At 67.1% G+C, this 55,419-nt stretch carries 56 protein-coding genes and 1 tRNA gene (1 of these 57 only partly in view); 28 read left to right on the forward strand and 29 right to left on the reverse strand.

The window, feature by feature from the left end:
* The 5 genes from trkA to def form a co-directional block, all read right to left on the reverse strand.
* A partial coding sequence (trkA, locus tag C4S71_RS05295) for a Trk system potassium transporter TrkA (RefSeq protein ID WP_103968455.1) occupies positions 1-1,109 on the reverse strand: 1,109 nt, incomplete at its 3' end.
* Positions 1,110-1,221: 112 nt separating this feature from the next.
* On the reverse strand, positions 1,222-1,428 hold the full coding sequence (locus tag C4S71_RS05300; RefSeq protein WP_086508106.1) for a dodecin: 207 nt from the start codon (positions 1,426-1,428) through the stop codon (positions 1,222-1,224).
* A 37-nt stretch (positions 1,429-1,465) separates the two neighbouring features.
* Complete coding sequence (gene rsmB, locus C4S71_RS05305) at positions 1,466-2,815, reverse strand: 16S rRNA (cytosine(967)-C(5))-methyltransferase RsmB (RefSeq protein WP_086508107.1); 1,350 nt, start codon at positions 2,813-2,815, stop codon at positions 1,466-1,468.
* Positions 2,815-3,801: a methionyl-tRNA formyltransferase gene (gene fmt, locus C4S71_RS05310; protein ID WP_103968456.1), complete on the reverse strand. Its 987-nt coding sequence runs from the start codon at positions 3,799-3,801 to the stop codon at positions 2,815-2,817. The genes rsmB and fmt overlap by 1 nt, the downstream gene beginning before the upstream one ends.
* 105 nt (positions 3,802-3,906) lie before the next feature.
* Positions 3,907-4,419: a peptide deformylase gene (def, locus tag C4S71_RS05315; RefSeq protein WP_103968457.1), complete on the reverse strand. Its 513-nt coding sequence runs from the start codon at positions 4,417-4,419 to the stop codon at positions 3,907-3,909.
* Between the two features lie 234 nt (positions 4,420-4,653).
* Between def and C4S71_RS05320 the strand changes: the two genes are divergently transcribed.
* From C4S71_RS05320 to C4S71_RS05360, 9 genes are all read left to right on the forward strand, one after another.
* The gene (locus C4S71_RS05320) at positions 4,654-5,736 is read left to right on the forward strand and encodes a LysM peptidoglycan-binding domain-containing protein (protein WP_234240752.1); all 1,083 of its coding nucleotides are present in this window, start codon (positions 4,654-4,656) and stop codon (positions 5,734-5,736) included.
* Positions 5,737-5,750: 14 nt separating this feature from the next.
* Positions 5,751-6,851 (forward strand): DNA-processing protein DprA, encoded by a 1,101-nt coding sequence (gene dprA, locus C4S71_RS05325; protein ID WP_103968459.1) that lies wholly within the window; start codon positions 5,751-5,753, stop codon positions 6,849-6,851.
* Positions 6,852-6,927: 76 nt separating this feature from the next.
* The gene (gene tsaC / locus C4S71_RS05330) at positions 6,928-7,485 is read left to right on the forward strand and encodes an L-threonylcarbamoyladenylate synthase type 1 TsaC (protein WP_086508112.1); all 558 of its coding nucleotides are present in this window, start codon (positions 6,928-6,930) and stop codon (positions 7,483-7,485) included.
* 69 nt (positions 7,486-7,554) lie between these two features.
* The gene (gene hemF, locus C4S71_RS05335; protein WP_103968460.1) at positions 7,555-8,490 is read left to right on the forward strand and encodes an oxygen-dependent coproporphyrinogen oxidase; all 936 of its coding nucleotides are present in this window, start codon (positions 7,555-7,557) and stop codon (positions 8,488-8,490) included.
* Positions 8,487-9,326, forward strand: a complete 840-nt coding sequence (aroE, locus tag C4S71_RS05340; RefSeq protein ID WP_103968461.1) for a shikimate dehydrogenase — start codon at positions 8,487-8,489, stop codon at positions 9,324-9,326. The genes hemF and aroE overlap by 4 nt, the downstream gene beginning before the upstream one ends.
* A 106-nt stretch (positions 9,327-9,432) precedes the next feature.
* Positions 9,433-11,052: an ABC transporter substrate-binding protein gene (locus tag C4S71_RS05345; RefSeq protein ID WP_103968462.1), complete on the forward strand. Its 1,620-nt coding sequence runs from the start codon at positions 9,433-9,435 to the stop codon at positions 11,050-11,052.
* Positions 11,053-11,135: 83 nt separating this feature from the next.
* A complete protein-coding gene (locus tag C4S71_RS05350) occupies positions 11,136-12,116 on the forward strand; it encodes an ABC transporter permease (protein WP_086508116.1) in 981 nt (326 codons plus the stop codon).
* A complete protein-coding gene (locus C4S71_RS05355) occupies positions 12,113-13,855 on the forward strand; it encodes an ABC transporter permease subunit (protein WP_103968463.1) in 1,743 nt (580 codons plus the stop codon). The genes C4S71_RS05350 and C4S71_RS05355 overlap by 4 nt, the downstream gene beginning before the upstream one ends.
* Positions 13,852-16,152 (forward strand): dipeptide ABC transporter ATP-binding protein, encoded by a 2,301-nt coding sequence (locus C4S71_RS05360; protein ID WP_103968464.1) that lies wholly within the window; start codon positions 13,852-13,854, stop codon positions 16,150-16,152. The genes C4S71_RS05355 and C4S71_RS05360 overlap by 4 nt, the downstream gene beginning before the upstream one ends.
* A gap of 108 nt (positions 16,153-16,260) precedes the next feature.
* Here the strand turns inward: C4S71_RS05360 and C4S71_RS05365 are convergent, their stop codons facing one another.
* Positions 16,261-16,521 (reverse strand): hypothetical protein, encoded by a 261-nt coding sequence (locus C4S71_RS05365; RefSeq protein WP_103968465.1) that lies wholly within the window; start codon positions 16,519-16,521, stop codon positions 16,261-16,263.
* 56 nt (positions 16,522-16,577) lie between these two features.
* Positions 16,578-17,378, reverse strand: coding sequence for a M48 family metallopeptidase (locus C4S71_RS05370; RefSeq protein ID WP_103968466.1), 801 nt, complete (start codon positions 17,376-17,378; stop codon positions 16,578-16,580).
* Between the two features lie 119 nt (positions 17,379-17,497).
* On the opposite strand from C4S71_RS05370, the gene C4S71_RS05375 reads away from it, so the two are divergent.
* Positions 17,498-18,385, forward strand: a complete 888-nt coding sequence (locus C4S71_RS05375; protein WP_086508121.1) for an ATP-binding protein — start codon at positions 17,498-17,500, stop codon at positions 18,383-18,385.
* Here C4S71_RS05375 and C4S71_RS05380 read toward each other — a convergent pair.
* The 15 genes from C4S71_RS05380 to trmJ form a co-directional block, all read right to left on the reverse strand.
* Complete coding sequence (locus C4S71_RS05380; protein WP_086508122.1) at positions 18,376-19,014, reverse strand: hypothetical protein; 639 nt, start codon at positions 19,012-19,014, stop codon at positions 18,376-18,378. The two genes, C4S71_RS05375 and C4S71_RS05380, sit on opposite strands and share 10 nt — an antisense overlap.
* A gap of 107 nt (positions 19,015-19,121) precedes the next feature.
* Positions 19,122-20,525 carry a ribosome biogenesis GTPase Der gene (der, locus tag C4S71_RS05385; protein ID WP_103968467.1) on the reverse strand — a complete coding sequence of 468 codons (1,404 nt, stop codon included), beginning with the start codon at positions 20,523-20,525 and terminating at the stop codon, positions 19,122-19,124.
* Positions 20,522-21,688, reverse strand: coding sequence for an outer membrane protein assembly factor BamB (gene bamB / locus C4S71_RS05390; RefSeq protein WP_086508124.1), 1,167 nt, complete (start codon positions 21,686-21,688; stop codon positions 20,522-20,524). The genes der and bamB overlap by 4 nt, the downstream gene beginning before the upstream one ends.
* Positions 21,685-22,329, reverse strand: coding sequence for a YfgM family protein (locus C4S71_RS05395; protein ID WP_103968468.1), 645 nt, complete (start codon positions 22,327-22,329; stop codon positions 21,685-21,687). Before C4S71_RS05395 ends, bamB begins: the two co-directional genes overlap by 4 nt.
* A 33-nt stretch (positions 22,330-22,362) precedes the next feature.
* Positions 22,363-23,676, reverse strand: coding sequence for a histidine--tRNA ligase (hisS, locus tag C4S71_RS05400; protein ID WP_255408505.1), 1,314 nt, complete (start codon positions 23,674-23,676; stop codon positions 22,363-22,365).
* Between the two features lie 28 nt (positions 23,677-23,704).
* A complete protein-coding gene (ispG, locus tag C4S71_RS05405; protein ID WP_086508126.1) occupies positions 23,705-24,820 on the reverse strand; it encodes a flavodoxin-dependent (E)-4-hydroxy-3-methylbut-2-enyl-diphosphate synthase in 1,116 nt (371 codons plus the stop codon).
* A gap of 1 nt (position 24,821) precedes the next feature.
* Positions 24,822-25,799: a RodZ domain-containing protein gene (locus C4S71_RS05410; RefSeq protein ID WP_086508127.1), complete on the reverse strand. Its 978-nt coding sequence runs from the start codon at positions 25,797-25,799 to the stop codon at positions 24,822-24,824.
* A gap of 32 nt (positions 25,800-25,831) precedes the next feature.
* Complete coding sequence (pilW, locus tag C4S71_RS05415) at positions 25,832-26,557, reverse strand: type IV pilus biogenesis/stability protein PilW (protein ID WP_103968469.1); 726 nt, start codon at positions 26,555-26,557, stop codon at positions 25,832-25,834.
* Positions 26,558-26,690: 133 nt separating this feature from the next.
* Entirely contained in the window at positions 26,691-27,815 is a 1,125-nt protein-coding gene (gene rlmN, locus C4S71_RS05420; protein ID WP_086508129.1) for a dual-specificity RNA methyltransferase RlmN, read from the reverse strand.
* A 74-nt stretch (positions 27,816-27,889) separates the two neighbouring features.
* On the reverse strand, positions 27,890-28,315 hold the full coding sequence (gene ndk / locus C4S71_RS05425) for a nucleoside-diphosphate kinase (protein WP_086508130.1): 426 nt from the start codon (positions 28,313-28,315) through the stop codon (positions 27,890-27,892).
* A 352-nt stretch (positions 28,316-28,667) separates the two neighbouring features.
* Positions 28,668-28,994 (reverse strand): HesB/IscA family protein, encoded by a 327-nt coding sequence (locus C4S71_RS05430; protein WP_086508131.1) that lies wholly within the window; start codon positions 28,992-28,994, stop codon positions 28,668-28,670.
* A gap of 35 nt (positions 28,995-29,029) precedes the next feature.
* Positions 29,030-30,178 (reverse strand): aminotransferase class V-fold PLP-dependent enzyme, encoded by a 1,149-nt coding sequence (locus tag C4S71_RS05435; RefSeq protein ID WP_086508132.1) that lies wholly within the window; start codon positions 30,176-30,178, stop codon positions 29,030-29,032.
* Between the two features lie 41 nt (positions 30,179-30,219).
* Positions 30,220-30,690, reverse strand: coding sequence for a Fe-S cluster assembly transcription factor (locus C4S71_RS05440; RefSeq protein ID WP_103968470.1), 471 nt, complete (start codon positions 30,688-30,690; stop codon positions 30,220-30,222).
* Positions 30,691-30,811: 121 nt separating this feature from the next.
* Positions 30,812-31,678, reverse strand: a complete 867-nt coding sequence (gene cysE / locus C4S71_RS05445; RefSeq protein ID WP_086508134.1) for a serine O-acetyltransferase — start codon at positions 31,676-31,678, stop codon at positions 30,812-30,814.
* Positions 31,679-31,794: 116 nt separating this feature from the next.
* The gene (gene trmJ / locus C4S71_RS05450) at positions 31,795-32,598 is read right to left on the reverse strand and encodes a tRNA (cytosine(32)/uridine(32)-2'-O)-methyltransferase TrmJ (RefSeq protein ID WP_103968471.1); all 804 of its coding nucleotides are present in this window, start codon (positions 32,596-32,598) and stop codon (positions 31,795-31,797) included.
* A gap of 190 nt (positions 32,599-32,788) precedes the next feature.
* Between trmJ and C4S71_RS05455 the strand changes: the two genes are divergently transcribed.
* The gene (locus C4S71_RS05455; protein ID WP_086508136.1) at positions 32,789-33,583 is read left to right on the forward strand and encodes an inositol monophosphatase family protein; all 795 of its coding nucleotides are present in this window, start codon (positions 32,789-32,791) and stop codon (positions 33,581-33,583) included.
* A 78-nt stretch (positions 33,584-33,661) separates the two neighbouring features.
* On the opposite strand, the gene secF is transcribed toward C4S71_RS05455, so the two are convergent.
* From secF to queA, 5 genes are all read right to left on the reverse strand, one after another.
* Positions 33,662-34,588: a protein translocase subunit SecF gene (gene secF / locus C4S71_RS05460; protein WP_103968472.1), complete on the reverse strand. Its 927-nt coding sequence runs from the start codon at positions 34,586-34,588 to the stop codon at positions 33,662-33,664.
* Positions 34,589-34,610: 22 nt separating this feature from the next.
* Positions 34,611-36,461, reverse strand: a complete 1,851-nt coding sequence (secD, locus tag C4S71_RS05465; RefSeq protein WP_086508138.1) for a protein translocase subunit SecD — start codon at positions 36,459-36,461, stop codon at positions 34,611-34,613.
* A 153-nt stretch (positions 36,462-36,614) separates the two neighbouring features.
* Complete coding sequence (gene yajC / locus C4S71_RS05470; RefSeq protein WP_086508139.1) at positions 36,615-36,944, reverse strand: preprotein translocase subunit YajC; 330 nt, start codon at positions 36,942-36,944, stop codon at positions 36,615-36,617.
* Between the two features lie 91 nt (positions 36,945-37,035).
* On the reverse strand, positions 37,036-38,154 hold the full coding sequence (tgt, locus tag C4S71_RS05475; protein ID WP_200825244.1) for a tRNA guanosine(34) transglycosylase Tgt: 1,119 nt from the start codon (positions 38,152-38,154) through the stop codon (positions 37,036-37,038).
* 100 nt (positions 38,155-38,254) lie between these two features.
* Positions 38,255-39,295: a tRNA preQ1(34) S-adenosylmethionine ribosyltransferase-isomerase QueA gene (gene queA / locus C4S71_RS05480; RefSeq protein ID WP_103968474.1), complete on the reverse strand. Its 1,041-nt coding sequence runs from the start codon at positions 39,293-39,295 to the stop codon at positions 38,255-38,257.
* A 134-nt stretch (positions 39,296-39,429) separates the two neighbouring features.
* Between queA and C4S71_RS05485 the strand changes: the two genes are divergently transcribed.
* From C4S71_RS05485 to C4S71_RS05510, 7 genes are all read left to right on the forward strand, one after another.
* Positions 39,430-39,516: transfer RNA gene (locus C4S71_RS05485), tRNA-Leu, on the forward strand.
* 211 nt (positions 39,517-39,727) lie between these two features.
* Entirely contained in the window at positions 39,728-39,967 is a 240-nt protein-coding gene (locus C4S71_RS05490) for a type II toxin-antitoxin system RelE/ParE family toxin (protein ID WP_234250242.1), read from the forward strand.
* The gene (locus C4S71_RS05495; protein WP_103968475.1) at positions 39,964-40,269 is read left to right on the forward strand and encodes an addiction module antidote protein; all 306 of its coding nucleotides are present in this window, start codon (positions 39,964-39,966) and stop codon (positions 40,267-40,269) included. The genes C4S71_RS05490 and C4S71_RS05495 overlap by 4 nt, the downstream gene beginning before the upstream one ends.
* Positions 40,270-40,420: 151 nt before the next feature.
* The gene (locus C4S71_RS22460) at positions 40,421-40,579 is read left to right on the forward strand and encodes a hypothetical protein (protein WP_160113357.1); all 159 of its coding nucleotides are present in this window, start codon (positions 40,421-40,423) and stop codon (positions 40,577-40,579) included.
* A 159-nt stretch (positions 40,580-40,738) separates the two neighbouring features.
* Positions 40,739-41,152, forward strand: coding sequence for a nucleoside diphosphate kinase regulator (gene rnk / locus C4S71_RS05500; protein WP_086508142.1), 414 nt, complete (start codon positions 40,739-40,741; stop codon positions 41,150-41,152).
* A gap of 45 nt (positions 41,153-41,197) precedes the next feature.
* Positions 41,198-41,815: a LysE family translocator gene (locus C4S71_RS05505; RefSeq protein ID WP_103968476.1), complete on the forward strand. Its 618-nt coding sequence runs from the start codon at positions 41,198-41,200 to the stop codon at positions 41,813-41,815.
* 101 nt (positions 41,816-41,916) lie between these two features.
* A complete protein-coding gene (locus C4S71_RS05510) occupies positions 41,917-43,152 on the forward strand; it encodes an EAL domain-containing response regulator (RefSeq protein ID WP_103968477.1) in 1,236 nt (411 codons plus the stop codon).
* Here the strand turns inward: C4S71_RS05510 and C4S71_RS05515 are convergent.
* The gene (locus C4S71_RS05515) at positions 43,092-44,744 is read right to left on the reverse strand and encodes an acyl-CoA dehydrogenase family protein (protein WP_086508145.1); all 1,653 of its coding nucleotides are present in this window, start codon (positions 44,742-44,744) and stop codon (positions 43,092-43,094) included. The two genes, C4S71_RS05510 and C4S71_RS05515, sit on opposite strands and share 61 nt — an antisense overlap.
* A gap of 228 nt (positions 44,745-44,972) precedes the next feature.
* Between C4S71_RS05515 and C4S71_RS05520 the strand changes: the two genes are divergently transcribed.
* Positions 44,973-45,467, forward strand: a complete 495-nt coding sequence (locus C4S71_RS05520; RefSeq protein ID WP_086508146.1) for a glutathione peroxidase — start codon at positions 44,973-44,975, stop codon at positions 45,465-45,467.
* 16 nt (positions 45,468-45,483) lie between these two features.
* Here the strand turns inward: C4S71_RS05520 and C4S71_RS05525 are convergent, their stop codons facing one another.
* A complete protein-coding gene (locus C4S71_RS05525) occupies positions 45,484-45,876 on the reverse strand; it encodes a DUF7079 family protein (RefSeq protein ID WP_086508147.1) in 393 nt (130 codons plus the stop codon).
* Between the two features lie 164 nt (positions 45,877-46,040).
* Here C4S71_RS05525 and fabV point away from each other — a divergent pair, with 164 nt between their 5' ends.
* The 9 genes from fabV to C4S71_RS05570 form a co-directional block, all read left to right on the forward strand.
* A complete protein-coding gene (fabV, locus tag C4S71_RS05530) occupies positions 46,041-47,252 on the forward strand; it encodes an enoyl-ACP reductase FabV (RefSeq protein ID WP_086508148.1) in 1,212 nt (403 codons plus the stop codon).
* 56 nt (positions 47,253-47,308) lie between these two features.
* Entirely contained in the window at positions 47,309-47,518 is a 210-nt protein-coding gene (locus tag C4S71_RS05535) for a hypothetical protein (RefSeq protein WP_086508149.1), read from the forward strand.
* A 140-nt stretch (positions 47,519-47,658) separates the two neighbouring features.
* Positions 47,659-48,633 (forward strand): GlxA family transcriptional regulator, encoded by a 975-nt coding sequence (locus C4S71_RS05540; RefSeq protein WP_176342744.1) that lies wholly within the window; start codon positions 47,659-47,661, stop codon positions 48,631-48,633.
* 260 nt (positions 48,634-48,893) lie between these two features.
* The gene (locus tag C4S71_RS05545; protein ID WP_086508150.1) at positions 48,894-50,108 is read left to right on the forward strand and encodes an aspartate aminotransferase family protein; all 1,215 of its coding nucleotides are present in this window, start codon (positions 48,894-48,896) and stop codon (positions 50,106-50,108) included.
* Positions 50,109-50,158: 50 nt separating this feature from the next.
* A complete protein-coding gene (locus C4S71_RS05550; RefSeq protein WP_086508151.1) occupies positions 50,159-51,232 on the forward strand; it encodes an arginine N-succinyltransferase in 1,074 nt (357 codons plus the stop codon).
* Positions 51,232-52,278, forward strand: a complete 1,047-nt coding sequence (gene astA, locus C4S71_RS05555; protein ID WP_086508152.1) for an arginine N-succinyltransferase — start codon at positions 51,232-51,234, stop codon at positions 52,276-52,278. Before C4S71_RS05550 ends, astA begins: the two co-directional genes overlap by 1 nt.
* The gene (astD, locus tag C4S71_RS05560; protein WP_103968478.1) at positions 52,275-53,744 is read left to right on the forward strand and encodes a succinylglutamate-semialdehyde dehydrogenase; all 1,470 of its coding nucleotides are present in this window, start codon (positions 52,275-52,277) and stop codon (positions 53,742-53,744) included. Before astA ends, astD begins: the two co-directional genes overlap by 4 nt.
* Positions 53,741-55,096 carry an N-succinylarginine dihydrolase gene (gene astB, locus C4S71_RS05565; RefSeq protein WP_086508154.1) on the forward strand — a complete coding sequence of 452 codons (1,356 nt, stop codon included), beginning with the start codon at positions 53,741-53,743 and terminating at the stop codon, positions 55,094-55,096. Before astD ends, astB begins: the two co-directional genes overlap by 4 nt.
* 75 nt (positions 55,097-55,171) lie before the next feature.
* On the forward strand, positions 55,172-55,419 hold the 5' portion of the coding sequence (locus tag C4S71_RS05570) for a GNAT family N-acetyltransferase (protein WP_086508162.1). The gene runs 226 nt beyond the window's last position; only the first 248 of its 474 coding nucleotides appear in the window; it begins with the start codon at positions 55,172-55,174; its stop codon lies beyond the right edge, outside the window.

Raw genomic sequence — 55,419 nt, forward strand, 5'->3', positions numbered from 1 at the left:
TGCACGTTGACGATGTCGCCGCGGCGCACGTGGGTCAGCAGGCTGCCGATGGTGGCCTGCTGCGGCGAGATGGCGATGTCGATCTCACCGCCCTGCACCAGGTCGACGTAGGCGGCGTTGTTGATCAGCGTGAGGACCTTCTTGGCGCCCATGCGCTTGGCCAGCATCGACGACATGATGTTGACCTCGTCGTCGTTGGTCAGCGCGCAGAAGATGTCGCACTCCTCGATGTTCTCCTCTTCCAGCAGGCGCTTGTTGGTGGCGCTGCCGTGCAGCACCACGGTGCGGTTGAGGCGTTCGGAGAGCACCGTGCAGCGCTCCAGGCCATGCTCGATGATCTTGACCTGGTGGCTGTGCTCGAGGTGTTCGGCGAGACGCTCGCCGATGTTGCCGCCGCCGGCGATCACCACTCGGCGGAAGTCGCGGTCGACCCGGCGCAGCTCGCTCATCACCGCGCGGATGTCGCGCCGGGCGGCGATGAAGAAGACTTCGTCGTCGGCCTCGATCACGGTGTCGCCACGCGGGATGATCGGCCGGTTGCGGCGGTAGATGGCCGCCACCCGGGTGTCGACGCTGGGCATGTGGCGGCGCAGGAAGCCGAGGTCCTGACCCACCAGCGGGCCGCCGTAGTAGGCCTTCACCGCCACCAACTGCACCAGGCCGCCGGCGAACTCGAGCACCTGCAGCGCACCGGGGTGCTCGATCAGGCGGCGGATGTGGTCGGTGACCACCTGCTCGGGGCTGATCAGCACGTCGATGGGCACCGCCTCGTGGGCGAACAGCCCCTTGCGGGTGAGATAGGCAGTGGCACGCACCCGGGCGATCTTGGTGGGGGTGCGAAACAGGGTATGGGCGACCTGGCAGGCGATCATGTTGACCTCGTCCTGGCTGGTCACCGCGATCAGCATGTCGGCGTCTTCGCAGCCGGCCTGGCGCAGCACCACGGGGTAGGAGCCGGGGCCCACCACGGTACGGATGTCGAGCCGGGTGTGCAGCTCGCGCAGTCGTTCGCCGTCGGTGTCCACCACGGTGATGTCGTTCTCCTCGCGGGCCAGGTGTTCGGCCAGCGTGCCGCCGACCTGGCCGGCCCCCAGGATGATGATCTTCATATGCTGTCAGGCCCATCAAACGACTCTGCGACGCCGATATGGCGCCGCAGCATCCGCGGCTAGCATAAACCAGCCGCAGGTGATGTAACAGGTGCGTGTGGTGAGGCCACCGTCAGTCGAGGGTGAAGCCCACCTTGATGGTGACCTGCCAGTGGCCGACCCGGCCGTTCTCGATATGGCCACGGGTATCCACCACTTCGAACCAGCGCATGCCGTGCAGGCTCTGGGATGCCTTTTCCAGGGCGCGTTGGATGGCGTCCTCGATGCCCTTCTCCGAGGAACCGGTCAGCTCGATGTGCTTGTAGACGTGATCGCTCATGGGTGCTCCTTGCTCAAGTGATCGGTGGCAGGGCGCGTCAGCCCTGCTTCCTCAGTCTGGCATAAAAGAAACCGTCGTGACTGTCGGGCTCGGGCAGCAGCTGGCGCCCGGCGCCCACCGCCCGGCCCCAGCTCACCTCCCCGGGAGTGGTGACGACGGCATCCGGGGTGCGCTCAAGGAAGGCCTGGATCTGTTCGTCGTTCTCCTCGCGCAGCACCGAGCAGGTGGCGTAGAGCAGCGAGCCGCCGGAGCGCAGCAGGGGCCACAGATTGTCGAGCAGGCGTGCCTGCAGCTCGGCCAGTTTGGCTATGTCGGTGGCGCGCCGCAGGCGCTTTATGTCGGGATGGCGACGGATCACGCCGGTACCGGAGCAGGGGGCGTCGAGCAGGATGGCGTCGAAGGGCGTGCCGTCCCACCAGTCGCGCCCGGTGGCATCGGCGTGCACCAGCGTGGCCGAAAGGCCGAGGCGCTCCAGGGTATCCTCGACCCGGGCCAGGCGTACGGCGTCGCTGTCCAGCGCCAGCAGCTCGATGTCGAACAGTTCCAGCAGGTGTGCCGTCTTGCCTCCCGGTGCGCAGCAGGCGTCCAGCACGCGGCCGCCGGGGCGCGGCGCCAGGGCCGGCCCCAGCAGTTCGGCGGCGAGCTGGGCCGCTTCGTCCTGCACGCTGACGTCGCCCTCGACGAAGCCGGGCAGCGCCTGGACGTCGCAAGGCTTCTCCAGTACCAGGCCGTCGGGGGAATGGGTGCACAGCCGCGCTTCGATGCCGCTTTCGACCAGCCTGGCCAGGTAGGCTTCGCGGTCACCGCGACGGCGGTTGATACGCAGAGCCATGGGGCCGGGCTGATTGTTGGCCTCGGCAATGGCGCGCCAGTCGTCGGGCCAGGCCTGGCGCAGGGCCTTGAGCAGCCAGCGCGGATGCAACAGCGCCACCGCCGGGTCCTGGTCGACCTCGGCCTGCAGCGCGGCGGATTCGCGGGTGAGTCGGCGCAGGCAGCCGTTGAGCACCTTGGTCGCCCACTCCTTGCCCAGCTGGCGTGCGGCGCCGGCGGTCTCGCCCACGGCGGCGTGGGCCGGAATGCGCAGGTAGAGCAATTGATAGATGCCCAGCAGCAGCAGCGCCTGAACGTCGGCGTCGCGGGCCTTGAACGGGGTCTTCAAGAGCAGTGCCGCCAGCGCCTCGAGCCGCGGCAGGGTGCGGCATACGCCGTAGCACATCGCCTTGAACAGCGCGCGGTCGCGAGTCACCACCTGATGGTCGTCGAGGTCGCTGAGCGAGCCCTTGGCGGTGATCACGGGCACCAGGGCGCGAGCGGCGCTGGCGCGAACCGCCTGGCCGCCGTCCTGCACCGACTTGCCGGCGCGGGTGGATGGCGTGGAACGGTGCATCAGACGCTCTCCTCGTTGGCTTGTCCGAGAACGTGTCCGGGATGGAGTCGCTCGTGGCGGGCGTTGAGCAGGTCGCGGGCCGCCAGCGGCTTGCCGCCCGGCAACTGCGCCTGAGTGACCCGCAGTACCTCGCTACCCTGCTGGCCGCAGGCAATACGCAGTGCATCCGCATCGGGCGCCAGCAGGGTGCCCGGCACGCTGGCGGGCTCGTCATCGCGTGCGATGCCGACCTCGGCCATCAACAGGCGCAGGCGCTCGCTGCCCAGGTGGCACCAGGTGACCGGCCAGGGGTTGAAGGCGCGTACCTTGGCGGCAAGCTCGGCGGCGGGGCGGCTGAAGTCCAGCTCGGCCTCGGCCTTGGAGAGCTTGGCGGCATAGGTGACGCCCGCCTCGGGCTGTGGAGTGGCGGCGAGCCCTTTGCCTGCCAGGGCATCCAGCGCCTCGACGATCGCCTCGCCGCCCAGCCGGGCAAGCGTGTCGTGCAGTTCGCCGCCGGTGGTGGTCGCGGTGATGGGGGTGCGCTTCACCAGCAGCATGTCGCCAGTATCGAGCCCGGCATCCATCTGCATGATGGTCACGCCGCTCTCGCTGTCGCCGGCCTCGATGGCGCGCTGGATCGGTGCCGCCCCGCGCCAGCGTGGCAGCAGCGAGGCGTGCACGTTGAGGCAGCCCAGGCGGGGGGTGTCGAGCACTGCCTGGGGCAGGATCAGGCCGTAGGCCACCACCACCATGAGGTCGGCCTCGAAGGCGGCCAGCTCGCCCTGCACCTCGGCGCTCTTGAGCGTCTCGGGCTGCAATACCGGCAGCCCGTGCTCGATGGCGAGCGACTTGACCGGACTGGCGGTGAGCTTGCGGCCGCGGCCGGCCGGGCGGTCGGGCTGGGTGTAGACGGCGATCACCTGATGCTGACTTTGCAGCAGGGCCGCCAGGCTGGCGGCAGCGAAGTCGGGGGTGCCGGCGAAGATGATGCGCAGAGGTCGGGACATGAGTCGAGCCTTGCCAATGAACGGTTGCCCTCATCATAACGGAGGCGGCCGCAAACGACGAAGGCCGGCGCACCGGGGCCGGCCTTCGTTTGCCGTCGTTCTGGGTCAGGCAGACTGCATCAGCTTGTGACGCTTCTGCATCTTCTTGAGCACGCGGTCGCGCTTGAGCGGCGAGAGGTAGTCGACGAACAGCACGCCTTCGAGATGATCGTGCTCATGTTGAATGCAGTGGGCCAGCAGGCCGTCCGCCTCGAGCTCGTAGGGCTTGCCGTCGCGGTCCAGCGCCTTGAGCTTGACCTTCAGTGCGCGCGGCACCTCGGCATAGTACTCGGGGATCGACAGGCAACCCTCGGACATCAGCTCGCGCTCTTCGCCGATCGGCGTGTACTCGGGGTTGATCAGCACCAGGGGGTGCGAGCGCTCCTCGCTGACGTCCATCACGATCACGCGGCGGTGTACGTCCACCTGGGTGGCGGCAAGGCCGATGCCGGAGGCGTCGTACATGGTTTCGAGCATGTCGTCGACCAGCCGGCGCACCTCGTCATCGACCGTCTCGACCGGCGCCGCCCTGGTGCGCAGCCGCTCGTCGGGAAATTCGAGGATAGTCAATTTGGCCATGGCGTTGGAACCACCGTTATGCTGTCATTCGGAGATTGCCCCTATTCTAGGGGTTGGCGCGCCAGGGTGAAACCGGCGGCCGCATATCGATTCAATAGTGTTGGACTATAGCATGGCACCTCGGTTCCGGGTGTGGATGCGTTGCGCAGGGCAGCTGCGGTGAAGGGCGGGGGAGCGGACGGGATGCACAAGAGTACGAAGCGGAAGCCCGGCGGGCCGCTGACGAGAGCGCTGATGAAAAGAGCTCTGATGAAGAGCGCGCTGAGCTGGGGCGGCGGCATGGCGCTGCTGCTCTGCGCTGCGCTGGCTCAGGCCCAGGGGCTCAGTTGGGACCGGGGTCTGCGCAGCGATGCGCCGGATCGCTATACGGTGGTGCGTGGCGATACCCTGTGGGACATCTCGGGACGTTTCCTGCGCCATCCCTGGCAGTGGCCGGAGGTGTGGCAGGTCAATCCGCAGATTCGCAACCCGCACCTGATCTACCCCGGCGACGTGGTCTATCTCTACGACTGCAACGGACGCCCTTGCCTGGGGCTCGAACGCGGTCAGGGCGAGGTGCGGCTCTCGCCCGAGGTGCGCCGCGTGCCCGTGCGTGAGGCCATCGAGCCGATTCCTCTCGATGCGGTACGCCATTTCCTGCGCGATCATCGGGTCGTCGACGATCCCGAAGCCTTGCACGAGCTGGCCTATGTGGTGGCCGGCAACGACCGGCGCATCATCAGCGGCGCGGGGGATCGGATCTATGCACGCGGCGAGCTGCAACGCGGACTGCGCTACGGCATCTACCGGGTGGGCGACCGCTACCAGGATGCCGCCAGCGGCGAACTGCTGGGTCTGGAGCTGATCAGCATCGGTCGGGCGCGAGCCGAGCGCAGCGAAGAGGACATTGCGATCATGGAGGTCGTCTCCGCCAGCCAGGAGGTGCGCAACGACGACATCGTGCTGCCTCTGGAGGAGCGTGAGCTGGTCAGCGAGTTCGTGCCGCGGGCGCCCGACCACGACGTGCAGGGCACCATTCTGGCGGTGCCCGGTGGCGTGCGCTTCATCGGCCGGCTGCAGGTGGTGACGCTGGACCGGGGGCGTCGTGACGGTCTCGAAACCGGGCACGTGCTGCAGGTCGAGCAGCAGGGCGAGCGCATCGTCGACCCGCGCACCGGCGAGTCGCTGCGCCTGCCCGGCACCGATGCCGGCCTGATCATGGTCTTTCGGCCCTACGAGAAGGTGAGCTACGGCCTGGTGATGCAGGCGACGCGCACCCTTGAAGTCGGCGACCGCGTGCACAACCCCCGGCGCGGGGTGGGAGTGGCGCAGCGGTGAAGGCAAGAGAGACGGTGCCCGGCCAACAGGAGTGGCTGGTATTGACGAAGCTGCCGGGCGTGGGCTCGGCGCGGCTGGCCGAGATCGCCGCGGCCGCCCCCGACTGGCCCGCCGGCTGGCTGGCCCGGCTGCCGCATCAGGCGGCCACGATGCTGCGCCACTGGCTCGACCACCCGGGGCGCAGCCCGCTGACCGAGGCGCTGGAGGCCGATCGGGCCTGGCTCATGGCCGCCCCCGGGCGGCATCTGCTGCATCCGGGCCACCCGGCCTGGCCGACGCTGCTGGAACAGATCGGCGACCCGCCGCCGTTGCTCTGGGGAGTCGGCGACCTGGCCGCACTGGAGCCGCCCGGACTTGCCATCGTCGGTACCCGTCGACCCACCCGCGACGGACTCGCCAACGCCGCCCGCTTCGGGCGCGAGCTGGCCAGCCGCGACTGGTGCGTGGTCAGCGGGCTGGCGCTGGGCATCGACGGGGCGGCCCAGCAGGCCGCCATCGAGGCCGGTGGGCGCAGCGTGGCGGTGCTGGGCTGCGGCGCCGACGTCATCTATCCGCCGCGCCATGGGCGGCTCTATCATCAGCTGCTCGATCATGGCGGACTGGTGCTCTCCGAATACTCGCCCGGCACACCCGCCCGTTCCGGCTTCTTTCCTCGTCGCAATCGCATCGTCACCGGCATGTCGCTGGGCGTGCTGGTGGTGGAGGCCGCCGAGAAGAGCGGCTCGCTGGTCAGCGCCCGGCTCGCCATGGAGCAGAACCGCGAGGTCTTCGCGCTGCCCGGCTCGATCAACAACCCCCAGGCCCGCGGCTGCCTGCAGCTGATTCGCCAGGGCGCGGTGCTGGTGCGTGACGTCGACGACATCCTCGAGGAGCTCAGCCACTGGGCGGCCGCGGTGGGGCCCATGGTTGCCTCTCAGGCGCCCGACACCGAGGGCGGCAGCGTGGCCGATCCGCTGCTGCGCTGGCTGAGCGACTCGCCCTCTCCCCTCGATGCGCTGGTGAACCTGACCGGCCTGAGCGTGCCCGACTGTCAGCGACGGCTGCTGGAACTCGAGCTCGAAGGCCGTGCCGCCCAGGCCCCGGGCGGCTGGGTGCGCCTGCCGGAGACCGCCTGAGCGTGCTAGCATATCGACCTTTCTTGATCGCCGCGGCCACCTGGCTGCGGCGGCTGCACTGCCCGCAGGAGACTCCATGATCGTGGCCGATACCCTGGATGCCGCCGTTGCCGCGCTGCGTGATGGCGGCGTGATTGCCTACCCCACCGAAGGCGTGTGGGGGCTGGGCTGTGATCCCGACAACGACGCGGCCGTGGCGCAGCTGCTGCGGCTCAAGCAGCGCGACCCGGCCAAGGGGCTGATCCTGATCGCCGCTTCCATCGAGCAGTTCGCCCCCTGGCTCGAAGGGCTGCCGCCGGAGCTGCATGCGCCGCTGGTCGCCAGTTGGCCGGGGCCCAACACCTGGCTGGTGCCGGACAACGGCCGTACCCATGCGTTGGTGCGCGGTGCCCATGAGTGCGTGGCGCTGCGGGTCAGCGATCACCAGGGCGTCATCGCACTGTGCCAGGCCTTCGGTGGGCCCATCGTCTCGACCTCGGCCAACAAGGCCAGCGAACCCTCGGCCATGAGCGCCGCCGAGGTGCGCGAGATCTTCGGCGACGAACTGGATGCCATCGTCGAAGGCGAGCTGGGTGGGCTCGACCGGCCCAGCACCATCCGCGATCTGCGCAGCGGCCGGGTGCTGCGGGCCTAGTTTGCGGGCGACGCCAACGACGGCGCCAGCCATGCTGGCGTTGAGAAGTGAGCGACGAGGAGAGACAAGGTGCGAGCCAATCTCGAAACGGTGAAGAGCTACCTGCTCGACCTGCAGGACCGGCTGTGCGATGGCCTGGCCGCCGAGGACGGCGGTGCCGGGTTTCGCGAGGAGAGCTGGCAGCGCGAGGCCGGCGGTGGCGGCCGTTCCCGGGTGATGGAGCACGGTCGCGTGTTCGAGAAGGGCGGGGTCAACTTCTCCCACGTTCACGGCGACCGGCTGCCGCCCTCGGCCACCGCGGCCCGGCCCCAACTGGCCGGTCGCGGCTTCCATGCGGTGGGCGTCTCCTGGGTGCTGCACCCCGAGAACCCCCACGTGCCGACCAGTCACGGCAACGTGCGTTTCTTCATTGCCGAGAAGGAGGGCGAGACGCCGGTATGGTGGTTCGGCGGCGGCTTCGATCTCACCCCCTACTATCCGGTGCACGAGGACGTGGTGCACTGGCACCGGGTGGCCCGCGACGCCTGCGCCCCCTTCGGCGCCGAGGTCTACCCGCGCTTCAAGGCCTGGTGCGACGAGTACTTCTACCTGAAGCATCGCGAGGAGACCCGCGGCGTAGGCGGGCTGTTCTTCGACGACTTCAACGAGTGGCCATTCGACGACTGCTTCGCCTTCCAGCGCGCGGTGGGCGACGCCTTTCTCGATGCCTACCTGCCCATCGTCCGGCGCCGGCGCGACACCCCCTGGAGCGAGCGCGAGCGCGACTTCCAGCTCTACCGTCGCGGCCGCTACGTGGAGTTCAACCTGGTGTGGGACCGCGGCACCCTGTTCGGGCTGCAGAGCGGCGGGCGTACCGAATCGATCCTGATGTCGATGCCGCCGCTGGCGCGCTGGGAGTACGGCTGGACGCCCGAGCCGGGGACGCCGGAAGCGAAGCTGTATGAAGATTATCTGCGTCCCCGCGACTGGCTGAGGGAAGAGACAGGGGGAGGAATCTCTTCATGACCGACCGCTACTGCGTCTTCGGCAACCCCATCTCGCATTCGAAGTCGCCGCTGATCCATGCCGCCTTCGCCGCGCAGACCGGCGAGGCGCTCGAGTACACCGCCATCGAGGCGCCGCTGAACGACTTCGCCGGTGCCTGGCAGCGCTTCGTGGTGCAGGGCGGGCGCGGTGCCAACGTCACCGTGCCGTTCAAGGAAGAGGCCTTTCGGCTCTGCGATACCCTGAGCCGGCGCGCCCAGCGGGCCGGAGCGGTCAATACGCTGGTGTTGGGCAAGAACGGTCACCGCAATGATTTCAAGATCTATGGCGATACCACCGACGGCGTCGGCCTGGTGCGCGATCTCGAGCACCATGGGGTGGCGCTGGAAGGGGCGCGTATCCTGGTGCTCGGCGCGGGCGGGGCGGTGCGCGGCGTGCTGGAGCCGCTACTGGCAACGCGCCCGGCGCGTGTCCAGGTGGCCAACCGCACGGCGGCCAAGGCCGCGGCGCTGGCGGCGGATTTCACCGATCTGGGCGAGATCCACGGCGGCGGTTTCGACGCGGTAACGGGGCCGTTCGATCTGGTGGTCAACGGTACCAGTGCCAGTCTTTCCGGCGACCTGCCGCCGCTGCCCGATGACCTGTTCGCCGCGGGCGCCACGGCCTACGACATGATGTACGGCGCCGAGCCCACCGTCTTCCTGTGCTGGGCCCAGGCCCGCGGGGCGCGGGGTATCGACGGGCTCGGCATGCTGGTGGAGCAGGCCGCGGAGTCGTTCTTTCTGTGGCGCAACAAGCGTCCGGAGACGGGGCCGGTGAGGGAGAGGCTCCGACATTTGCTGAGGCACGAGCGTTGAAGTGATGAGTTGACGCCTTCAACGCTGCTTCCTAGGTTGGGTTGGAGATATTCATGCCGGGCTGCGTCATCGGCATGAATAACAACTACAATCCGAGGAAAATACAGTGAAAAACAAGATCAGGGCCGGAGTGCCCATCCAACTCGTTTCCGCTGCGGTAAGCCTGGGGCTAATGGTAGCCGGCGGCCAGGCTCTGGCTCAGGAGCGTGTCGCTTCCATCGACCTGATGACCACCACCGAGTCCTACGATCCCATCCGCTACGAAGCCGCCTTCATCATCGCCGAGCGCTGGCGCGAACTGGGCTTCGAGGTCAACGTCCAGCCCACCGAGTTCAGCACCGCGCTGGAGCGCTTCTACGATCAGCAGGACTTCGACGCGACCATTCTGGGCTGGAGCGGGCGCACCGACCGCCTCGATCCGCAGTTCTTCCTCAGCACCCTCGATTCGCGCCAATCCAACCCCGGCGGCAACAACCCGGGAGGCTACGAGAATCCGGAGTTCGACGCGCTCTTCGATGAGCAGTCCCAGGCCTTCGACATGGACGAGCGCCAGCGCATCGTCCAGGAGATGCAGGAGCTCTACAAGCCCGACGCGCCGTTGGTGGTGCTGTTCCATCGCGACGAGGTGGTGGCCTTCAATCACGACGCCTTCGAAGGCATCAATCCCATGGCCGGCGAGGGACTGTACAGCGAGTGGGGACCGATGGAGGCGCGCCCGGTGGGCGATCGCGCCACCCTGCGCATCGGCGGCCCGCAGGAGCCGGACAACCTCAATCCGCTGGCGTCCACCTCGGTGTGGGGCTGGAAGTGGATGCGCCTCTACTACGACCGCCTGGTGCGTCTCTCCGCCGACGTGGAGCCGCTGCCCTGGGCCGCCGAGTCGGTGGAGCAGGTCGACGACAACACCGTGGCCGTCACCCTGCGCCAGGGCATGACCTTCCATGACGGCGAGCCGGTCACCGCCGAGGACGTCGCCTTCACCTGGAACTACTATCTCGACCAGGACTACAGCTATTTCAACTCCTACCTGGACGCGCTGGAGCGGGCCGAACAGGTCGATGAATACACCGTGCACTTCCACCTGAGCGAACCGTCGGCCTCCTTCGCCAGCATCTCGCTGTCGCAGATCCCGATCCTGCCCAAGCATCTGTGGGAGGAGATCGAGGACGCTTCCACGCTCTCGCCCTCGCAGATTCCCACCGTCGGCTCCGGGCCCTTCGTGCACGAGCGCTTCGACCGCGGCGAGTTCATGGCGCTGAGCAAGTTCGAGGACCACTTCCACGCCGACGAGATCGCCGTGGACGGCGTCGAGTTCATCATCTACGCCGACATGGAGGGCGTCTACACCGGCCTGCAGACCGGCCAGATCGACGTCACCGCCTGGCGCATGGAGCCCGGCCAGATCGGCCTGGCCGAGGGTGAGGAGCACCTCACCGTGGTCAACGTGCCCGACTTCGGCTACTTCCACATGACCTACAACCTGCGCCGTGAGCCGTTCGACGACCGTGCCGTGCGTCGCGCGCTGACCATGGCCACCGACCGCGAGCGCATGGTCAACGTGCTGCTCGACGGTCGTGGCGAGGTGGGCTCCAGCGTGATCGCGCCAGTCAACACCTTCTGGCACGACCCCTTCGTCGAGCGCTTCGACTTCGACATGGAGGCTGCCCGGGCCGAGCTCGAGGAAGCCGGCTACGCCTGGGACGACGAAGGCCGCCTGGTCAGGTAAGCCTTTTTCGAGCCGCGTACGTTTCCCTCTCACCGCTCACAAGGCGGTGAGAGGGAGTGCCAGTCGTCAAGAGCGAGTCTTCCATGTCGTCACGCAGAAGCTATCTGATACGCCGTGTGCTGCACGGTCTGATGGCGTTGTTCATCATCGCCACGCTGCTGTTCTTTCTGTTCCGCCTGGGACTGCCCGATCCCACCGCCGCCCTGATCACCGAGGGGCTGAGCCCCGAGGAGCGTGAGCGCATCCGCGCCAGCTTCGGTCTCGACCGGCCGATCTGGGAGCAGTACTTCCTCTACCTGGCCAACATCCTGCAGGGCGATTTCGGCTACTCCTTCCACTACCGCGCACCGGTGGCCGACATCATCTGGGAACGACTCGGCAACACCATGGTGCTTATGCTGCCGGCGATCCTGCTGGCCTATGCCGTGGGCGTACCGCTGGGGGCCTGGCTCTCCTGGCGCCGCGGCAGCCGCACCGACACCACCGGCATCTTCGTCGGCCTGATGTTCCGCTCGGCGCCGATGTTCTGGACCGGCATGATCGCCATTCTGGTGTTCGGCATCGCGCTGGGCTGGCTGCCGACCAGCGGCATGCGCACGCTGCCCTACGAGGCCACGGGGTTCTTCGACAAGATCTTCACCCTCGACTTCCTCCACCACCTGATCCTGCCGGCGCTGGTGGTGGCGCTCTACTACCTGGGCTCGCCGCTGCTGATCATGCGCAACACCATGCTCGAGGTGTACGGCGAGGACTTCATCGAGATGGCCCGCGCCAAGGGCCTGCCGGAGCGGCGCATTCTCTACGCCCACGCCGCGCGCAACGCGCTGCTACCGGTGGTGACCCAACTGGCGGTGACCGTGGGGCTGGCCGCTGGCGGTCAGGTAGTGGTGGAGGTGGTGTTCTCCTGGCCGGGGCTGGGGCGCGAGATCCTCAACTCGGTGCGCACCTCCGACTTCCCCCTGGCCCAGGCCAGCTTCCTGGTGATGGCGGCCTTCGTGGTCACCCTCAACCTGCTGGTGGACATTCTCTACACCTTGCTTGACCCGAGGGTGAGCTTCAAATGATCGGATCCCGCATACTCAAGAGCGCGCAGGAACCGCTGCGCGCCATGATCGGCGATCGCCTCTCCCTGGTGGGCGTCGTGGTGCTGTTGTCGATCATTGGCATGGCGCTGTTCGCGCCCTTTCTCTCCACCCATGAGCCGCTGGCGGTCAACGAGCGCGAAGAGGGCTCGCTGCTGGCGCGCAGCGTCGAGGGCGAGCGGACGCGCTGGGTGCAGCTGCCCGCTCTCGGCGAGCGTACCCTCAATGCGGCGGACTATCGCGACGGCGTGGGGCTGGCCGTGGGCCGTGACGGTGCCGCCTGGCGCTATCGCGATGGCGAGTGGAGCGAGCTCGAGGCGCCGCTCGCCGCGACCCTGATCGACGTTGCCATCGGTCCCGACGGCGCTGCGCTGGCGGTGGGGGTGGGCGGCGCCGTCGCCCTGCTCGACGATGCCGCCGCGGGCAGCGACTGGCAGGCCCTCGAGGCACCGGTGACGGTGGCGTTGACCGGCGTGACCTGGCTCGACGGTGCCACGGCGCTGCTGGTGGGCGTCGACGAGACGATCCTGCGCCTGGACGTTGCCAGCGGCGAGTTCGAGGCACTGGAAAGTCCGCTGGGGCGCGGCATGAGGCTCAACTCGGTGGCGGTGGATGCGGACGGCAGCGCCTGGATGGTGGGGGAACGCGGCCTGACCCTGCGCCTCGACCCGGACGACGACAGCCTGTCGCTGGAGCGGCTGCCCACCAACCGCGACCTCAATCACATCCACCTGGCCGAGAGCGGCCACGGCCTGATCGTCGGCGAACGCGGCACGCTGCTGGCGCGCAGCGCCGTGGGCGAGCGCTGGCAGAGCCAGGACTCCCCGGACTCCCGCGCCATGCGCGCCGGCTGGGTCACCGACGAAGGCCACGCCTTCGCCGTGGGCCGCAGCGGCATCGTGTTCGAGCGCGAGACGGACGAGTGGCGGCTGGTACCCAGCGAAGAGGAGCGTCACCTGCGCGCCCTGATGGTCACCGGGGAGGACTACTTCGCCCTCGGCTCGGATCGCTTCGTCAACCGCCTGGCCCCGCCCTCCGGCGAGCACTGGTTCGGCACCGACCATCTCGGTCGCGACCTCTACAGCCAGAACGTGCACGGTTCGCGCATCGCCCTGCTGGTGGGCTTCATCGGCGCCGCCCTGGTGGTGCTGATCGGCGCCAACGTGGGGCTCGTCGCCGGCTATTTCCGCGGCCGCACCGAGACCGTGCTGATGCGTACCGTCGACGTCATGTACGGCATTCCCTTCGAGCCCTTCGCGCTGATCCTGGTGCTGCTGTTCGAGCCGAGCCTGCTGATCGTGATACTCGCCGTGTCGCTGCTCACCTGGCGCACCGTGGCGCGGCTGATCCGCTCCCAGGTGCTGAGCCTGCGCGAGCGGCCCTTCGTCAAGGCGGCGCGGGTGGCGGGCGCCTCGGACCTGCGCATCATGTATCTACACATCTTCCCCAACGTGATGCCGCTGGTATTCCTCGAGCTCGCCATCATCGTCGGTGTGTCGATCATCGCGGAGGCGACGCTGTCGTTCCTCGGCCTGGGGCCGCCCCAGTCGATCTCCTGGGGCGGCATCCTGCACAACGCACGGCTCTCCGGCGCCTGGCGCGACGCCTGGTGGTGGAACCTGCCGCCGGGGCTGTTCATCATGATCACGGTGCTCTCCGTGTTCTTCATCTCCCGCTCGCTGGAGCTGGTCGCCAACCCACGCTTGAGGGCACGCCGATGACCGATCAACGACTGCTGAAGGTCGAGGACCTTGCCATTCACTACCGCACGGGGGCAGGGCCGGTGCAGGCCGTCGACGGCATTCACTTCGACCTGCGCCCCGGCGAGGCGCTGGGGCTGGTGGGCGAGTCGGGCTGCGGCAAGACCACCGCGGCCAAGGCCATGCTGCGGCTGCTGCCACCCAACGGTGAGGTGCCCCGCGGACGCATCGACTTCGACGGGCGCGATCTGGTGGCGCTCGACGAAGAGAGCATGCGCAAGGTGCGCTGGAAGGAGATCGCCTGGATCTCCCAGGCGGCAATGAATGCGCTGGACCCGGTCTATACCGTGGGCGACCAGATCCTCGAGGCAATGAACGCCCACATCAAGGTCGACCGCAAAGCCGCTTGGGCCCACGCCGAGGAGCTATTTCGTGCGGTGGGCATCGACCCGGGCCGGCTCTCCGCCTACCCCCACGAGATGAGCGGCGGCATGAAGCAGCGCGCGGTGATCGCCATGGCCCTGGCGCTGGACCCGAAGCTGATCATCGCCGACGAGCCGACCACGGCGCTGGACGTGGTGACCCAGGCGCAGATCCTGGCGCGGCTCTCCAAGCTGCGCCGCGAGCGCGGCATGGGGCTTTTGTTCATCACCCACGACATCTCGGTGGTGGTGCAGACCTGCGACCGGGTGGCGGTGATGTATGGCGGCCACATCATGGAGACCGGGCCGGTGCGGGAAGTGTTCGGCACGCCCTTCCATCCCTACACCATGGGCCTGACCAACGCCTTCCCGACCCTGGAAGGGGCCCAGCGCGAGCTGATCTCGATACCGGGCAGCCCGCCGGACCTGCTCAATCCACCGTCGGGCTGCCGTTTCGCCGAGCGCTGCCCCTTCGCCACCGAGCGCTGCGTGCGCGAAACGCCGCCGCTGCATGCGGTGGGCGAGGAGCGCCAGGCGGCCTGCCACTATCCGGATCAGGCCGAGGCCTTTCGCGTGAAGGCGGCGCTCAACGAGACCTGGGCGGTGGTGGGGGAGCGCCTGAACGAGCCGGTACAGGGTGCCGGTTCCATCGAGCACCTGGAGAGCGAGGCGCCGCTGCTGCTCGAAGTGGAGGAACTCAAGAAGCACTTCCCGGTGGAGCAGGGCTTCCTCGACGGCCTGCGCGGTCGTAACAAGGACCGCAAGGTGCATGCCGTCGACGGCATCTCCTTCGACCTGCGCGAGGGCGAGATCCTGGGCCTGGCCGGCGAGTCGGGCTCGGGCAAGACCACCACCGGCGAGATGCTGGTGCGCCTGCTCGATGTCACCGAGGGGGAGATTCGCTTCGAGGGGGCCGATATCGCCCAGCTCAGCGGCCGCGAACTCAAGACGTTCCGGCGCCGGGCGCAGATGATCTTCCAGGACCCCTACCAGACCCTCAACCCGCGCTTCACCATCTTCGACATCGTCGCCGAGCCGTTGATCATTCATCGCCTGGCCGAGGGTGAGGCGCTGCGCCAGAAAGTGGTGGAGGCGCTGGAGCGGGCCGGGCTCAAGCCGGCCGAGGTCTACGCCGAGCGCTTCCCCCACGAACTCTCCGGCGGCCAGCGCCAGCGTGTCGCCATCGCCCGCGCCATCGTGCTGGAGCCGCGTTTCATCGTCGCCGACGAGCCGGTGTCGATGCTCGACGTCTCGATCCGTGCCGGGGTGCTCAACCTGATGCACCGCTTTCGCAACGAGCTGGGCATCTCCTTCGTCTACGTCAGCCACGACCTGCCGACCATCCGTTACGTGGCGGATCGCACGGCGATCATGTACCTGGGCGAGATCGTCGAGGTGGGGCCCACCGAGCAGGTGGTGCGCGAGCGCAAGCATCCCTACACTCAGCTGCTGCTGGAGGCGAGCCCCGAGCCGGACCCCGCGGTGGTCAAGCCGCCCCTGGAGAGCGCCGGGGAGATCCCCAGCGCGGTGGAGCCGCCCAACGGCTGCCATTTCCACACTCGCTGCCCCCGGGCCATGGCCCACTGCGGCTGGGAAGGGCGCGACGTGATCACCGCCCTGAGCGAGTGGCGCATCGCCGGTCGCGAGATCGAGCACCTGGGCAGCGCCGAGGTGGCCGGGCTCGACGTGCACCTGCAGGTGCGCGGGGGAGATATCGGGGCCGCGGAGCGCGAGCTGGTCGAGGTGATGAGAGCCAAGCACCCGGCGCTGGCCGAAGCCGGCCGCATCGAGCAGGGCGCCGAGGGAGCCCTGAGCGTGCGCTTCCAGGCGCAGGTCTCGCCCCAGCGGCGGCAGGTCGCCGATCAGCATTCGGTGGCGTGCTATCTCTACGAGTAGCGCTGGAGCTATCGAACGCGGAACGAGCCGAAGGGGAGAGTCGTAGGAGCGGGTCGCTCCTCGACAGGTGAGTGCCGCGCAGGGCCGTGCCCTGCGCGGTCGCTGGTATCAGCGTCGCTTGACGTAGAGTCCCGCCATGCACAGCACCACGCCGGCCACCGACAGCAGCATGCCGCCGTTGACCAGCCAGGGCTGACGCTCCACCCAAGGCACGAAGGGCTGCGGGGTGGAGCGGCACACACCGTCGAGGTAGTCCCAGTAGCCGTCCTGGATCAGGGTGCATTCACGCACGCTGCTGAGTTCCCAGAAATAGAGGCCCATCAGTACGAGGATGGGCAGGGTCAGCAGCAGCAGTCCTAGTCTCAGCATTCGTTTTCCAGTCGTCTATGGGGCTTTCAGGGCGTGCAGCAATACATCGGCGCTCCTCAGGGGCGCTGACAATTCGGCTGCCTTCCCGCCTGCCTGGCCTGCTCATAGCGGGCGATGGCGCCTTCCATCTCCTGCTGCAGCACCTGGGTGCGCTGGCCGTGGCTGGGGTGAGTGGACATCCAGGCCGGCGGACGGGCGCCGCCCTCGGCGCCCATGTTGTCCCACAGGTCGAGGCTGGCACGCGGGTCGAAGCCGGCGTCCGCCATCAGCCGCACGCCGATGATGTCGGCTTCGGTTTCGTGGCGCCGCGAGAAGGGCAGCATGATGCCGTACTGGGCGCCGAGGCCCAGGGCGCCCATCAGCTGCTCGCCGCCGGGGCCCTGCATGCCTGCCGCGGATCCCAGTACCGACAGGGCCAGCTGGGTCGAGGTCTGGGTCGAGACCCGCTCGTTGGCGTGACGGGCCAGCACGTGGCCGATCTCGTGCCCCACCACGGCGGCGACCTGATCCTGGTTGCGGGCTACCCGCAGCAGGCCGGTGTTGATGCCCATGTAGCCACCGGGCAGGGCGAAGGCGTTGGCCTGTTCCGATTCGAACACGCGAATCTGCCAGTCCTGGTCGCGCTCGCGCTCCGGCAGCACGGCGATCAGCGCCTCGGCGATGCACTGGGCATAGCGCTGCTCGGCCTGGCCGGCGGGGGGCAGGTCCTGCTGGTACTGATCGAAGGCCTCGCGGCCCATCTGATTGAGCTGGGCGTCCGACATCAGCGTGAGCTGCTGGCGGCCGGTGGGCGAGGTGGCACAGGCAGTAAGGGTCAGGGCCAGGGTGGCCACGGCAACATAACGAATCCAGCGCATGTTCGATTCCTCGTTCTTCAGATCCCTTGAGACCCTGGACGTCGGTGACGGTTCGCCACAAGATACCCCGTAACGACACAACGTCAACCACGAACCGTGGAACTTCCAAGGAGATACCGATGGATGCCGAGTTGAGCAGACGCCTTGGTCGCCTGCTGGATCACGTGGAGCACTGGCTGCCGCCCGCCCCGCAGGAGGTCGACTGGACGCGGGACGTGGCAGCACTGTGGCAGCGCCATGTGCTGGGCGGCCGCTTGTTGCCGGTGCCGCCACGGGATAGCCTTGCCCTCGACGACCTGCTGGGCATCGAGCGCCAGAAGCTGGCGCTGGTCGACAACACCCGCGCCTTCCTGCAGGGTCTGCCGGCCAACCATGCGTTGCTGTGGGGCTCACGCGGCAGTGGCAAGTCGTCGCTGATTCGCGCCCTGCTCAACAGTCTGGCGCCTGAGGGGCTGCGCCTGGTACAGGTCGATCGCCACGATCTGGCCGGCCTGCCACTGCTGGTCGAGCAGCTGCGCGAGCAGCCGCAACGATTCGTGGTGTATTGCGACGACCTCTCCTTCGAGGGCCATGACGACGCCTACAAGGCGCTAAAGAGCGTGCTCGACGGTGCGCTCACCGGTCCGCCGCCCAACGTGCTGCTCTATGCCACCTCGAACCGCCGTCACCTGCTGCCGGAGTCCATGGCCGACAACGAAGGCTCGCGGCTGGTGGGCGAGGAGCTTCACCACGGCGACGCGGTGGAGGAGAAGATCTCGCTCTCCGACCGCTTCGGCCTGTGGCTGGGCTTCTACCCCTTCAACCAGGACACCTATCTGGAAGCCTGCTGCCACTGGGTGACGCACCTGGGCAGTGCCAAGGACTGGGACGCCGAGGCTCGCGCCGAGGCGATCCGCTACGCCACGCTACGTGGCGGGCGCAGCGGCAGAGGGGCCTGGCAGTTCGCCTGCCAGTGGGTGGGGCGGCGTCGGCTCCACGAGGCCCCAGCTAGTTCAGGTCAGCGCTGAGGCGTCAGCTCGCCGTCCTGACCCACGGCGAAGCGCAGGGTCGGCGTAAAGAGGCCGGCGGGCAGGGTTACGCCGAGGCCGCGCAGGCTGCCCGGGGTGATGGCGAGTTCACTGCCTGCCGGCAGCTCGCCCTGGCTCGCCAGCTGCGTGGCCAGCTCGACCATGGGGGCCAGGCGACGGCGGTCGGTGGCCAGCACGTCGAACTCCACCGGCAGGCGCAGGCGGGTGTCATCGCCCGATGTCAGCGTCACGTTCTGCTGGTAGTCGCCGCTGACCGGATCGGCCCCGGGCACGTCCAGGGTCCAGCGGAAGCCCGACATCTCCACCGCCGGCATGCCGACGGGCAGCGCCAGCCCCATGGCCAGGGTGGCCTGCACCGGCAGGCTGCCCGCACCGAGGCTAGAGGCGATCAGCGAAGCGACGTCGCTGGTGTCGAGACCGGCCTGGATCGAGTAGGGACCGATCCGTACGTCCTCCACCCCCAGCGAGGTCACGGCCAGGCGAAAGGCGAACAGACCGGTCTGGGGCAGGGCCAGACAGCCGGCAAGCAGCAGGGACAGACTAAGCGGGGCCAGCAGGCGCCAACGGCGACGCGGCAGCAAGAACGACGACACGCGACTCAGGAACATCGGTTCCTCCTGTTGGATGAACGACTCAAGCTAAGGGTAGGTTGCAGGGTAGACCTGGGAACGGGTGGCGATACGCCCGATCTGGCGATCGGGCGTTTTGACAGGCATCAGCGGCGTTTGTTGCGTGCGGCCCGAGTGCGTCCCAACTCGCGCTGCTTGGCTTTCTCCCGGTCGCTGGCACCGGCCAGCGGGTCGAAGGGGTTATTGCCAGAGCGAAACTCGAAGCGAATCGGGGTGCCGCGAACCTTGAGCACCTTGCGGAACGTATTGGTCAGGAAGCGTTTGTAGGACTCGGGCAGCGCTTCGGTCTGGTTGCCGTGAACCACGATGATCGGCGGGTTGCTGCCACCCTGGTGGGCCATGCGCAGCTTGATGCGTCGCCCGTGCACCAGCGGCGGCGGATGCTGGCCGACGGCATCCTGCAGCAGGGTGGTGAGACGGTTGGTCGACCAGTGGCTGTTGGCAGAGGCAAAGGCGCGCTCGATGGAGGGATAGAGGTCACCCACGGCGGTGCCGTGCAGTGCCGAGATGAAGTGCAGGTCGGCGTAGTCGGCGAAGCCCAGCCGACGCTTGATGTCGGCGCGCATCTTCTCCTTGGCCTCGTGCTCCAGGCCGTCCCACTTGTTGACCGCCAGCACCAGGGCACGCCCGGTGGTTAGCACGTAATCGAGCAGATGCAGATCCTGCTCCACCAGGCCCGAGCGGGCGTCGAGCACCATGATCGCGACATGACACTCCTTGATCGCCTCCAACGTCTTGATGATCGAGAACTTCTCGGCGATCTCGCTGACGTTCTTGCGCCGCCGTACGCCGGCGGTATCGATCAGCACGTAGGGTTTGCCGCGCCGCTCGAAGGGGATCTCGATGGCGTCGCGGGTGGTACCGGCCTCGTCGAACACCACCACCCGCTCTTCGCCGAGCAGGCGATTGACCAGCGTCGACTTGCCCACGTTGGGCCGACCGATCACGCCGATGCGGATGCCCTTGGTGCCGGTATCCGCCGGGATGCTCAGGTCGCGTTCGGGGAAGGGCGCCAGCACTTCCTCGATCAGGCTGGTGACGTTGCGCCCATGCGCGGCGGCGATGGGGCGGGGATCGCCAAGGCCCAGTTGCCAGAAGTCGGCCATGGCCGAGTGCTCTTCCAGGCCGTCGGTCTTGTTCACCACCAGCCAGGTCTTCTTCTGGTTGACCCGCAAGTGGTTGGCAATCGCTTCGTCGGCGACGTTCAGGCCGGCGCGGGCGTCGACCAGGAACAGCACGATGTCGGCTTCGTCGATGGCGGCCAGCGACTGCTCGGCCATGGCCGCGTCGATACCCTCCTCGTCGCCGCTGATGCCGCCGGTGTCGATCACCGTATAGGCCTTGTCCCCCAGCATGCCGTTACCGTACTTGCGGTCGCGGGTAAGCCCCGGGAAGTCTGCCACCAGGGCATCCCGGCTACGGGTCAGGCGGTTGAACAGCGTCGACTTGCCCACATTGGGGCGGCCAACCAGGGCGATCACAGGTGTCATCGGGTAATTTCCAGGGCCTCCAGGCGGCCGTTATTGGTCAGCACGTAGAGACGTCGGAAGTCGGTGACCGGACGCACGCTGATGCCGGAACTGTCGACCCGGGTACGGGCGGTGAAGCGACCGTTCTGGATGTCGATCAGGTGGACGTAGCCCTCGAAGTCGCCCACCACCAGGTTGCCGTCGGCGAAGGCGGGCGAGGTCAGCCAGCGACCCTCGAGGTCGCGGTTGCGCCACACCTCCTCGCCGGTGCGGGCGTCGAAGGCCGTCACGTGGCTGGCCTCGTTGACGGTGAACAGGCGATCGCCCACCAGCACGGGGGTCTGATAGCTGGAGTGCTCGCGCTCCCACAGCGTTTCGCCGCTGGTCGCATCGAGGGCGGTCAGGCGTCCGTTGTAGCTGGACACGAACAGTCGGCCATCGGGAGTCAGCACGGGCTGGCCGCCCAGATCGACCATACGGTCGATCTCGCTGCGTCCGCGGGGTACGGCGATACGACGCTCCCACAGCGGCTGACCGCTGCGGTTGTCCAGCGTGGTCAGGCGGCCGTTGGCAAAGCCGACGAAGGTGACCGGGTCGATCACCGACGGGGTGCCGGTGCCGCGCAGGGTAAGGGCCGGTTCGGTGGTGTTGTACACCCAGCGCTCCTGGCCGGTACGCCGATCCAGTGCGGTAACGGTGCCGTCCACGCTCTGCACCACCAGCAACTGCTGGTTGGGCTGGGGCGCGGCCAGCACTTCGCTGGCGACACGTGAGCGCCAGGTGACCTCGCCGTCGGCCTGGCTGACCGCGAGCACTTCGCCGTTACGGGTACCCAGATAGATCTGCCCGGCCGCTGCCGTCAGGCCGCTGGATACGCCGACCTCGAGGTCGGTCTGCCAGCGCCGCTCACCGCTGTCGGCCGCCACGGCCATGAGTCGGCCGCGTTCGTCGGCGGCATAGATCACTCCGCCGTCGAGGGTGGGGGAAATGGGGTAGACGGCGCGGCCGAGGCCTTGCCCCACGCGCTGGCGCCAGTCGCTACGCAGCTCGGCGCGGGCCTCGAAGCGCTGCAGCTCCTTGGGGGTGTAGCGCGGCTCCGAGCGGTTGGCGCAGCCGGCCAGCAGGCCGAGGGTCAGCGTGGCGACCAGAGCGAGAGTGGTCTTGCGAGCGAGAGTCGTCTTCATAGCGTGGCCTCTTCGGCGCCCAGGTCGTCGAGCTTGAGCTGGACGCCATAGATCGGCTGATTGCGTTGTTCGGCGACGGCAAGCGCTTCCTGCCAGGCCTGACGGGCTTCGTCGGTGCGGCCCAGATGCTGCAGGGCGTCGCCGCGCACGTCGGCCTGCTGGGCGGCGAGGGCTGCCGGGATGTCCCGTGCCAGGGTGTCGAGAGCCGCCTCGGCATCGCCCGCGGCCACCTGCAGTCGGGCCAGGCGCAGCCGTGCCAGGCCCTGCATGTAGTCGCGGCTGCTGGACTCGATCACGCCTTCGAGCGCTGCGCGGGCGGCGTCTAGGTCGCCGGTCTCCACGGCCAGGCGGGCGTCGATCAGGCGCGCCAGATCGGCATACAGGGTGCGACCGTGATTGTCGGTGATCTCGGCGACCAGGCTGCGGGCTTCGTCGATCTCGCCGCTGTCGGTCAGGTTGACCAGGTGCTGGTAGCGCATGGAGGCCGATGCCGACTGGTTCTCCTGATAGTTCTGCCAGGCGTTCCAGCCGACCACGCCGGCAATCGCGATGGCGACGCCGGCGATCAGCGCCGTGCCGTTCTCCTTCCACCAGCGCTTGATGGCTTCCAGCTGCTCTTCTTCGGTTCTCAGCTCCGCCACGGGCGGTCTCCTTTCACTGCAATATCGGTTCGATCAGGCGCGCTCGTCGCTTGTCGTCATGCTGGCAAGGGTGTCGATCAGAGCGCCCTGATCCAGGCTCATCTGCTCGCGCTCCTCGCGCAGGAATTTCAGCGTGGCGCGGCCCGCATCCAGTTCGTCTTCGCCCAGCAGCAGCGCCAGGCGGGCACCGCTCCTGTCGGCCTTCTTGATCCGGCTCTTGAAGCTGCCGCCGCCGCAATGCAGCTGCAGGCGCAGCTCGGGCAGCTCGCTTCTGATCCGTTCGGCGAGCAGCATGGCCTGGGTGGTGGCGACATCATCCATGGGCAGCACGTAGAGGTCCAGCTCGCCCAGGGCGGCGTCGGGCACCAGCTCCAGGGTCTCGAGCAGCAGCACCAGCCGCTCGATGCCCATGGCGAAGCCTACCGCCGGGGTCGGCTTGCCGCCGAGCTGCTCGACCAGGCCGTCGTAGCGACCGCCGGCACACACGGTGCCCTGGCTGCCGAGTGCGGTGGTGGTCCACTCGAATACGGTGCGACCGTAGTAGTCGAGACCGCGTACCAGGCGTGGATTGATCACGTAGTCGATGCCGGCGGCCTGGAGCAGGGCGGTGAGGCCCTCGAAGTGCTCGCGCGAGGCGTCGTCGAGATGATCCATCAACTTGGGCGCATCGGCCAGCATCGGCGCCATGTCCGGGTTCTTCGAATCGAGAATGCGCAGCGGGTTGCTGGTCAGGCGGCGCAGGGAGTCCTCGTCGAGCTGGTCACGGTGCTGCTCGAAATAGGCCACAAGCTTGTCGCGATAGGCGGCGCGCGCCTCGCTGGAGCCCAGCGAGTTGAGTTCCAGGGTGACGTGATCGCTAAGGCCCAGCTCCCGCCACAGGCGGGCGGAGAGCAGGATCACCTCGGCGTCGATGTCCGGGCCTTCCAGACCGAAGGCCTCGACGCCGACCTGGTGGAACTGGCGGTAGCGCCCCTTCTGCGGGCGCTCGTGACGAAACATCGGGCCCTGGTACCACAGCCGCTGGGTCTGGTTGTGCAGCAGGCCGTGCTCCATGGCGGCGCGCACGCAGCTGGCCGTGCCCTCGGGGCGCAGGGTCAGGCTGTCGCCGTTACGATCCTCGAAGGTGTACATCTCCTTCTCGACGATATCGGTGACTTCGCCGATGGAGCGGGCGAACAGCGCAGTCTGCTCGACGATGGGGGTGCGGATCTCGGCGTAGCCGTAGCGCTGCGTCAGCGCCTGTACCTTGCCTTCGAAGTACTGCCACAGGGCGGACCGGTCCGGCAATAGGTCGTTCATGCCGCGGATGGCCTGGATCTTCTTCTTGCTGCTGTCGGACTTGCTCAACGATGGCTCCTTGATGGTCAACGGCGGATCAGGCCCCGCGGGCGATCAGATCCTTTTCGGCCTGTTCCTTCTCGCGCACCTTCTCGCGAATCAGGCGCTCCAGGTCGTCGACCAGATGGTCGTTGGTCAGTTTGGTGGCGGGCTTGCCGTCGATGTAGATCAGATTGTTGGGCGTGCCGCCGGTCAGCCCGATGTCGCTCTCCTTGGCTTCGCCGGGGCCGTTCACCACACAGCCGATCACCGAGACGTCGAGCGGCGTCATGATGTCTTCCAGGCGCTCTTCGAGGGCGTTCATGGTGCCGATGACATCGAAGTTCTGGCGCGAGCAGCTGGGGCAGGCGATGAAGTTGATGCCCTTGCTGCGCAGGCGCAGGCTCTTGAGCATGTCGTAACCGACCTTGATCTCCTCCACCGGGTCGGCGGCCAGGGAGACGCGAATGGTATCGCCGATGCCGTCCATCAGCAGCATGCCGAGGCCGATCGACGACTTGACCGTGCCCGAGCGCAGGCCGCCGGCCTCGGTGATGCCCAGATGCAGCGGCTGTTCGATCAGCTTGGCCAGTTGGCGATAGGCGGCCACGGCCATGAATACGTCGCTGGCCTTGACGCTGACCTTGTACTCCTGGAAGTCGAGGCGGTCGAGGTGGTCGATGTGGCGCATGGCCGATTCCACCAGCGCCTCCGGCGTGGGCTCGCCGTACTTGCGCTGCAGCTCCTTCTCCAGCGAGCCGGCGTTGACCCCGATGCGAATCGGGATGCCGTTGTCGCGGGCGGCGGCCACCACGGCACGCACGCGCTCTTCCTTGCCGATGTTGCCGGGATTGATGCGCAGGCAGTCGACGCCAAGCTCGGCCACGCGCAGGGCGATCTTGTAGTCGAAGTGGATGTCGGCGACCAGCGGCACGTTGACTTGTTGCTTGATGCGGCCGAAGGCTTCGGCCGCGTCCATGCACGGTACCGAGACGCGTACGATATCGGCGCCGGCATCCTCGAGGCGTTGAATCTGGGCCACGGTGGCGGCCACGTCCAGGGTGTCGGTGTTGGTCATGCTCTGCACCGAGATGGGGGCGTCGCCCCCGACCGGCACCTTGCCGACATGGATCTGGCGCGACTTGCGACGCACGATGGGCGATGGGGAATGCATGTCACTCTCCCAGGGTGAAACGGGCGACGTTGTTGGCGCCGGCGCGAGCGCGCAGGTCGATGCGCTCGCCGGCCCAGCTCAGTTCGACGCCGGTGGCATTGCCGATGGTCAGGCGGAACGGTGGCTCTCCTTCGACGGTCGCGGTGGTGCCGGGTTCCTGAAGGCCGACGAAAACACGGCTGTTGGTGGCGTCGAAGATCTCGGTCCAGGACTGCTCGTTGAAGGTCAGCTGCAGCACGGTGCGGTCGGCAGGCGCCGCCACGTCGGTCGCTTCGGGCTCCTCCTCGACGACGATATCCTGGGCGGTAGCCTCCTCGACGATGGCCTCTTCCTCGTCGGCCGTCGCTTCGCCGGTCTGGGCCAGCAGGGCCTGGGCGCCGCTGGGGTCGACTTCGCCGAAGGGTCGTGCGACCTCTTCGTTCATCGGGTCGACGCCTTCGAGCGGCACCGGCGGCAGCGCTTCCTCGACCTCGGGGCGCGGCTCTTCCTCGATGGTGGTGGTGCCGTCGAGGGTCTCGACCGATACCGGTTCGCCATCGTCGACGGCGGGCGGTTGGTTGCCGTCGCGGCTCTGCCACCACACCAGGGTCAGGCCGATCAGGCCGGCAATCACCAACAGCGTAACGAGCTTGAACAGCCAGGCGCCGATGCGCGATGGCGGCTTGGTGACCTGTACCGGGGTGACCCGCTGCTCGCTCTCCTGGGAGCCGAAGCGGTCCGTATAGGCCTGCAGCACGGGGCGGTCGTCGATGCCCAGCAGACGGGCATAGGCGCGCAGGTAGCCGCGGCGATAGGTGGCCACCGGCACCTGCTCGTAGTTGTCCTCTTCCATGCCGGTAACCACGGCGGGGCGCAGGTTCAGCGCCGTGGCAACCTCTTCCCGCGACAGGCCTTGCGTTTCACGCTCTCGGCGAAGCATCTCCCCGGGAGAGGCCTGGGATCCGAGGCCGACGGCATCGATATCTTGGTTATCGCTCATGGCTGAGCATCCTTCAGTCTTGGAATCGTTGATCAATGTGCGTCACGCTGGTTGTCAGAGCCGGGGGTGACGGTCATGTTCGGTGCGTTGGCGGCGATTTGTCGGGCCAGCGCCTGGGCTTCCGGCGTCATGCCGGCAAGCCCCACGAATATCTCCAGCTGTTGCCTGGCGCGGTCGGGGTTGCCCTGTTCCAGCTCCAGTTCAGCCAGGGTGAAGTAGCTCCTGGGATTGCGCGGTTCGAGGCTGCGGGCGCGCTCCAGGCTGTGGCGTGCCTGGTCGATCTCGCCAAGCTCCCACTGGCACTGGCCCAGGTTGGTGAACAGCTGGGCTCGGTTGGCATAGCGGGTATCCTTGGAAGCTGCCTCGAGCTGCTCGCAGGCGCGCCGTACCTGCCCCTGTTCATAAAGAAAGACGGCATAATTGTTGCGTGCGCGGCTGTTGTTCGGTGCCGCGGCGATGGCCCGCTGGAACGTCTCGTCGGCCTGCTGCCGTTCGCCCTGGCGCTGATAGACGATGGCCATGGCCTGCAGCGCCTCGGGGTCGTTGGGCGCGCGTTCCAGGGCGCGGTTGAGCGCGGACATGGCCCGCGGCAGATTGTTGCGCTCCAGGTAGGCCATGCCCAACTGGGTGAAAGCTTCCGTCGGGTCTGCCTCGGCCTGCTGCTCGGGTTGGCTGGCACAGCCGGAAAGCCACAACGACACGACCGCCATGGCGACCAGCGGGGGGCATCGGCTTGGCAGGTTGGGGAAGCGCGTCATGGCATCCTCATGGTCGGGCCTGTCGGGCTGTGGATGTTTCGCTTGCCTGGCGCCCGAGCGGCGCTGGCCAGGGACGAAAAAAGCCTGTTCATCAAAGCGCCGTGACGAGTTGAAGTCAAGGCAGCCCGCCGCTTCAGTCGGCGTCGATCTGGATCGAGCGAATGTAGCGCTCATGACGCCGGGTGCGATCCTTGACGCGACCCACCAGTTGGCCGCAGGCGGCATCGATGTCGTCGCCGCGGGTGGTGCGGATCGGTGCCGTGTAGCCCAGCTCGTAAAGCCACTGCTGGAAGCGCATCACCTGGTTGCGTGACGGTTTCTCGTAGCCCGAATGGGGGAACGGGTTGAACGGAATCAGGTTGATCTTGCACGGCAGCTCGCGCAGCAGCTCGGCCAGCTGCTGGGCGTGCTCCTGTTGGTCGTTGACGTCCTTGATCACGGTGTATTCGACGGTGACCATGCGGGTGTCGTCGCACTTGGCCAGGTAGCGATGACAGGCGTCCAGCAGGGTGCGGATGTTGTACTTGCGGTTGAGCGGCACCAGCTCGTTGCGCAGCTCGTCGGTGGCGGCGTGGAGCGAGATCGCCAGGCTCACGTCGAGCTCGTCGCCGAGCCGGTCGAGCATCGGTACCACTCCCGAGGTCGAGAGGGTGACACGACGCTTGGAGAGGCCGTAGCCGTTGTCGTCGAGCATCAGCTTCATGGCCGGCACGACGTTGTCGTAGTTCATCAGCGGTTCGCCCATGCCCATCATCACCACGTTGGTGACCGGACGATTGGCGGTATCCTTGCGCGGCCCCACGCTGCGCTGGGCGACCCACACCTGGCCGATGATCTCGGCGGCGGTGAGGTTGCGCTGAAAGCCCTGCTTGCCGGTGGAGCAGAAGCTGCAGTCGAGCGAGCAGCCCACCTGTGACGATACGCACAGGGTGCGGCGCTTGCCGTTGTCGGCCGGGATCAGCACCGTTTCCACGTAACTACCGTCCTCCACTTCCAGCACCCACTTGCGGGTACCGTCGCTGGAGGTGCCTTCATAGACCACGCCGGGGCCGCGAATCTCGGCCACTTCGGCGAGCCGCTGACGCAGCGCCTTGGAAAGGTTGGTCATGGCCTCGAAGTCGTCGCAGCCCTCGTGATGAATCCACTTCATCACCTGGGCGGCGCGGAACTTCTTCTCGCCGATGGAGAGGAAGAAGGCTTCCATCTCCTCGCGAGTCAGGCCGAGCAGATTGATACGTTGGGCGGTGGTGGCGGTCATGGCATCACGCAGATCGGGGCAGGGCGGGAGCGGGGGCGTGAGCGCCCCCGCGAAAAGTGCCTGGCCTGGGTGGCTTAGCGGGGACAGATCTCGTCGGCGCTGAAGAAGTAGGCCACCTCACGCTCGGCGGAGGCCGGCGAGTCGGAGCCGTGTACGGCATTGGCGTCGATGGTCTCGGCGAAGTCGGCGCGGATGGTGCCCGGCGCGGCCTCCTTCGGGTTGGTGGCACCCATCAGGTCGCGGTTCTTGGCGATGGCGTCGTCGCCTTCCAGTACCTGCACCACCACCGGTCCGGAGGTCATGAAGCCCACCAGATCCTTGAAGAAGGGACGCTCCTTGTGCTCGGCGTAGAAGCCGCCGGCCTGCTCTTCGGAGAGGTGCAGCATCTTGGCGGCAACGACCTTGAGGCCGGCCTTCTCGAAGCGGGAGATGATCTCGCCGATGGCATTCTTGGCGACGGCGTCGGGCTTGATGATGGACAGGGTACGTTCGGTTGCCATGAGGGCCTCTTGGTTGCAGTGTGATGGAGCTGAAGATGCAAGGGTGCAGCGCCACGCCGCACCCGCCCACCGGTGAGGTGTCGGTACGGCGCGGCGCCAATAGAAATCCAATGCGTTCGGTGTCGCCGGGTCATCGCCAGGCGGCGCCATCGATGGGCGCAGAGTATACCGCTGCCGGCAGGCGTTGAACAATCGCCACTCCTGCGGAAAGAAACGCTGCACAAGTCGGCGAGCGGAGTGAAGCGTAAGGCGCACGCAGCGCAGACACCGGAGCCTATGCGGTACTAGGTAAGGATGTCGAGCAGCGCGCAACGCAGCGATTTGCCCGCGCAGACACTTGTGCAGCGTTTCTTCAGACGGTGAAGCTCTCACCGCACCCACACTGATCCTTCACGTTCGGGTTGTTGAAGCGGAAGAAGCGGTTGAGCCCCTCCGAGACGTAGTCGACTTCGCTGCCGTCGAGCATCGGCAACGCCTCGGGGGTGACGAAGACGGTCACGCCGTGCTCCTCGAACACCGCGTCGTCATTGGCCGCCTGGTCGGCGAAGTCGAGCACGTAGCTGTAGCCGGAGCAGCCGCTGGGCTTGACCGAAACCCGCAGGCCAAGACCATGCCCGCGTTCCGCCAGCGCCCGCTGAATCTGTTCGGCGGCTGAGGGGGTAATCGAAAGGTGCGCCATGTTGGTACTCCTGCAGCAAAGTGGCTGAGCGGCGATCAGCGTCTCAGGCCCGGTAGGGCATGACGCAAGGCCTCGAGCGCGGCCTCGATGTCGGTCTCGTCGGTGAAGCGGCCGAAACTGAAACGCAACGAGGCCAGTGCCAGCGCGCGCGGCACGCCGATGCCCTTCAATACATAGGATGGCTCTACGCTGGCGGAGTTGCATGCCGAACCGGTCGACAGGGCAATGCTGCGCAGGGCCATCAGCAGCGATTCGCCGTCCACACCCTCGAAGGCCAGGTTGAGAATGTTGGGCACCGCCACGTCGATGGCGGTGTTGCAATGGATGCCGTCCAGCTCCGACAGTCCATCGAGCAGTCGGTTCCGCAGCGCCAGGATGCGTGCCTGATCGGCTTCGCCTTCGGCGGCAGCCAGCTGGAAGGCTTCGCCCATGCCGACGATCTGATGGGTGGCCAGGGTGCCGGAGCGCATGCCGCGCTCGTGGCCGCCGCCATGGATCAGCGGCTCGATGCGGATGTCGGGGCTGCGCCGCACGTAGAGCGCGCCGATACCCTTGGGGCCGTAGGCCTTGTGGCCGGAGAGGGACATCAGGTCGATGCCCAGTCGGCTCACGTCGAGGTCGATGCGGCCCGTCCCCTGAGCGGCATCGACGTGAAACGCCGCGCCGCCGGCATGTGCCACCTCGGCCAGTGCCGCCAGGTCGTGGATGCAGCCCAGCTCGTTGTTGACCGCCATCAGCGAGACCAGTGCGGTGTCGGGGCGCATGGCCTCGCGCAGCTGCTCGGGCTGGATACGACCATCGCTGCCGGGCGTCAGCCAGGTGACCTCGAAGCCCTCCCGTTCGAGCGCTGTGGCAGTGTCCACTACCGCCTTGTGCTCGACGATCGAGGTCACCAGATGCCGGCCGCGTTCGCGATTGGCACGCATGAAGCCGATCAGGGCCAGATTGTCGGCCTCGGTGGCGCCGCTGGTCCAGACGATCTCGCGCGGGTCGGCGGCGATCAGGTCGGCGACCTGGCGCCGGGCGTTCTCCACCGCCTGTTCTGCCTGCCAGCCCAGCATGTGGCTGCGCGAAGCGGGATTGGCGAAGATGCCGTCCAGGGTCAGATGGCGCTGCATGACCTCGGCGACGCGCGGGTCGACCGGGGTGGTGGCGGCATAGTCGAGATAGACGAGTGCGCTCATTGTCTCGCGGAATTCTCCGGTCTGCTCCTCGTGCCGAACGATCAGGGCGAAGAGGTCAGGATGGTGTTGGCGTCGTGACGGGCGCTCTGGCGAGCCGCGATGCGGCGTACGTCGCCGTGATCGACCAGCTGTCCGAGAGTGATGCCGTCGAGAAAGCCGCGGATCTGGTCGGAAAGTTCGCACCACAGATGGTGGGTCAGGCAGGTGTCGCCCTGCTGGCAGTCCGACAGCCCCTGGCAGCGCGTGGCGTCGACCGATTCGTCGACGGCGTCGATGACTCGCGACACCGAGATTTCCGCAGCGGGGACCGCCAGCAGGTAGCCGCCGCCGGGGCCACGCACGCTGTTGACCAGTCCGGCACGCCGCAGGCGCGCGAAGAGCTGCTCCAGATAGGGCAGGGAGATCTCCTGGCGCCGCGCGATATCGGCCAGCGAGATGGCGCCCTTGTCTGCGTTCAGGGCCAGGTCGAGCATGGCGGTGACGGCGTAGCGTCCCTTGGTAGTCAAACGCATGGCAGGCTCTTCAGACGCATCGGGTAGCGTACCTCGGCCCTCGGTCGGGCGGGGCGAAACGGCCCGCCGCCAGCGGCGAGCAAGGATGAAAGGCCATTATGGTAAAGCCCGACTGCCAAGGTCAACCATTGCCGCGAGGGGGCTCGCCGTTGCCTTGATCTCCATCATGCTCGGTTCTGGAACCGGCGGTGGGGCCGCAGCAGGCGTCGACATCGGAAAGGATATCGGCGAAGTCCTCGTCGCGCAGCTCCGGCAGCTTGCCCTCGCGGTAGCTGGCGTCGAGCTTGCGCAGGGTGCTGCACATGCGCTCGATGCGTTCGTCCACGGCATGCATGTGGTCGAGCATGGCCTGGATCGAGCGCGCCACCGGGTCGGGCATGTCTTCGCTCACGCCGTAGGCGTCGAAGCCGAACTTGCGGCGCATCGCTTCGCGGCGCTCCGGGTCGACCTCCAGCACCTCGGCGGCATCCGGATCGGCTCGCTTGACGATCTTGCCGGGGATGCCCACCACCGTGGCGCCGGCCGGTACCTCCTTTGTCACCACCGCGTTGGAGCCGATCTTGGCGCCGGTACCGACGGTGAAGGGGCCGAGGATCTTGGCGCCGGCGCCGACGATGACGCCGTCTTCGAGCGTCGGATGGCGCTTGCCCTTGTTCCAGCTGGTGCCGCCCAGGGTGACGCCCTGGTAGAGAGTGACGTCGTCGCCCACCTCGGCGGTCTCGCCGATCACCACGCCCATGCCGTGGTCGATGAAGAAGCGCCGGCCGATCTTCGCCCCGGGATGGATCTCGATGCCGGTGAGCCAGCGCGAGAAGGTCGACAGGGTGCGGGCCAGCCACTTGAGGCGCTTGTGCCACAGCCAATGGGCCAGGCGGTGCAGCAGCAGCGCATGCAGTCCCGGATAGTTGGTGAGCACTTCCAGGAAGTTGCGTGCCGCCGGATCGCGGTCAAAAACGCTGTTGATGTCCTCGCGCAGTCGTTGAAACATGCAGCGGTCCTTGGTGACGGTGAGGCGGCCTGGCGGCGGGAATCGGTAACAGACTCATCATATGGGGGCGCGCCGGGCAGCGTTCAAGGATTTTTCGGTGCGGCCCGGATGCGTCGCTACGCTTTGCCGTCGCCGTCTTGGTCGGCCCGGGGTGTAGCGACTGCCTGGTCGGCACTCGGGCGCCCGGCGGCACACTTCTCGGTGGCCGTGAGCATACCGCGCAGGATGTTCAGCTCCATGCGCTCGGGGCGTGCGCGCAGGGTGAAGCGCCGCAGCCTGGCCATCAGTTGGCGCGGCAACGCCGGGTCGTGAAAGCCGATGGCGATCAGGGTGCGTTCCAGGTGAGCGAAATAGTGCTCCAGTTCCTCATGGCTGGCCAGCGGCTGGTGCGGCTCCTCTTCCTGCTCCGCCTCGGCTCCAGCGGCGGCGAGCCAGGCCAGGCGGCACTCGTAGGCCAGTACCTGCACGGCGGCAGCCAGGTTGAGCGAACTGAAGTCCGGGTTGGTGGGGATGTGCACGTGGGCGTGGCAGCGCTGCAGCTCGGCGTTGGAGAGCCCGCTGTCCTCGCGGCCGAACACCAGCGCCACCCGCGACTCGGGGCCGGCGAGTTCGGTCGGCAGCCGCTCGCCCAGCGCGCGCGGGGTGATCATCGGCCACGGCAGGGTGCGCGAGCGGGCGCTGGCTCCCACCGCCAGGGTGCAGTCGGCGACGGCTTCCTCCAGGGTCTCGACCACCCGGGCGGCGTGCACGATATGGTCGGCCCCCGAGGCGCGCGAGATGCTCTCGCTGGTCAGCGGCTCGCAGCGCGGTGAGACAAGGGCCAGGTCGCCAAGCCCCATGTTGTGCATGGCGCGCGCGGTGGCGCCGATATTGCCGGGATGACTGGTGCCGATCAGCACGATACGAATGCGCTCGAGCATGCGGGGCTGCCTTTGCCGTATGAAAGAAAGCGAGCCGCCGAGTTTACCACGCCTGCCGGTGGCAATGGCGCGTGGCGGGCGATTCTGCTAGGATGCGCGCCACGCGTTCGGCCGTGCAGCTCCCTTCGACCCGAAGGCCACGTTCGAACTAGCCTGTTCTTTAACATCACCGACGCTCCAAGGCCCGATCATGCATCCGATGGTCCAATTCGCCCTGCGTGCCACGCGCAGCGCCGCCGAACAGTTCTTGCGCATTCGTGAGCGCATCGAGAACGCTCACGAGGAACACAATCTCGAGCGCCTGCTCGAGGACACTGCCCGCAACGCCGAGACGCTGATCGTGCGTCAGCTCAACCGCGGCTACCCCCAGCACGGGGTCGTGGGCCGCTTCACGCCTCACCGTGCCGGTGAAGGCGAAGGGCGGGACATCGAATGGCGCATCGAGCCCTTCCATGGCTATTCCAGCCTGGGCGTGGCCGGCAGCGGCTTTGCCCTGTCGGTGGTGTGCCTGGACAAGGGCCGCCCGGAGCATGCGGTGGTGATCTGCCCCTACAGCGACGACGAGTACCTGACCAGTCGCGGTCGCGGCGCCCAGCACAACGGCAAGCGCATTCGCGTGCCCAAGGCCAGCGCCATCCTCGGCACACGCATCGCCATGAGCCTGCCCGAAAGCTGGCAGCGCGCACGGCACCTGCCCACCTATCTGACCCTGATTCAGCAGCTCGGCCCCCAGGTCGAGGCGCACTTGGCCACCGGCAGCGGCCTGCTCGACATGGCCGAGCTGGCTGCCGGCCGTGTCGACGCCGCCTTCGTGCTCGGCCTGGAGGAGCAGGACCGCCTGGTCGGCACCCTGCTGCTCAAGGAGGCCGGTGCGCTGATGGGCACTCCTGACGGCCAGCCCAGCGTCGAGGCGGAAGGCCAGCTGATGGCCGCCGGTCCGCGCCTGTACAAGGCCCTGGTGCAGCAGCTCAAGCCGCATTTCTGAGCGGCGACACAACCCGAAACGAAACCGCCCCCGCGGCACTGCTGCGGGGGCGGTTTGCGTTACAGATCAAATGCTTTCCTAGGGAAGCTGCTCCTCTTCCTCGTGCTCCTCCTTCTTCGGCGGAATCAGGTCCTTGCGCTCCAGCTTCACGGCGAGCAGCAGGGCGGCCGCCACGTAGATGGAGGAGAAGGTACCCACGACCACGCCGAGGATCAGGGCGATGGAGAAGTGGTGGATCATGTCGCCGCCCAGCAGCAGCAGCGCCATCAGCACCAGCAAGGTGGTACCAGACGTCGCCAGCGTGCGTGACAGGGTAAGGTTGATCGCTTCGTTGAAGATCGCCGGCATGTCGTCGATGCGCGAGGTGCGGATCGTCTCGCGGATGCGGTCGTAGACGACGATGGTGTCGTTGAGCGAGTAGCCGATCACCGCCAGCAGTGCCGCCAGCACGGTGAGATCGAAGTCGAGCTGGAACAGCGAGAAGATGCCGACCACGATCAGTACGTCGTGGAACAGCGCTAGCACGGCGCCGATGGCGAACTTGTACTGGAAGCGGAAGGCCACATAGAGCATCACCACGCCCAGGGCCACCAGCAGTCCCAGACCGCTCTGGTCGCGCAGCTGCTCGCCGACCTGAGCACCGACGAACTCGGCGCGTACTAGCTCGACGGTATCGCCATCGGCGCGCAGCAGGGCGACGACCTGGTCGCCGACATCGGGCTCGAAGGCCTGCTGCAGACGGATCAGCACCTCGGTGGAGGCGCCGAAGGTCTGCACCGAGACATCGCGGAAGCCGGCCTGTTCGAGCACCTGGCGAATGGCATCCAGCGACGGGGCCACGGTATAGCGGACTTCTACCAGGGTGCCGCCGGTGAAGTCCAACCCCAGGTTGAGCTGCTGGAACAGCAGCGAGACGATCGACGCCACGAGCAGCAGGGCCGAGATCGCGAAGGCGATACGGCGCTTGCCCATGAAGTCGAACTGTCGATTGACGAGGGTTTTCATAACCACCTCAAGTTGGTGAGCCTTAGATCCAGAGCTTCTTGACCGGTTTGCCGCCGTAGGTGAGGTTCACCATGGCTCGGGTCACCAGCAGAGCGGTGAACAGCGAGGTGATGATCCCCAGCGACAGGGTCACGGCGAAGCCCCTGACCGGGCCGGTGCCGATCGAGAACAGAATGACCGCCACCAGCAGGGTGGTGATGTTGGCGTCGACGATCGAGCTGAAGGCGCGTTCGTAGCCGGCATGAATGGCCTGCTGTATCGACAGTCCGTTGCGCAGCTCTTCGCGTATTCGCTCGAATATCAGTACGTTGGCGTCCACTGCCATGCCCAGCGTCAGCACGATACCGGCAATGCCCGGCAGCGTCAGGGTGGCGCCGAGCAGTGACATGGCAGCGATCAGCAGGGTCAGGTTCAGCGCCAGCGCCACGTTGGCGAAGACGCCGAACACCTTGTAGCGGATCAGCATGAACAGCACGACCAGTACCAGGCCGATCTGCACCGACATCACCCCGCGGGCGATGTTCTCCGCCCCCAGGCTCGGACCGATGGTACGCTCCTGGACGAAGTAGATCGGTGCCGCCAGCGAGCCGGAGCGCAGCAGCAGAGCCAGCTCGGCCGCCTCGGTGGGCGAGTCGAGCCCGGTGATGCGGAAGCTGTTGCCCAGTGCGCTCTGGATGGTAGCCAGGCTGATCAGGCCGCGCTCGGTATAGGGCTCGCGCACGGTGACCTCTTCGCCATCCTCCATCACCACCCGGTCACGGGTCTTGTGCTCGATGAACAGCACCGCCATGTTGCGCCCGATGTTGGTGCGGGTGGCGCGATTCATCAGCGTGCCGCCGGTGCCGTCGAGGTTGATGTTGACCTGGGGGCGACCGTTCTCGTCGAAACTACGGTTGGCACTGGAGACGCTGTCGCCGGTGATGATCACGTCACGCATCAGGTCGGCGGTGCGGTTCGGGTTGTTGCGGAAGGCGAAGGTCTCGGTCTCGGCGTCCGGCGTGTCCGGGCGCGCCTCGAGGCGGAACTCCAGGTTGGCGGTGGCGCCCACCACGCGCTTGGCGGCTACGGTGTCCTGCACGCCGGGCAGCTCGACCACGATCCGGTCCGGGCCCTGGCGCTGTACCAGCGGCTCCGCCACACCCAGCTCGTCCACCCGGTTGCGCAGGGTGGTGAGGTTCTGGTTGATGGCATAGTCCTGGATCTCGTTCACCGCCTGATCGGTCAGCGTCATTACCAGCAGCGAAGCGCGGCCGTCCTGCTCGCTGGCGAAGTCGAAATCGCGGAACTCGCGGCTGATCAGCCGGCGTGCCGTATCGCGGTCTTCGTCGTTGGTGAAGGTGATGGTCAGCGTGCGGCCGTCGATGTCGGTGCCGCGGTAGCGGATACGTTCGCTGCGCAGCTGCTCGCGCATGGCGCTGGCGTTGACCTCGAGGCGCTGGGTCACGGCGGCGTCCATGTCGACCTCGAGCAGGAAGTGCACACCGCCGCGCAGGTCGAGGCCGAGGGTCATGGGCGAAGCGGCAAGGTTCTGCAGCCAGCCGGGGGTGGATTCGGCCAGATTCAGCGCCACCACGAAGTCGTCGCCGAGCTGATCGGTCAACAGGTCGCGCGTGCGCAGCTGGTGGTCGGCATCGTCGAGGCGGATCAGCACGCTGGTGTCGTCGCGCTCCACGGCCTTGATGCCGATGCCGGCATCGCGAAGGGTCTGCTGGACGCGCTCGAGCTGTGCCTCATCCAGGGTGGTGTCGCCCTGAACGCTGCTGATCTGCACGGCCGGATCTTCGGGGTACAGATTGGGCAGCGAGTAGACGACGCCGCCAATGAGCACGATGAGTATCAGCAGATACTTCCACAAGGGATAACGGTTGAGCATGGGAGCCCTGCCTAGGTTGCGTATAGAAGGCTACGGGACGGCAGCGCGGCCGCATGTCCGCTTCCGGTCGAGAAGGGAACACCCGGCCGCCAGGCGACCCCCGCCGTTACCCGGCTCGGGAAGAGCCAACGGCAAGGGCGAGGAGCGTCGACGTCAGATGGACTTGATGGTGCCCTTGGGCAGCACGTTGGCCACGGCATTTTTCTGTACGTTGACTTCGGTGTTCTCGGCCACTTCCAGGGTGATGAACTCGTCGCTCACCTTGGTGATGCGCCCTACCAGGCCGCCGCCGATCACTACCTCGTCGCCCTTGGACAGGCCGCCGACCAGCTCGCGATGCTGCTTGGCCCGCTTGGCCTGGGGGCGCCACAGCAGGAAGTAGAAGATCAGCACGAAACCGACCAGCATGATGATCTGGGCCATGCCGCCGCCTGCGGCACCGGCGTCCTGAGCCATGGCCGGAGAGATGAAGAAGTCCAGCATGAGAAGCGTATCTCCTGAGGTAAGTTAAGTCGCGAGTGAGCGTGTTGCCGTCGGCCGGTGGCCCGTCGAGCTGGCGCCACCGGCCGGTCGTTCAATCCGGTGCGTCAGGTACCGGCAGCCCCCGCTGCGCATAGTAGCCTGCCACGAAGTCAGCCAATGTACCCGCTTCGATGGCACCGCGCAAACCGGCCATCAGGCGCTGATAATAGCGCAAGTTGTGGATGGTATTGAGCATCGAGCCGAGCATTTCGCCGCAGCGGTCCAGGTGGTGCAGGTAGCTGCGGGAGAAGTTCTGGCAGGTATAGCAGTCGCAGTCATCTTCCAGCGGGCGAGTGTCGTGGCGGTGCTTGGCGTTGCGGATCTTGATCGTACCGGCGGCGGTGAACAGGTGGCCGTTGCGTGCGTTGCGGGTAGGCATCACGCAGTCGAACATGTCGACCCCTCGGCGTACGCCCTCCACCAGGTCCTCTGGCTTGCCCACGCCCATCAGGTAGCGCGGATACTCCTCTGGCATCCACTCGGGCAAATAGTTCAGCACCCCGATCATCTCTTCCTTGGGCTCGCCCACGGAGAGCCCGCCGATGGCCAGGCCGTCGAAGCCGATCTCCATCAACCCCTCCAACGAACGCCGGCGCAGCTCCGGGTACATGCCGCCCTGGATGATGCCGAACAGCGCCGAGGGCGAGCTGCCATGGGCATCGCGTGAGCGCCTGGCCCAGCGCAGCGAGCGCTCCATGGAAACCTCGGCTTCCTTCTCGGTGGCCGGGTAGGGGGTGCACTCGTCGAAGATCATCACCACGTCGGAGCCCAGCGAACGCTGCACCGCCATCGACTCCTCAGGGCCCATGAACACCTTGGCGCCATCCACCGGCGAGCGGAAGTGAACGCCCTCCTCGGTGATCTTGCGCATCTCACCCAGCGAGAAGACCTGGAAGCCGCCGGAGTCGGTGAGAATCGGTTTGTGCCACTGGGCGAAGTCGTGCAGGTCGCCGTGGGCCTCGATCACCTCGGTGCCCGGGCGCAGCCACAGGTGAAAGGTGTTGCCGAGGATGATCTCGGCGCCGATCTCTTCGACCGATTTGGGCGTCATGCCCTTGACCGTGCCGTAGGTGCCCACCGGCATGAAGGCCGGCGTCTCCACGGTGCCGCGGGGGAAGGTGAGGCGCCCGCGACGTGCCCGGCCGTCGCTGGCCAGCCGCTCGAAGGACATGAAGCATTCGTTGCGCATGGAGTTCTCTTCTCTACTGCAAGGCGCCGAAACCGTGGACGCCCTGCGGATCAGCCATTCTTTGGGTTCGGAACGATTCGGCTCAGGAGCGCTTGCGGCTCAACAGCATGGCGTCGCCATAGCTGAAGAAGGCATAGCGCTCGGCCACGGCTTCGCGATAGGCCGCCATGATCGTCTCGTAGCCGGCGAACGAGGAGACCAGCATCAGCAGGGTCGACTCGGGCAGGTGGAAGTTGGTGATCAGGTTGTCCACGCAGCGCCACTCGTAGCCGGGATAGATATAGATGTCGGTCTCGCCGCTGTAGGGGGCGATGGCGCCATCGGCGCTCTTGGCGCAGGCGCTCTCCAGGCAACGCACGCTGGTGGTGCCCACCGCGATCACCCGGCGTCCGGCGGCCTGGGCGGCGCGTACCTTGGCGCAGGCCGCTTCGTTCACCTCGATCCACTCGCTGTGCATCTTGTGCTCGCGGATGTCGTCGGCGCGCACCGGCTGGAAGGTTCCGGCGCCTACGTGCAGGGTGACGAAGGCACTTTCGACTCCCTTCGCCGCCAGGCGTTCCAGCAGCGGTTCGTCGAAGTGCAGCCCGGCGGTGGGGGCGGCCACGGCGCCGTCGCGACGGGCGTAGACGGTCTGGTAGCGGTCGCGGTCGGCGAGCTCGTCGGCGCGGTCGATGTAGGGCGGCAGCGGCATGTGGCCGTGGCGCTCCAGCAGTTCGATCAGCCGCCTCTCACCGAGAAAGCGCAGTTCGAACAGCGCCTCGCGGCGGCCCTCGACCACGGCGCGCACGTCGCCCTCGAAGATCAGCTCGGTGCCGGGCTTGGGCGACTTGCTGGAACGGATGTGGGCCAGCCCGCGGTGGGCGTCGAGCGGTCGCTCGAGCAGCATCTCCACCTTGCCGCCGCTGGCCTTGTGGCCGTGCAGCCGCGCCGGGATCACGCGGGTGTCGTTGAACACCAGCAGGTCGCCGGGCTCGAGCAGCTCGAGCAGGTCGGTAAAGCGGCGGTGGGCCAGCTCGCCGCTCTCGCCGTCCACGCACAGCAGACGACAGTCGCTGCGCCGCTCGGAGGGGTAGCGGGCGATCAGCTCCTCGGGGAGCTCGTAATGGAAGTCGGCGCGCTGCATGCAGGGGTCCGCAATAAGGTCGAAACGAGCGGCTGCCGGGCAGCCGCAAACAGCCGGCAGGATACCGAAAAACGGCCTTCGCGTCAGGCCCGCCGATTGACCTGCCGCACCGGCCACGTATAATGCTCGGCGCTGCCGGCGTGGCGGAATTGGTAGACGCAGCGGATTCAAAATCCGCCGGGTGCAAGCCCTTGTCGGTTCGAGTCCGACCGCCGGTACCATCGAAAAATAGTCATTGAAACAGTCGCTTATGGGCGGCTGTTTTGCGTTTTGGGCTTCCGAAGCTTGGGCACGTCTCCTCGAACTTTCTTTTTGTAGCTTTTAAGCTACAATGCTCCTGATGATGGAGCTCACCCATTATCTCACTGCCGACGGCTACGATCCCTTCCAAGCTTGCTGGATGCTACCAAGGCCAAGGATCGTCAGGCTGCCATGCGCGTGCTGACCCGCCTTAACCGCTTGGCTGCCGGCAATGCCGGGGACACCAAGGCCGTTGGCGATGGAGTGCTTGAGCTGCGAATCGACTATGGCGCTGGTTACCGCGTGTATTACGCCAAGGTAGGCAAGCGACTGGTGGTGCTGTTGATCGGTGGTACCAAGAAACGCCAACAGGCCGATATCGAGCAGGCCAAGACATTTCTGGCGGATCACCGAAGGAGGACCCAAAGATGAGAAGCCACGACGAGGCGGTGGTCGAAATGTTGCGCAACGATCCAGAAATGGTCGTTGAGTATCTGCGTACCGCTTTTGACGAGCTGGATGAAGAGGGCGGGGAGTCTGCCTTCCTGATGGCGCTGCGCCACGTGGTGGAAGCCCAGGGCGGTATGGCTGTCGTTGCCGAGCGGGCCAAGGTCTCGCGTGAAAGCCTCTATCGGGCGCTGTCGCCAAAGGGAAACCCTACCCTGCGTACCATGACGGCCGTCATCAAGGCGACAGGCATTCACTTTCACGACCTGACGCATCCTGCCACTTGAGGTCGTGAGCCAGGTGCGCGTCAACGCCCCGCGGCAGGGCTGATTGAGCGACGCATCATGCCGCCGCTGGGCGTCGCTATTTGCACTTTCCTTGATGTACCTCCCTATCCGCTGCATGCTGAAGCCTATACTCGGAGCTGAGGACTGTGGAATGGGTGTGAAGACATTTGCCTGGGTGCTGGTGGCGCTCGGGCTGGCAATGGCGCTTTACGGCTGGCAGGCGTGGAATCCGGCGGCGTTCGTGGGCATGGCGCTGGCCGCGGTGGGTATCGTGGTGCTGGCCACCTCGGGGCGTCGACCGGGCGGCTGATCCCTCACGCAGCTCTCGCTCGGGCCTGACTTTCATCGGGCTTGGGCTTACCATAGTTAGAGTCACAGTCCTTCTCCCGTCGGGGCGAAGGGCTGTTTTCGTTGCATGGCCGGCAGCCATCAATCCCATAAGCGGCGCTGCCGGTGCCAAGGAGGTTGTATGTCATCTCGTCCCCCCATCATCATCAACCGCCTGGACGCAGAGCGGCTGCAGCGCCTGATCGACCAGGCCGACGACAAGGATCGCTTCGTGGCCGACTGCCTCGAAGAGGAGCTCGAGCGCGGCGAGGTGATCGACCCGGAAGACATTCCGGAGGATGTCGTCAGCATGAACAGCCAGGTGCAGTTCACCGATCTGACACGTAACCGTCAGATGATACGCACGCTGGTCTATCCCCATGCGCTGGCCACGACCGAAGACGGCATCTCGGTGATGGCACCCATCGGGGCCGGGCTCATCGGCTTGCGTATCGGCGACGAGATCGACTGGCCGCTGCCCGGCGGCGGCGAGGCGCGCCTGCGCATCGACGCGATCCTGTGGCAGCCCGAGCGCGAGGGGCAGTTCCACCGTTGAGGTGGCATCAGCGTCGCTATCGTATAGTCACAGAGGAGCAGGGCAGTGCCGCTTTCCTTATGGATGTCGCTGGTGGCCGTGTGCGCCATGGGGGCGATGTCGCCGGGGCCGAGCCTGGCGCTGGTGCTGCGCCACACCCTCGGCGGTGGGCGCGCGCCGGGGATCGTGGCGGCGCTGTCCCATGCCCTGGGGGTGGGCTTCTATGCGTTGCTCACGGTGCTGGGGCTGGGCGCGCTGATCGTGCGCTTCCCCACCCTGTTCCAGGCGATCACCTGGGCCGGTGCGGCCTATCTGGCCTGGCTCGGCATCAAGGCGCTGCGCGCCGGCAGGGCTGCGGCGCTCGAGGCCGCCGGGGTGGCGACCACCCGCCGCCAGGCGGCGCGCGAGGGCATGCTGGTCGCGCTGGGCAATCCCAAGTTGATCCTGTTCTTCGTTGCCCTGCTCAGTCAGTTCGTCACGCCGGACATGTCCGTGACCGCCAAGGCGGTCATCGTGCTCACGGCGATGGTCATCGACGGCGGCTGGTACGTGCTGGTGGCGGTTTCGTTGACGCATTCACGCGTGCTGCCCTGGCTGCAGGCACGAGCGCACTGGATCCACCGTATCACCGGCGTCATGCTGCTGGCGCTCGCGCTGCGAGTGGTGGCGGGCCCCCTTGGCTGAGCGGTGCGCTGGGTTGAGTTGAGTGGACGCGTTGAGAAGTGAACCGGCTGTGCATCAGGGATGATGGTAGTCTCAGAATAATTCGAGAACGAGTCCCCCTGATGAACGTTTTCTCCGAGGTGGAAGAAGAGCGGGCGCTGGTCATGGTGCTCGACGAGGACCCGGATGTGGTGGCGGTCCTCTCCCTCCAACTGCATGTCCTGGGCCTCGAGAGTCGCTGCTATCGACGCGCCGATGCGCTGCTCGCCGAGCTCGACGAGTGTGCCCCGCAACTGGTGATCATGGGGCTCGAATTCGGCGACCCGGACGGCATCGAGCTGCTGCGCCTGCTGGCCCGTCAGCGCTTCGCCGGCTGGGTGCTGCTGCTGGGCGGTGTCGAACGAAAGATCTCGCGCATCGCCGAACGGGTCGGTCAGACCCTAGGGTTGCAGATGCTCGGTTCACTGGACAAGCCGATGCGCCTGACCGAGCTCAGGCAGCGTCTGGATCGGCTGCGTCCCGGCTGCAAGCCGGCCATCGTGCCCGAGGACAGCCCCTTCTTTTCCGCCAATGAACTGGAGTCGGCGCTGCAGCGCCACGAGCTCACCGTGCACTACCAGCCGCAGTTCGAGCTGGCGACCGGGCGCCTTAGCGGGGTCGAGGCGCTGGTACGCTGGGCGCATCCGCAAATCGGCCTGATCGGCCCGGCCAGCTTTCTGCCCATGCTCACGGCCGGCCAGAGCCGCCGGCTCACCTGTCACGTGCTCGAGCAGGCGCTGCTCGACGCCCGGCGCTGGCGCGAGCAAGGGGTGATTCTGTCGATCTCGGTCAACGTCACTGCCGACGATCTGATGGAGGCCCAACTGCCGGCGCTGACGCGCCAGCTGACCCCGGACGATTCGCCGCTGGTGGTGCTCGAGATCACCGAGACGGCGGCCATGGACGATGAGCTGCTGGGCTCGGAGATTGCGGCTCGACTGCACCTCAGCGGCATGGAGGTGGCGGTGGACGATTTCGGTGTCGGCTTCTCGTCGCTTTTGCGTCTGCAGATGCTGCCGATCAGCGAGCTGAAGATCGACCGCAGTTTCGTGCGGCACGTGCAGCAGGACGTGCAGGATGCCGCCATCGTCGAGGCCATTGCCCTGCTCGGTCGGCGCCTCGGTATCCGCGTGGTGGCCGAAGGGGTCGAGGAGCTCGATTGCCTGCCGACCCTGGCACGCTTCGGCTGCACCCATGTGCAGGGCTTCGGGCTGTCACGCCCGGTACCGGCCGAGGAGATTCCGCTGCTGGCATCCGATCAGTCGCCGATTCGCGCCAGAATCTCCGCCAGCGGCGAACCGGCCGGCAGCACGCCATAGGCCGGGCTGGCTTCCACGCCGAGGCGCGAGCGACAGAAGGTCTCGGCCACCTCGGCCGGTGCATGGCGTAGCAGCAGCGCGCCCTGCAGGCTCTGTGCCAGACGCTGGGTCAGCCAGCGGGCGCGGGGCTCCAGCGTCTCGGCGGGCAGCGCCAGGTCGTGTTCCAGGCCGGCCAAGGCCAGATCGAGATCCTGTTGCAGGCCCTGGGCGGCGCGCAGCTCGTCACGCAGGGCGGCGATCGATTCGGGGTGTCGCGCCAGTACCCGCAGCAGATCCAGACAGATCACGTTGCCCGAGCCTTCCCAGATCGAGTTGACCGGCGCTTCCCGATAGAGCCTGGCCAGCGGCGCCTCTTCGACATAGCCGATGCCGCCCAGGCACTCCATGGCCTCGGCCATGAAGCCGGGCCCGCGCTTGTTGTGCCAGTACTTGGCCAGGGTGGGCAGCACTCGGGCCAGGGCCGTTTCGTGTGCCTCGCCGCGAGCGTCGCCGTCGAAGGCGCGCGCGGCGCGCATGACCAGTGCCACACCGGCTTCTACCTCCAGCGCCAGATCGGCGATGACCGCCTGCATCAGCGGCTGCTCCGCCAGCAGGCGACCGAAGGCGTGGCGACCGCGTACGTGGCGCCACGCCTCGACCAAGGCCTGGCGCATCATGCCGACCGGGGCGGTGGCGGCATCGAGTCGGGTCTGTTGCACCATGTCGATAATGGTGGCCACTCCACGGCCGGGCTCGCCGACCAGGCTTGCCCAGGCGCTGCGATACTCGATCTCGGCAGAGGCGTTGGCGCGGTTGCCGCACTTCTCCTTCAGGCGCTGGAGCTCGATGGCGTTGCGCTCGCCGTCCGGCGTGAAGCGCGGCGCCAGGAAGCAGGTCAGTCCCGCGTCGGTCTGGGCCAGGGTGAGGAAGGCGTCGGACATCGGCGCACTGCAGAACCACTTGTGACCGGTGAGCCGCCAGCCTTCGCCGTCGCGCTCAGCGCGGGTGGTGTTGCGGCGCACGTCGCTGCCGCCCTGTTTCTCGGTCATGGCCATGCCGAAGGTGAGCCCGCGCTTTTGCTCGGCAGGAAGCGGGCGCGGGTCGTAGGCGTTGGCCAGCAGCCCCGGCGCCCATGCCGCTTCGATGTCGGGGCTGCGGCGCAGCACCGGCATGGCGGCGTGGGTCATGGTCACCGGGCAGCAGAAGCCGGGCTCGGCCTGGGTCAGCAGGTAGAGCGCGGCGATATGGGCCTGATGGCCGCCGCGGCCTTCCTCCTGCCAGGCCACGGCGTGCCAGCCGTTGTCGATGGCCAGGTGCATCAGTTCGTGGTAGGCGGGGTGATAGCGCACCTCGTCCAGCCGTCGGCCGTGGCGGTCGAACAGAGCCAGTTCCGGTGGGTGGCGGTTGGCCTGTTCGCCCAACGCCTGTACGTGGAGGCTGCCCGCTTCGCGCCCCAGCGATGCCAGGCGCTGGCGGACCCAGGCGGGGGCTTCGCGCTCCAGCGCTTCACGCAGTGGCAGGTCGCCGGCGAACAGGTCGCTGTCGCCGGGCGTGTCGGGTTGGTTGACCACCTCATGGGTGGTCAGTCGGCTGCGAGGGGCGTTGTCGCGCATGCAGGTTCTCCTTGGGCGCCGTCGTGCCTCGTGCTTGCAGCATGGTCAGTCGTTCCGGGTCGGTCAACGCGCAGCGGGCGTGACCTGGTTGCCGCTTACCGGTAGGCTTGGAGCCGGCGTGCGAATGACGCTTCTCTGGGCAAACCCCAGCGAAAGGTTGCCGCGATGCGCTGAGAGGTGCTACGTGTAAAACGTGGCGTGGGATAGGTGACAGCGAGGCAGGCAGACATGGCCATCCACGAACACGAGTGCCGTACCTTCCGCGGCGAGCCCTTCAACCTGCGTGCCCTGCAAGGGCAGGTGCTGCTGATCGTGAACGTGGCCAGTCGCTGCGGTTACACGCCTCAGCTCGGCGAGCTGGAGCGCCTCTATCGCAGTCACCGCGACCGTGGCTTTACCGTACTGGCCTTTCCCTGCAATCAGTTCGCGCGTCAGTCGCCGGAAACGGCCCTGGACTTCTGCGCCTTCAGTTCCAGCCAGTATGGGGTGACCTTTCCGGTCATGGAGAAGGTCAAGGTCAACGGGCGCGGCGCTCATCCCCTGTTCGTCGAGCTCAAGCGCCAGGCGCCCGGGGTGATGGGTACCGGCATGGTCAAGTGGAACTTCACCAAGTTCCTGGTGGCGCGGGACGGCAGGGTGTTGCAGCGCTTCTCGCCCCGCGAGAGCGGGCCGGAGCTCGAACGCGCGCTGGAGCAGGCGCTGGATGAGGACTTCCGCCTCTAACTCATGTGCCTCTACTTCAGGAGTGCGGTGCTTCGCCGCGTTCCATCATCACCCGGGCGATCAGCTCGTTCCAGCGATGGCGGGTCATCATGGTGGTCAGCCCCGAGAACAGCGCCCAGCTCTTGCGTCGCCACCCCTTGAGCTTGAGGTTGTGGGCCACCAGCTGTTGCATCAACTGGTAGTCGTCGAAATCGCGCCAGCGCCCGGCGATCGACATCTGATTGCGCGACATCACCGGCGCCAGTTCCAGGCGAAAGATCCACTCCAGTTCGTGCAGCGTCAGCTCGTGGCGCTCTATCACCGCCACCATACGGGCGAACTCGCGTTCGCTGGGCTCGCGGTCCAGCCACAGTGGAGCCAGCGCCAGCCATAGCTCGCCGCGCTCATCCACCAGTGCTTGTGCATTCATGTCCACCTCCTGCCATGTCATGGCACCGGGTTGCATCGTGCCCCAGGACTCCGCGGCGCTCAAGTGCGGACAGACGCATGCGTGGCCGCTAGAATGTCGCCACTGCCCATTCGTATCGTCAAGGCGCTCGAAGCGGCGCTGCAACACCAACAACGAGGTCTGTCGTGATCATCAAACCCAAGGTTCGCGGTTTCATCTGTACCACCACCCATCCGGTCGGCTGCGAGAAGAACGTGCTCGAGCAGATCGAGGCCACTCGTGCGCGTCAATTCGACAAGGCCAACGGGCCGAAGAAGGTACTGGTGGTAGGGGCCTCCAGCGGCTATGGCCTGGCGGCGCGCATCACCGCGGCATTCGGCTACGGTGCCGACACCCTGGGGGTTTTCTTCGAGAAGCCCGGCAGCGAGAAGAAGCCCGGCACCGCCGGCTGGTACAACGCCGCCGCCTTCGACAAGTTCGCCAAGGCCGAAGGGCTCTACAGCAAGTCGATCAATGGCGATGCCTTCTCCCACGAGGCGCGCGAGAAGGCCATCGAGCTGATCAAGCAGGACCTGGGCCAGATCGATCTGGTGGTCTACTCGCTGGCCTCGCCGGTGCGCAAGCTGCCCGACAGCGGTGAGCTGAAGCGCTCCAGCCTCAAGCCGATCGGCGAGACCTACCGCGCCACCGCCATCGACACCAACAAGGACACCATCATCGAGGCCGAGGTCGAGCCCGCCACCGAGCAGGAGATCGAGGATACCAAGGCGGTGATGGGCGGCGAGGATTGGGAGCTGTGGATCGACGCGCTGGACAAGGCTGGCGTGCTGGCCCCCGGTGCGCGCAGCGTGGCGTTCAGCTATATCGGCACCGAGATTACCTGGCCGATCTACTGGCACGGCGCCCTGGGCAAGGCCAAGGAGGATCTCGACCGTGCCGCCGGTGAGATCGACGCCAGGCTCAAGGCCAGTGGCGGCGGTGCCAACGTGGCGGTGCTCAAGTCGGTGGTGACCCAGGCCAGCGCGGCGATTCCGGTCATGCCGCTCTACATCGCCATGGTCTACAAGGTGATGAAGGAGAAGGGCCTGCACGAGGGCACCATCGAGCAGCTCAATCGCCTGTTCGGCGAGCGCCTCTATTCATCTCAAGGACAGGCAGGTGAGCTCACCACCGACGAGGCCGGCCGCCTGCGTCTGGACGACTGGGAGCTGCGTGACGACGTGCAGCAGGCGTGCAAGGATCTGTGGCCTCAGGTAACCACCGAGAACCTGTTCCAGATCACCGACTATGCTGGTTACAAGCACGACTTTCTGAAGCTGTTCGGGTTCGAGCGAGATGACGTCGATTACGACGCCGACGTGAACCCGGACGTTCAATTCGATGTCGTCACCTTATAGGCCCGCTGCGAAGGAACGCGATTCAGCGGGCAAAACCAGCATCGAAGGAGGTGCCCATGGACACCCGGGAGAGCAAGACGGCGCAAGAAGAGTACGAGCATCTCAAGGAAGTGCGGATGCCCGAGGACTTCGAACATCTCGAGCCGGATGAGGAGCAACCCGAAGCCAAGCGGCCGGCCAAGGGCTGGCACTGGCTGGTGCTGGGCGTGGCCATTGCTACGGGGCTTTTCCTCGTCTATCGGCTGGTATCGGCGCTCTGGCTCTGACCCGAAGATTGCCGATGTGAACCGAAGGCTACCGTGGCGCTGCCACGGTGGCCTTCGTCAACGTGCGTAAACCGTGCGGTATTGCCAACGCCGCCGATGGAGTACCATTTCTCCTTCGTTTCGGCACACGGCGCTGCGCAATGCCCGACACCCTCACCGCCCCCATCCCCATGAAAGCTGCCCGCTGGGTTGGCGTGCTGACGTTGCCCGGGTTCTCGCTGCTTGCCCAGGCCTGTGCACTGGAGCCACTGGTGGTGGTCAACCAGTTGGCCGGCCAGCGGCTCTATCGTCTGCAGGCTTTTTCCCCGGGCGGTGGTGAGGTTGCCAGCATGGCCGACCTCAGTCAGGCGGCCTGTACTCCCTTCGAGCTCGCCTCGACCGAGCTGGACATGCTGATCGTCTGCGCGCCGAGCCCGCTGCCGGTCATGCATGACAGTGCGTTACCGGGCCAGCTGCGTCTGCTGGGGCGCAGCGGCGTGGTGCTGGTGGGGGTGGGGGGCGGCACCGAGCTGCTGGCGCGCGCCGGCGTGCTGGACGGCTACCGCGCCACGCTGCCCTGGCAGCGCTTCGCCGCCTTCACCCGCGACTATCCCCGCGTGCGGCTGACCCAGCAGCTGTTCGAGATCGACCGCGACCGGCTCACCTGCGGCGGCGGTACGGCCGCGATGGACATGATGATGACCCTGATTGCCACTCATCATGGGCGCGAGCTGGCCGAGCGGGTCTCGGAGCACTTCGTGCTGGAGCGGGTACGCATGGCCGACGAGCCGCAGCAGGTGCCGCTGCGTGCCCGGCTGGGCCATGCGCCGGCGCCGCTGGTGGACGCCGTGATGCTGATGGAGGCCAACATCGAAGAGCCGCTCACCACTCACGAGCTGGCCGAGCATCTGGGCATCTCGCGGCGCCAGCTCGAGCGCCTGTTCAAGAAATACCTGCAGGCGGTGCCCGGCCGCTACTACCTCGATCTGCGCCTGAAGGAGGCGCGGCGCCTGCTGCGCGAGAGCGACCTTCCTGCCGGCGAGATCGCCATGAAGACGGGCTTCTCCTCGCCCGCCCATTTCTCTACTGCCTACCGTAACCATTTCGGGGTTACCCCACGCGAAGAACGCCTTTAGGGAAACACTGCACAAATGCCTGCGCGAGCGAATCGCTGCGTTGCGCGGTGCGCGGAATCCTCACATATACCCCATATGCTCCGGTTCCTGTGCTCCGTGCGCCTTGCGCTTCATCTCGCTCGCCGACTTGTTCAGCGCTTCCCTGAGTCTTTATCTAGAAGTCGGGGTCCCATTGCTGAAAGCCGGCCGGCGCGTCGCTCCTTATACTCGGATGACATCGCTGCGTTGCTATCACTCTTTTTGCAGGAATGGAGACCGAGATGAGCCATACCCCGACCCGTGCCGACTTCGACCAGTACATGGTGCCCAACTACTCCCCTCAGAAGGTCATCCCGGTGCGCGGCGAGGGCAGCCGACTGTGGGACCAGGAAGGGCGCGAGTACATCGATTTTGCCGGCGGCATCGCCGTGAACTCCCTGGGTCACTGCCATCCGGTGCTGGTCAAGGCCCTCACCGAGCAGGGCAACAAGCTTTGGCATCTCTCCAACGTCTACACCAACGAGCCCTCGCTCAAGCTGGCCAAGACCCTGGTGGAGCGCACCTTCGCCGACAAGGCCTACTTCTGCTCCTCCGGCGGCGAGGCCAACGAGGCGGCGCTGAAGCTGGCGCGGCGCTGGGCGCATGACAACTTCGGCGAGCACAAGCATCGCATCGTCTCGTTCTACCAGTCGTTCCACGGCCGCACCTTCTTCACCGTCAGCGTCGGCGGTCAGCCCAAGTACTCCCAGGGCTTCGGTCCGGTGCCGGGCGGCATCGTCCACGGCGAGTTCAACAATCTCGACAGCGTGCGCGACCTGATCAACGACGACACCTGCGCAGTGATGGTCGAGCCGATGCAGGGCGAGGGCGGCATCACGCCGGCCACTCAGGAGTTCCTGCAGGGCCTGCGCGATCTGTGCGATGCCCACGATGCGCTGCTGATCTTCGACGAGGTGCAGACCGGCGTGGGCCGTACCGGCTCGCTCTACGCCTACATGGAGTACGGCATCGAGCCGGACATTCTCACCAGTGCCAAGGCCCTGGGCGGAGGCTTCCCCATCGGCGCCATGCTCACCACCGACCGGGTCGCCCCGGCGCTGGCCATCGGCACCCACGGCTCCACCTACGGCGGCAACGCCCTGGCCTCGGCGGTGGCCCTGGCCGCGGTGGAACACATCGACACGCCGGAAGTGCTCGGCGGCGTCAAGCAGCGTCACGACCTGTTCCGCGAGCATCTCGAGGCGATCAACCGCAAGCATGGGGTGTTCAGGGAGATCCGTGGCATGGGCCTGCTGATCGGCGCCGAGATGACCCCCGAATACAAGGATCGGGCCAAGGACATCCTGCCGCTGGCCATCGAGGAAGGGCTGATGGCGCTGATCGCCGGTCCCAACGTGCTGCGCATGGCGCCATCGCTGGTGATCCCCGAGGCCGACATTGCCGAGGGCATGGCGCGGCTGGAGCGTGCCATCGAGCGGCTGGTGGCGGCCGGGTGAAGGCTGGCCGAGCCATGCGCGACACCGCCAATCGACCAGGAGATCCCGCCATGATGGTCGTACGCCCCGTTCGGCCGGCCGACCTGCCGGCCCTGGAGCGGCTGGCGGGCTTGGCCACGCCGAGCCTGACCAACCTGCCGGCCCATCGCGACCGCCTCGAGGAGCGCATTGCCCGCTCGCGGCAGTCGTTCGGGCGCGAGGTGGACTTTCCCGGCGACGAACACTACACCTTCGTGCTCGAGGATCTCGAGCGCGACGAGGTCGTGGGTACCGCCACCCTGCGCGCCGAAGCCGGTGCGCGGGAGGCCTACTACACCTACCGCCAGGAAACCCTGATCCACGCCTCGCAGCAGCTCAACGTACGCCGCGAGGTGCAGACCCTCTCGCTCTCCCACGAGGTGTCCGAGACCACTCAGCTGTGCGCGCTGTCGCTGGACCCGCGCTATCGCGGCACCAGCGCCGAGAGTCTGCTGCGCCGCTCAAGGCTGATGTTCATCGCCCAGTACCCGGAGCGCTTCGCCGAGGTGCTGGCGATGGCGTTCCCGGGCTATCTCGACGAGCAGGGCGAATCGCCGTTCTGGAACAGCGTGGGGCGCCACTTCTTCGTGCGCGACTATCACGACATCAACTACCTGGCCGGGGTGCGCTCGAAGAGCTTCATCGCCGAGGTGATGCCGCAGTTCCCGCTCTACCTGGCGCTGCTCACGCCCCAGGCGCGGGCCGCCATCGGCCGCGAACATCCCGCTCATGAGGCGGCCATGGCCGAGATGCTGGCCGAGGGCTTCATGCGCTCGCGTCACGTCGATCTGTTCGACGCCGGCCCGGTGATCAAGGGCGAGCGCAATCGCCTGCACACCTTCCGCCATGCCGCCTGGCACCCGGTGCGGGTACGCCCGGCCCATGCGCTGCCCGACGCCGAGCCGGCGATGGTCGCCAACCAGCGCCTGGCAGATTTCCGCTGCGTGGTGGCGCGTTATGCGCTGTCGCCCACCGGGCAACTGATGCTCTCGCCGGAGCACGCCGAGCTGCTCGGCGCGGAGGAGGGGCGGGCAGTGCTGGCCGCACCGCTGACGCTGCCGTCCAACGGCGAAGAGGAAGCGGGCTTCGATGAGGGGGAGCTGTGATGCGTATTCGACCGATTGCCGAGGGCGACCTGGACGAACTGCAGAAGATCGCCCGCGAGACCGGGGTTGGCTTCACCTCGCTGCCCGACAACCGCGAGTTCCTGGCGGCCAAGATCGCCGCTGCGGTGGCCGCCTTCGAGCAGCGTACCCCGGCCGACCGGCGCAACTACTTCTTCGTGCTGGAAGACGAGGAGAGCGGCGAGCTGGCGGGTTGCTGCGCCATCGAGGGTCAGGTGGGACGCGAGGTGCCGTTCTATCACTACCGCCTGGGCACGCTGGCCCACTCCTCGGTGCAGCTCGACCTGCACCGCACCATCGACACTCTGTTCCTCAGCTCCGATCACACCGGCGATGCCGAGGTGGCCTCGCTGTTCCTGCGCCCCGGCTTCCGTGGCAAGGAGCGCGCGCACCAGCGCAACGGCGCGCTGCTGTCGATGGTGCGCTGGCTGTTCATGGCCGAGTTTCGCGACCAGTTTCCCGACAAGGTGCTGGCCGAGATGCGCGGGGTGTTCGACGAGCGTGGCAAGAGTCCGTTCTGGGAGTGTCTGGGTAGCCACTTCTTCCCCCTGGACTTCGACGAGGCCGATCGCCTCACCGGGCTGGGGCAGAAGAGCTTCATCGGCGAGCTGATGCCCAAGTTTCCGATCTACACGCCGTTTCTCTCCGACGAGGCGCGGGCCTGCATCGGCCAGGTGCATCACGACACCCGTCCGGCGCTGGCCATGCTCAAGAAGGAGGGCCTGCGCTGGGAAGGTTACATCGACATCTTCGATGGCGGACCGACGGTGGAGGCCTATATCGACGACGTACGCGCGGTGCGCAAGTCGCACTGCTGTCGGGTGGAGATCCGCAGCGGCAGTGACACGCCGCCGGCCCGACCGCGCTGGCTGGCTGCCAGCACGACCATGGCCGAGTTCCGCGCCGCCTGGGTGGCCTGTGGCCCCGACGAGGAGGGCACCCTCACCCTGAGCGAGACGGAGGCGCAGCGGCTGGGCGTGGCGGCCGGCGACTCCCTGCGCGTCCTGGATACCGAGGAGACATCATGAACGCAAAGCAACAGCTGATGATCGGCGGCCGCTGGCAGCCGGGCGAGGCGATGCAATTCACCAAACGCGATCCGGTCGCCGGCGAGACCCTGTGGCAGGGCGCGGCGGCCAGCGACAGTCAGGTGGCGGCAGCGGTGGAGGCCGCCCGCGGTGCCTTCCCGGGCTGGGCCCGCCTGGGCTTTGCCGAACGCCTGAGCGTGGTGGAACGCTTCCGCGATCTGCTCGAGACCCACCGCGAGGATCTGGCCCATGCGATTGCCGGCGAGACCGGCAAGCCGCTGTGGGAGGCGCGTACCGAAGTGGGCGCCATGATCGGCAAGGTGGCGATCTCGGCGCGCGCCTACCAGGAACGCACCGGCGAGCGCAGCCGCGACCTCGGCGACACCACCGCCGTACTGCGCCATCGCCCCCACGGGGTGATGGCCGTGTTCGGCCCCTACAACTTCCCCGGCCACCTGCCCAACGGGCACATGGTGCCGGCGCTGCTGGCCGGCAACACCGTGGTGTTCAAGCCCAGCGAGCAAACCCCGCTGACCGCCGATCTCACTCTGCAGTGCTGGCAGGAGGCGGGTCTGCCCGCCGGGGTGATCAACCTGGTGCAGGGAGCCGCACCGGTGGGGCAGGCGCTCTCCTCGCACCCGGGGATCGACGGCCTGCTGTTCACCGGCAGCGCCCGGGTCGGCGGCCTGCTCAACCGCCAGTTCGCCGACCAGTTGGAGAAGATCCTGGCCCTGGAGCTCGGCGGCAACAATCCGCTGGTGGTCAAGGACGTGCACGATCAGGACGCCACGGTGCTGACCATCCTGCAGTCCGCCTTCCTCTCCGGCGGCCAGCGCTGCACCTGTGCACGGCGGCTGATCGTGCCCGAGGGGCAGGTCGGCGATCACCTGCTCGACGCCCTGGTCGACGCCATCGCCCGCCTGCGGGTGGCGGGACAGTTCGATGAGCCGGCGCCGTTCTACGGTGGCCTGGTCAGCCAGGAGGCGGCACAGGGGCTGCTCAAGGCCCAGGACGAGTTGGAAACACTGGGTGGCGTGGTGCTGGCGCGCATGGAGTGCCTGGAGGAGGGCACCAGCCTGCTGTCGCCGGCGCTGATCGACGTCACCGGGCTCGAGGTGCCTGACGAGGAGCACTTCGGTCCGCTGCTCAAGGTCTACCGCTATCGCGACTGGGACGAAGCCCTGCGACTGGCCAACGATACCCGCTACGGCCTGGCCGCCGGCCTGATCGGCGGCGAGCGCGCCGACTGGGACGACTTCCTGTTGCGTATCCGCGCCGGCATCGTCAACTGGAACCGCCAGACCACCGGTGCCTCCGGCGACGCACCCTTCGGCGGCGTGGGCATCAGCGGCAACCATCGCCCCAGTGCCTATTACGCCGCCGACTACTGCGCCTACCCGGTGGCCTCGATGGAGGCCGAGACCCTGACCCTGCCCGACAACCTGCCGCCCGGAGTGGTGTTATGAGCCAAGCGACGAATACCGACTACCGGGAAGTCAACTTCGACGGCCTGGTGGGTCCCACCCACAACTACTCGGGGCTGGCCCACGGCAACGTGGCCTCGATGCGCCACGGTGGGCTGGTCTCCAACCCCCGCGAGGCGGCGCTGCAGGGCCTGGCCAAGATGAAGGCGCTGATGGATGCCGGCTACGCCCAGGGCGTGCTGCCGCCCCAGCAGCGCCCCGACCTCGGCGCGCTGCGCTCGCTCGGCTTTTCCGGCAGCAATCGCGAGGTGCTGGCGCGGGCGGCCAAGGAAGCGCCCCAGGTGCTGCGCGCGGTGTGCTCGGCCTCGAGCATGTGGACGGCCAACGCCGCTACGGTGACCCCGAGTCGTGACGCCGCGGACGGCCGCGTGCACTTCACCCCGGCCAACCTGCAGTCGAGCTTTCATCGCTATCTGGAGCCGGAAACCACCGGCCGCGTGCTGGCGGCGATCTTCCGCCACGAGTCGCACTTCGCTCACCACCCGGCGCTGCCGGCCACGCCGGCCTTCTCTGACGAGGGGGCGGCCAACCATACCCGCCTGTGCGGCGAACACGGCGAGGCCGGCGTTCACCTCTACGTCTATGGCCGCCAGGCTTTCGGTGGCGAGGTGGGGCCCAAGCGCTTCCCCGCGCGCCAGACCCTTGAGGCGAGCCAGGCGGTGGCACGTCAGCATGGTCTCGCCGCGGCGCAGACGGTATTCGCCCAGCAGCACCCCGAGGCCATCGATGCCGGCGTGTTCCACAACGACGTGATCGCGGTGGGCAACGGGCCGGTGCTGCTCTACCACGAGATGGCCTTCCTCGACGAGCAGGCCACGCTCGATGAGCTACGCGCCAAGATGACCACGCCCCTGATCCCGGTGCGCGTGCCCAGCGAGGCGGTGAGCATGGATGACGCCGTGGCGTCGTATCTGTTCAATTCGCAGCTGTTGAGCAACCCCGATGGCAGCATGACCCTGGTGGTGCCCGGCGAGTGCCAGGAACGCGAGGCGGTGTGGCGCACCATCCAGGACCTGCTGCTGGCCGGCCACAACCCCATCGGCGAGGTGATCGTCAAGGACGTCAAGCAGAGCATGCGCAACGGCGGCGGCCCCGCCTGCCTGCGCCTGCGGGTGGTGCTCTCCGCCGAGGAGCGCGCCGCGCTGACCGGCCGCGTGCTGCTCAGCGACGCGCTGTACGGCGAACTCAGCGCCTGGGTCGGGCGTCACTACCGCGACCGCCTGGCCCCGGACGACCTGGCCGACCCGCAGCTGGCCGACGAGACTCTCACTGCGCTGGACGAGCTGACCCGCATCCTGCAAATTGGATCGGTCTATCCCTTCCAGCTGGGTTAGCCCAGGCCTGCGCTTTTTCGTCCCAGGGCTGGGCGCTCGGCGCGACAGTGAGAGCCAATGGATAAGGACGTCGTCATGCGCGATATCACCATCGTACGTTTGATTCCTGACTCGGACCACGTTGATACGGTGGCGAGCTGGACCTTCGCCGAATGGGGCCACCTGCACCCCGGCAGCACCGCCGACTCCTATCGCGAGGCCTTTCGTCGCGAGTGCGGCGAGGGCGGCGTGCCCTCGGTGTTCGTGGCCATGCACGGCAATCGGCCGGTAGGCACGGCGGCGCTGTTGGCCGAGGACATGGACAGTCGGCCCGAGCTGACTCC

Source organism: Billgrantia desiderata (assembly GCF_900108215.1).
GTDB lineage: Bacteria > Pseudomonadota > Gammaproteobacteria > Pseudomonadales > Halomonadaceae > Halomonas > Halomonas desiderata.

What these genes read in the sequence shown, in the direction of transcription:
- C4S71_RS05300 (WP_086508106.1), bottom strand. Translation starts at nt 1,428, where the DNA reads ATGAGCGATCACGTCTACAAGCACATCGAGCTGACCGGTTCCTCGGAG.
- rsmB (WP_086508107.1), bottom strand. Translation starts at nt 2,815, where the DNA reads ATGCACCGTTCCACGCCATCCACCCGCGCCGGCAAGTCGGTGCAGGAC.
- fmt (WP_103968456.1), bottom strand. Translation starts at nt 3,801, where the DNA reads ATGTCCCGACCTCTGCGCATCATCTTCGCCGGCACCCCCGACTTCGCT.
- def (WP_103968457.1), bottom strand. Translation starts at nt 4,419, where the DNA reads ATGGCCAAATTGACTATCCTCGAATTTCCCGACGAGCGGCTGCGCACC.
- C4S71_RS05320 (WP_234240752.1), top strand. Translation starts at nt 4,654, where the DNA reads ATGAAAAGAGCTCTGATGAAGAGCGCGCTGAGCTGGGGCGGCGGCATG.
- tsaC (WP_086508112.1), top strand. Translation starts at nt 6,928, where the DNA reads ATGATCGTGGCCGATACCCTGGATGCCGCCGTTGCCGCGCTGCGTGAT.
- aroE (WP_103968461.1), top strand. Translation starts at nt 8,487, where the DNA reads ATGACCGACCGCTACTGCGTCTTCGGCAACCCCATCTCGCATTCGAAG.
- C4S71_RS05350 (WP_086508116.1), top strand. Translation starts at nt 11,136, where the DNA reads ATGTCGTCACGCAGAAGCTATCTGATACGCCGTGTGCTGCACGGTCTG.
- C4S71_RS05355 (WP_103968463.1), top strand. Translation starts at nt 12,113, where the DNA reads ATGATCGGATCCCGCATACTCAAGAGCGCGCAGGAACCGCTGCGCGCC.
- C4S71_RS05360 (WP_103968464.1), top strand. Translation starts at nt 13,852, where the DNA reads ATGACCGATCAACGACTGCTGAAGGTCGAGGACCTTGCCATTCACTAC.
- C4S71_RS05365 (WP_103968465.1), bottom strand. Translation starts at nt 16,521, where the DNA reads ATGCTGAGACTAGGACTGCTGCTGCTGACCCTGCCCATCCTCGTACTG.
- C4S71_RS05370 (WP_103968466.1), bottom strand. Translation starts at nt 17,378, where the DNA reads ATGCGCTGGATTCGTTATGTTGCCGTGGCCACCCTGGCCCTGACCCTT.
- C4S71_RS05375 (WP_086508121.1), top strand. Translation starts at nt 17,498, where the DNA reads ATGGATGCCGAGTTGAGCAGACGCCTTGGTCGCCTGCTGGATCACGTG.
- C4S71_RS05380 (WP_086508122.1), bottom strand. Translation starts at nt 19,014, where the DNA reads ATGTTCCTGAGTCGCGTGTCGTCGTTCTTGCTGCCGCGTCGCCGTTGG.
- der (WP_103968467.1), bottom strand. Translation starts at nt 20,525, where the DNA reads ATGACACCTGTGATCGCCCTGGTTGGCCGCCCCAATGTGGGCAAGTCG.
- bamB (WP_086508124.1), bottom strand. Translation starts at nt 21,688, where the DNA reads ATGAAGACGACTCTCGCTCGCAAGACCACTCTCGCTCTGGTCGCCACG.
- ispG (WP_086508126.1), bottom strand. Translation starts at nt 24,820, where the DNA reads ATGCATTCCCCATCGCCCATCGTGCGTCGCAAGTCGCGCCAGATCCAT.
- C4S71_RS05410 (WP_086508127.1), bottom strand. Translation starts at nt 25,799, where the DNA reads ATGAGCGATAACCAAGATATCGATGCCGTCGGCCTCGGATCCCAGGCC.
- pilW (WP_103968469.1), bottom strand. Translation starts at nt 26,557, where the DNA reads ATGACGCGCTTCCCCAACCTGCCAAGCCGATGCCCCCCGCTGGTCGCC.
- rlmN (WP_086508129.1), bottom strand. Translation starts at nt 27,815, where the DNA reads ATGACCGCCACCACCGCCCAACGTATCAATCTGCTCGGCCTGACTCGC.
- ndk (WP_086508130.1), bottom strand. Translation starts at nt 28,315, where the DNA reads ATGGCAACCGAACGTACCCTGTCCATCATCAAGCCCGACGCCGTCGCC.
- C4S71_RS05430 (WP_086508131.1), bottom strand. Translation starts at nt 28,994, where the DNA reads ATGGCGCACCTTTCGATTACCCCCTCAGCCGCCGAACAGATTCAGCGG.
- C4S71_RS05435 (WP_086508132.1), bottom strand. Translation starts at nt 30,178, where the DNA reads ATGAGCGCACTCGTCTATCTCGACTATGCCGCCACCACCCCGGTCGAC.
- C4S71_RS05440 (WP_103968470.1), bottom strand. Translation starts at nt 30,690, where the DNA reads ATGCGTTTGACTACCAAGGGACGCTACGCCGTCACCGCCATGCTCGAC.
- cysE (WP_086508134.1), bottom strand. Translation starts at nt 31,678, where the DNA reads ATGTTTCAACGACTGCGCGAGGACATCAACAGCGTTTTTGACCGCGAT.
- trmJ (WP_103968471.1), bottom strand. Translation starts at nt 32,598, where the DNA reads ATGCTCGAGCGCATTCGTATCGTGCTGATCGGCACCAGTCATCCCGGC.
- C4S71_RS05455 (WP_086508136.1), top strand. Translation starts at nt 32,789, where the DNA reads ATGCATCCGATGGTCCAATTCGCCCTGCGTGCCACGCGCAGCGCCGCC.
- secF (WP_103968472.1), bottom strand. Translation starts at nt 34,588, where the DNA reads ATGAAAACCCTCGTCAATCGACAGTTCGACTTCATGGGCAAGCGCCGT.
- secD (WP_086508138.1), bottom strand. Translation starts at nt 36,461, where the DNA reads ATGCTCAACCGTTATCCCTTGTGGAAGTATCTGCTGATACTCATCGTG.
- yajC (WP_086508139.1), bottom strand. Translation starts at nt 36,944, where the DNA reads ATGCTGGACTTCTTCATCTCTCCGGCCATGGCTCAGGACGCCGGTGCC.
- tgt (WP_200825244.1), bottom strand. Translation starts at nt 38,154, where the DNA reads ATGTCCTTCGAGCGGCTGGCCAGCGACGGCCGGGCACGTCGCGGGCGC.
- queA (WP_103968474.1), bottom strand. Translation starts at nt 39,295, where the DNA reads ATGCAGCGCGCCGACTTCCATTACGAGCTCCCCGAGGAGCTGATCGCC.
- C4S71_RS05490 (WP_234250242.1), top strand. Translation starts at nt 39,728, where the DNA reads ATGCGCGTGCTGACCCGCCTTAACCGCTTGGCTGCCGGCAATGCCGGG.
- C4S71_RS05495 (WP_103968475.1), top strand. Translation starts at nt 39,964, where the DNA reads ATGAGAAGCCACGACGAGGCGGTGGTCGAAATGTTGCGCAACGATCCA.
- C4S71_RS22460 (WP_160113357.1), top strand. Translation starts at nt 40,421, where the DNA reads ATGGGTGTGAAGACATTTGCCTGGGTGCTGGTGGCGCTCGGGCTGGCA.
- rnk (WP_086508142.1), top strand. Translation starts at nt 40,739, where the DNA reads ATGTCATCTCGTCCCCCCATCATCATCAACCGCCTGGACGCAGAGCGG.
- C4S71_RS05510 (WP_103968477.1), top strand. Translation starts at nt 41,917, where the DNA reads ATGAACGTTTTCTCCGAGGTGGAAGAAGAGCGGGCGCTGGTCATGGTG.
- C4S71_RS05515 (WP_086508145.1), bottom strand. Translation starts at nt 44,744, where the DNA reads ATGCGCGACAACGCCCCTCGCAGCCGACTGACCACCCATGAGGTGGTC.
- C4S71_RS05520 (WP_086508146.1), top strand. Translation starts at nt 44,973, where the DNA reads ATGGCCATCCACGAACACGAGTGCCGTACCTTCCGCGGCGAGCCCTTC.
- C4S71_RS05525 (WP_086508147.1), bottom strand. Translation starts at nt 45,876, where the DNA reads ATGAATGCACAAGCACTGGTGGATGAGCGCGGCGAGCTATGGCTGGCG.
- C4S71_RS05535 (WP_086508149.1), top strand. Translation starts at nt 47,309, where the DNA reads ATGGACACCCGGGAGAGCAAGACGGCGCAAGAAGAGTACGAGCATCTC.
- C4S71_RS05540 (WP_176342744.1), top strand. Translation starts at nt 47,659, where the DNA reads ATGCCCGACACCCTCACCGCCCCCATCCCCATGAAAGCTGCCCGCTGG.
- C4S71_RS05545 (WP_086508150.1), top strand. Translation starts at nt 48,894, where the DNA reads ATGAGCCATACCCCGACCCGTGCCGACTTCGACCAGTACATGGTGCCC.
- C4S71_RS05550 (WP_086508151.1), top strand. Translation starts at nt 50,159, where the DNA reads ATGATGGTCGTACGCCCCGTTCGGCCGGCCGACCTGCCGGCCCTGGAG.
- astA (WP_086508152.1), top strand. Translation starts at nt 51,232, where the DNA reads ATGCGTATTCGACCGATTGCCGAGGGCGACCTGGACGAACTGCAGAAG.
- astD (WP_103968478.1), top strand. Translation starts at nt 52,275, where the DNA reads ATGAACGCAAAGCAACAGCTGATGATCGGCGGCCGCTGGCAGCCGGGC.
- astB (WP_086508154.1), top strand. Translation starts at nt 53,741, where the DNA reads ATGAGCCAAGCGACGAATACCGACTACCGGGAAGTCAACTTCGACGGC.